Source organism: Candidatus Didemnitutus sp., from assembly GCA_019634575.1.
GTDB lineage: Bacteria > Verrucomicrobiota > Verrucomicrobiia > Opitutales > Opitutaceae > Didemnitutus.
Genome location: JAHCAY010000001.1, coordinates 3,159,663 through 3,215,971, shown reverse-complemented (window position 1 = coordinate 3,215,971; position 56,309 = coordinate 3,159,663). Strand labels below are relative to the sequence as shown.

The 56,309-nt window shown below is 66.6% G+C and carries 58 protein-coding genes (2 of these 58 cut by a window edge); 30 read left to right on the top strand and 28 right to left on the bottom strand.

All coding sequences use genetic code 11. The annotated features are described in order from the left end of the window. Positions 1-680, top strand: partial view of a hypothetical protein gene (locus KF715_13485; GenBank protein ID MBX3737704.1) — the 3' portion only. Its footprint begins 772 nt before the window's first position; 680 of the gene's 1,452 nt are visible here — the last part of the coding sequence; the start codon falls outside the window, past its left edge; its stop codon occupies positions 678-680. Between the two features lie 40 nt (positions 681-720). Here KF715_13485 and KF715_13480 read toward each other — a convergent pair whose 3' ends face one another. After that, positions 721-930, bottom strand: a complete 210-nt coding sequence (locus KF715_13480; protein ID MBX3737703.1) for a SlyX family protein — start codon at positions 928-930, stop codon at positions 721-723. 53 nt (positions 931-983) lie between these two features. On the opposite strand from KF715_13480, the gene KF715_13475 reads away from it, so the two are divergent. Further along, the gene (locus tag KF715_13475) at positions 984-2,240 is read left to right on the top strand and encodes an alkaline phosphatase family protein (protein ID MBX3737702.1); all 1,257 of its coding nucleotides are present in this window, start codon (positions 984-986) and stop codon (positions 2,238-2,240) included. On the opposite strand, the gene KF715_13470 is transcribed toward KF715_13475, so the two are convergent. Continuing rightward, a complete protein-coding gene (locus tag KF715_13470) occupies positions 2,237-2,647 on the bottom strand; it encodes a response regulator (protein MBX3737701.1) in 411 nt (136 codons plus the stop codon). The two genes, KF715_13475 and KF715_13470, sit on opposite strands and share 4 nt — an antisense overlap. 304 nt (positions 2,648-2,951) lie before the next feature. Between KF715_13470 and KF715_13465 the strand changes: the two genes are divergently transcribed. Then, a complete protein-coding gene (locus KF715_13465; GenBank protein MBX3737700.1) occupies positions 2,952-3,434 on the top strand; it encodes a helix-turn-helix transcriptional regulator in 483 nt (160 codons plus the stop codon). Between the two features lie 215 nt (positions 3,435-3,649). Here the strand turns inward: KF715_13465 and KF715_13460 are convergent, their stop codons facing one another. Both KF715_13460 and KF715_13455 read right to left on the bottom strand, forming a co-directional pair. Beyond that, the gene (locus KF715_13460; GenBank protein MBX3737699.1) at positions 3,650-7,783 is read right to left on the bottom strand and encodes a PAS domain S-box protein; all 4,134 of its coding nucleotides are present in this window, start codon (positions 7,781-7,783) and stop codon (positions 3,650-3,652) included. Positions 7,784-7,859: 76 nt separating this feature from the next. Then, positions 7,860-10,028: a thioredoxin domain-containing protein gene (locus KF715_13455; protein ID MBX3737698.1), complete on the bottom strand. Its 2,169-nt coding sequence runs from the start codon at positions 10,026-10,028 to the stop codon at positions 7,860-7,862. 152 nt (positions 10,029-10,180) lie between these two features. On the opposite strand from KF715_13455, the gene KF715_13450 reads away from it, so the two are divergent. Next, the gene (locus KF715_13450) at positions 10,181-11,071 is read left to right on the top strand and encodes a DMT family transporter (protein MBX3737697.1); all 891 of its coding nucleotides are present in this window, start codon (positions 10,181-10,183) and stop codon (positions 11,069-11,071) included. A gap of 286 nt (positions 11,072-11,357) precedes the next feature. Next, positions 11,358-13,235 (top strand): ABC-F family ATP-binding cassette domain-containing protein, encoded by a 1,878-nt coding sequence (locus KF715_13445; protein MBX3737696.1) that lies wholly within the window; start codon positions 11,358-11,360, stop codon positions 13,233-13,235. 279 nt (positions 13,236-13,514) lie between these two features. Here the strand turns inward: KF715_13445 and KF715_13440 are convergent, their stop codons facing one another. The 5 genes from KF715_13440 to KF715_13420 form a co-directional block, all read right to left on the bottom strand. Continuing rightward, a complete protein-coding gene (locus tag KF715_13440) occupies positions 13,515-14,021 on the bottom strand; it encodes a hypothetical protein (GenBank protein ID MBX3737695.1) in 507 nt (168 codons plus the stop codon). Positions 14,022-14,194: 173 nt separating this feature from the next. Further along, positions 14,195-15,433: an ABC transporter permease gene (locus KF715_13435; GenBank protein ID MBX3737694.1), complete on the bottom strand. Its 1,239-nt coding sequence runs from the start codon at positions 15,431-15,433 to the stop codon at positions 14,195-14,197. 12 nt (positions 15,434-15,445) lie between these two features. Continuing rightward, entirely contained in the window at positions 15,446-16,207 is a 762-nt protein-coding gene (locus KF715_13430) for an ATP-binding cassette domain-containing protein (protein MBX3737693.1), read from the bottom strand. Positions 16,208-16,290: 83 nt separating this feature from the next. After that, positions 16,291-16,497: a hypothetical protein gene (locus KF715_13425; protein MBX3737692.1), complete on the bottom strand. Its 207-nt coding sequence runs from the start codon at positions 16,495-16,497 to the stop codon at positions 16,291-16,293. Positions 16,498-16,505: 8 nt separating this feature from the next. Then, positions 16,506-18,362, bottom strand: a complete 1,857-nt coding sequence (locus KF715_13420; protein MBX3737691.1) for a histidine kinase — start codon at positions 18,360-18,362, stop codon at positions 16,506-16,508. A 270-nt stretch (positions 18,363-18,632) separates the two neighbouring features. Here KF715_13420 and KF715_13415 point away from each other — a divergent pair, with 270 nt between their 5' ends. Together KF715_13415 and KF715_13410 are read left to right on the top strand one after the other, a co-directional pair. Then, positions 18,633-19,625, top strand: a complete 993-nt coding sequence (locus KF715_13415) for a ribokinase (protein MBX3737690.1) — start codon at positions 18,633-18,635, stop codon at positions 19,623-19,625. Between the two features lie 25 nt (positions 19,626-19,650). After that, positions 19,651-20,139: a YdeI/OmpD-associated family protein gene (locus KF715_13410; protein ID MBX3737689.1), complete on the top strand. Its 489-nt coding sequence runs from the start codon at positions 19,651-19,653 to the stop codon at positions 20,137-20,139. Between the two features lie 6 nt (positions 20,140-20,145). Here KF715_13410 and KF715_13405 read toward each other — a convergent pair whose 3' ends face one another. Continuing rightward, positions 20,146-21,048, bottom strand: coding sequence for a LysR family transcriptional regulator (locus KF715_13405; GenBank protein ID MBX3737688.1), 903 nt, complete (start codon positions 21,046-21,048; stop codon positions 20,146-20,148). A 72-nt stretch (positions 21,049-21,120) separates the two neighbouring features. Here KF715_13405 and KF715_13400 point away from each other — a divergent pair, with 72 nt between their 5' ends. From KF715_13400 to KF715_13385, 4 genes are read left to right on the top strand one after another with little or no spacing between them, the layout of a single operon-like run. Continuing rightward, positions 21,121-21,540 (top strand): cupin domain-containing protein, encoded by a 420-nt coding sequence (locus KF715_13400; GenBank protein MBX3737687.1) that lies wholly within the window; start codon positions 21,121-21,123, stop codon positions 21,538-21,540. Positions 21,541-21,559: 19 nt separating this feature from the next. Then, positions 21,560-22,576 (top strand): NAD(P)-dependent alcohol dehydrogenase, encoded by a 1,017-nt coding sequence (locus tag KF715_13395; GenBank protein ID MBX3737686.1) that lies wholly within the window; start codon positions 21,560-21,562, stop codon positions 22,574-22,576. Next, on the top strand, positions 22,573-23,064 hold the full coding sequence (locus KF715_13390) for a VOC family protein (protein MBX3737685.1): 492 nt from the start codon (positions 22,573-22,575) through the stop codon (positions 23,062-23,064). The genes KF715_13395 and KF715_13390 overlap by 4 nt, the downstream gene beginning before the upstream one ends. A 2-nt stretch (positions 23,065-23,066) precedes the next feature. Beyond that, complete coding sequence (locus KF715_13385; protein MBX3737684.1) at positions 23,067-23,396, top strand: TfoX/Sxy family DNA transformation protein; 330 nt, start codon at positions 23,067-23,069, stop codon at positions 23,394-23,396. Here the strand turns inward: KF715_13385 and KF715_13380 are convergent, their stop codons facing one another. Beyond that, entirely contained in the window at positions 23,397-25,085 is a 1,689-nt protein-coding gene (locus KF715_13380; protein ID MBX3737683.1) for an ABC transporter substrate-binding protein, read from the bottom strand. It abuts the gene before it with no gap. A gap of 253 nt (positions 25,086-25,338) precedes the next feature. Between KF715_13380 and KF715_13375 the strand changes: the two genes are divergently transcribed. Beyond that, complete coding sequence (locus tag KF715_13375) at positions 25,339-25,557, top strand: hypothetical protein (GenBank protein ID MBX3737682.1); 219 nt, start codon at positions 25,339-25,341, stop codon at positions 25,555-25,557. Here KF715_13375 and KF715_13370 read toward each other — a convergent pair. Beyond that, a complete protein-coding gene (locus KF715_13370) occupies positions 25,541-25,960 on the bottom strand; it encodes a hypothetical protein (GenBank protein ID MBX3737681.1) in 420 nt (139 codons plus the stop codon). The two genes, KF715_13375 and KF715_13370, sit on opposite strands and share 17 nt — an antisense overlap. 173 nt (positions 25,961-26,133) lie before the next feature. Here KF715_13370 and KF715_13365 point away from each other — a divergent pair, with 173 nt between their 5' ends. The 3 genes from KF715_13365 to KF715_13355 are packed head-to-tail and all read left to right on the top strand — an operon-like array spanning position 26,134 to position 28,978. Continuing rightward, entirely contained in the window at positions 26,134-27,252 is a 1,119-nt protein-coding gene (locus KF715_13365) for a hypothetical protein (GenBank protein ID MBX3737680.1), read from the top strand. A 6-nt stretch (positions 27,253-27,258) separates the two neighbouring features. Continuing rightward, positions 27,259-28,029 (top strand): hypothetical protein, encoded by a 771-nt coding sequence (locus KF715_13360; protein ID MBX3737679.1) that lies wholly within the window; start codon positions 27,259-27,261, stop codon positions 28,027-28,029. Between the two features lie 40 nt (positions 28,030-28,069). Next, positions 28,070-28,978 (top strand): hypothetical protein, encoded by a 909-nt coding sequence (locus KF715_13355; GenBank protein MBX3737678.1) that lies wholly within the window; start codon positions 28,070-28,072, stop codon positions 28,976-28,978. A 153-nt stretch (positions 28,979-29,131) separates the two neighbouring features. Here KF715_13355 and KF715_13350 read toward each other — a convergent pair whose 3' ends face one another. The 6 genes from KF715_13350 to deoC all read right to left on the bottom strand — a co-directional run bounded on the left by KF715_13350 (position 29,132) and on the right by deoC (position 34,770). Beyond that, positions 29,132-29,998 carry an aldehyde dehydrogenase family protein gene (locus tag KF715_13350; GenBank protein MBX3737677.1) on the bottom strand — a complete coding sequence of 289 codons (867 nt, stop codon included), beginning with the start codon at positions 29,996-29,998 and terminating at the stop codon, positions 29,132-29,134. A 119-nt stretch (positions 29,999-30,117) separates the two neighbouring features. Then, complete coding sequence (locus tag KF715_13345; GenBank protein ID MBX3737676.1) at positions 30,118-31,479, bottom strand: POT family MFS transporter; 1,362 nt, start codon at positions 31,477-31,479, stop codon at positions 30,118-30,120. A 15-nt stretch (positions 31,480-31,494) separates the two neighbouring features. Further along, positions 31,495-31,770, bottom strand: a complete 276-nt coding sequence (locus KF715_13340) for a zinc ribbon domain-containing protein (GenBank protein MBX3737675.1) — start codon at positions 31,768-31,770, stop codon at positions 31,495-31,497. A 27-nt stretch (positions 31,771-31,797) separates the two neighbouring features. Beyond that, positions 31,798-32,190 carry a GxxExxY protein gene (locus KF715_13335; GenBank protein ID MBX3737674.1) on the bottom strand — a complete coding sequence of 131 codons (393 nt, stop codon included), beginning with the start codon at positions 32,188-32,190 and terminating at the stop codon, positions 31,798-31,800. A 26-nt stretch (positions 32,191-32,216) separates the two neighbouring features. Beyond that, positions 32,217-33,728 (bottom strand): aldehyde dehydrogenase family protein, encoded by a 1,512-nt coding sequence (locus KF715_13330; protein MBX3737673.1) that lies wholly within the window; start codon positions 33,726-33,728, stop codon positions 32,217-32,219. A gap of 103 nt (positions 33,729-33,831) precedes the next feature. After that, positions 33,832-34,770 carry a deoxyribose-phosphate aldolase gene (gene deoC / locus KF715_13325; protein MBX3737672.1) on the bottom strand — a complete coding sequence of 313 codons (939 nt, stop codon included), beginning with the start codon at positions 34,768-34,770 and terminating at the stop codon, positions 33,832-33,834. A gap of 37 nt (positions 34,771-34,807) precedes the next feature. On the opposite strand from deoC, the gene KF715_13320 reads away from it, so the two are divergent. The 5 genes from KF715_13320 (at position 34,808) to KF715_13300 (ending at position 38,727) form a co-directional block, all read left to right on the top strand. Beyond that, positions 34,808-35,713 carry a hypothetical protein gene (locus KF715_13320; protein MBX3737671.1) on the top strand — a complete coding sequence of 302 codons (906 nt, stop codon included), beginning with the start codon at positions 34,808-34,810 and terminating at the stop codon, positions 35,711-35,713. Between the two features lie 42 nt (positions 35,714-35,755). Next, entirely contained in the window at positions 35,756-36,154 is a 399-nt protein-coding gene (yciA, locus tag KF715_13315) for an acyl-CoA thioester hydrolase YciA (GenBank protein ID MBX3737670.1), read from the top strand. Next, entirely contained in the window at positions 36,151-36,726 is a 576-nt protein-coding gene (locus KF715_13310; GenBank protein ID MBX3737669.1) for a nuclear transport factor 2 family protein, read from the top strand. The genes yciA and KF715_13310 overlap by 4 nt, the downstream gene beginning before the upstream one ends. A gap of 267 nt (positions 36,727-36,993) precedes the next feature. Beyond that, a complete protein-coding gene (rarD, locus tag KF715_13305; GenBank protein ID MBX3737668.1) occupies positions 36,994-37,911 on the top strand; it encodes an EamA family transporter RarD in 918 nt (305 codons plus the stop codon). A gap of 249 nt (positions 37,912-38,160) precedes the next feature. Next, the gene (locus KF715_13300; GenBank protein MBX3737667.1) at positions 38,161-38,727 is read left to right on the top strand and encodes a GDSL family lipase; all 567 of its coding nucleotides are present in this window, start codon (positions 38,161-38,163) and stop codon (positions 38,725-38,727) included. A 95-nt stretch (positions 38,728-38,822) separates the two neighbouring features. Here KF715_13300 and KF715_13295 read toward each other — a convergent pair whose 3' ends face one another. The 6 genes from KF715_13295 to KF715_13270 form a co-directional block, all read right to left on the bottom strand. Then, positions 38,823-39,317, bottom strand: coding sequence for an FKBP-type peptidyl-prolyl cis-trans isomerase (locus KF715_13295; protein ID MBX3737666.1), 495 nt, complete (start codon positions 39,315-39,317; stop codon positions 38,823-38,825). Continuing rightward, positions 39,314-40,411 carry a D-alanyl-D-alanine carboxypeptidase gene (locus tag KF715_13290; GenBank protein MBX3737665.1) on the bottom strand — a complete coding sequence of 366 codons (1,098 nt, stop codon included), beginning with the start codon at positions 40,409-40,411 and terminating at the stop codon, positions 39,314-39,316. Before KF715_13290 ends, KF715_13295 begins: the two co-directional genes overlap by 4 nt. A 58-nt stretch (positions 40,412-40,469) precedes the next feature. Continuing rightward, positions 40,470-41,084 (bottom strand): uracil-DNA glycosylase family protein, encoded by a 615-nt coding sequence (locus KF715_13285; protein MBX3737664.1) that lies wholly within the window; start codon positions 41,082-41,084, stop codon positions 40,470-40,472. Positions 41,085-41,220: 136 nt separating this feature from the next. After that, positions 41,221-42,531 (bottom strand): DEAD/DEAH box helicase, encoded by a 1,311-nt coding sequence (locus KF715_13280; GenBank protein MBX3737663.1) that lies wholly within the window; start codon positions 42,529-42,531, stop codon positions 41,221-41,223. A 235-nt stretch (positions 42,532-42,766) separates the two neighbouring features. After that, positions 42,767-43,165 (bottom strand): RNA-binding protein, encoded by a 399-nt coding sequence (locus tag KF715_13275; GenBank protein ID MBX3737662.1) that lies wholly within the window; start codon positions 43,163-43,165, stop codon positions 42,767-42,769. 323 nt (positions 43,166-43,488) lie between these two features. Continuing rightward, positions 43,489-44,007, bottom strand: a complete 519-nt coding sequence (locus KF715_13270) for a DUF3016 domain-containing protein (GenBank protein MBX3737661.1) — start codon at positions 44,005-44,007, stop codon at positions 43,489-43,491. Positions 44,008-44,357: 350 nt separating this feature from the next. On the opposite strand from KF715_13270, the gene KF715_13265 reads away from it, so the two are divergent. The 10 genes from KF715_13265 to KF715_13220 all read left to right on the top strand — a co-directional run bounded on the left by KF715_13265 (position 44,358) and on the right by KF715_13220 (position 53,840). After that, a complete protein-coding gene (locus tag KF715_13265) occupies positions 44,358-45,080 on the top strand; it encodes a hypothetical protein (GenBank protein ID MBX3737660.1) in 723 nt (240 codons plus the stop codon). 269 nt (positions 45,081-45,349) lie between these two features. Further along, positions 45,350-46,090 carry a hypothetical protein gene (locus tag KF715_13260; GenBank protein MBX3737659.1) on the top strand — a complete coding sequence of 247 codons (741 nt, stop codon included), beginning with the start codon at positions 45,350-45,352 and terminating at the stop codon, positions 46,088-46,090. Positions 46,091-46,258: 168 nt separating this feature from the next. Continuing rightward, a complete protein-coding gene (locus KF715_13255) occupies positions 46,259-47,443 on the top strand; it encodes an acyl-CoA desaturase (GenBank protein ID MBX3737658.1) in 1,185 nt (394 codons plus the stop codon). Between the two features lie 217 nt (positions 47,444-47,660). Then, the gene (locus KF715_13250; protein MBX3737657.1) at positions 47,661-48,989 is read left to right on the top strand and encodes an FAD-dependent oxidoreductase; all 1,329 of its coding nucleotides are present in this window, start codon (positions 47,661-47,663) and stop codon (positions 48,987-48,989) included. 8 nt (positions 48,990-48,997) lie between these two features. Next, entirely contained in the window at positions 48,998-49,846 is an 849-nt protein-coding gene (locus KF715_13245) for a DUF1365 domain-containing protein (GenBank protein ID MBX3737656.1), read from the top strand. After that, positions 49,843-51,138 (top strand): class I SAM-dependent methyltransferase, encoded by a 1,296-nt coding sequence (locus KF715_13240; protein ID MBX3737655.1) that lies wholly within the window; start codon positions 49,843-49,845, stop codon positions 51,136-51,138. The genes KF715_13245 and KF715_13240 overlap by 4 nt, the downstream gene beginning before the upstream one ends. 3 nt (positions 51,139-51,141) lie before the next feature. After that, entirely contained in the window at positions 51,142-51,540 is a 399-nt protein-coding gene (locus tag KF715_13235; GenBank protein MBX3737654.1) for a DUF1475 family protein, read from the top strand. Continuing rightward, positions 51,537-52,025, top strand: a complete 489-nt coding sequence (locus KF715_13230) for a DUF2062 domain-containing protein (GenBank protein ID MBX3737653.1) — start codon at positions 51,537-51,539, stop codon at positions 52,023-52,025. The genes KF715_13235 and KF715_13230 overlap by 4 nt, the downstream gene beginning before the upstream one ends. Before the next feature lie 7 nt (positions 52,026-52,032). Then, positions 52,033-52,824 (top strand): DUF1295 domain-containing protein, encoded by a 792-nt coding sequence (locus tag KF715_13225; protein MBX3737652.1) that lies wholly within the window; start codon positions 52,033-52,035, stop codon positions 52,822-52,824. Next, a complete protein-coding gene (locus KF715_13220) occupies positions 52,821-53,840 on the top strand; it encodes a class I SAM-dependent methyltransferase (GenBank protein ID MBX3737651.1) in 1,020 nt (339 codons plus the stop codon). Before KF715_13225 ends, KF715_13220 begins: the two co-directional genes overlap by 4 nt. Before the next feature lie 6 nt (positions 53,841-53,846). Here KF715_13220 and KF715_13215 read toward each other — a convergent pair whose 3' ends face one another. The 4 genes from KF715_13215 to KF715_13200 all read right to left on the bottom strand — a co-directional run. Further along, on the bottom strand, positions 53,847-54,272 hold the full coding sequence (locus tag KF715_13215; GenBank protein ID MBX3737650.1) for a VOC family protein: 426 nt from the start codon (positions 54,270-54,272) through the stop codon (positions 53,847-53,849). Between the two features lie 129 nt (positions 54,273-54,401). Then, on the bottom strand, positions 54,402-55,289 hold the full coding sequence (locus KF715_13210; GenBank protein ID MBX3737649.1) for a DMT family transporter: 888 nt from the start codon (positions 55,287-55,289) through the stop codon (positions 54,402-54,404). A 61-nt stretch (positions 55,290-55,350) separates the two neighbouring features. After that, the gene (locus tag KF715_13205) at positions 55,351-55,851 is read right to left on the bottom strand and encodes a TlpA family protein disulfide reductase (GenBank protein MBX3737648.1); all 501 of its coding nucleotides are present in this window, start codon (positions 55,849-55,851) and stop codon (positions 55,351-55,353) included. Between the two features lie 117 nt (positions 55,852-55,968). Beyond that, positions 55,969-56,309, bottom strand: partial view of a LysR family transcriptional regulator gene (locus tag KF715_13200; GenBank protein MBX3737647.1) — the final stretch only. 574 nt of this gene lie beyond the right edge of the window; only the last 341 of its 915 coding nucleotides appear in the window; the start codon falls outside the window, past its right edge; the stop codon is at positions 55,969-55,971.

Genomic DNA, 56,309 nt, shown 5'->3' with positions numbered 1-56,309 from the left:
CGGAGCCCGAACCGGCGCCGGTCTCCGCGCCGCATGCGGCACCCGTCGAGCCCACCGTCGTCAGCGAAGCCGCTCCAACTCCGGAAACCGCCGCGCCTGCACCTGAAGCTCCCGCCGCCGATACGCCCGCCACGCCAGTCGAGCCGCCCAAGCCGAAAAAGCCTCGCGCGCCACGCAAGCCCAAGCCCGAGGAAACGCTCGCCACCATGTCGCTCGAGCCCGTGCCCGCCTCCGAGCCGGCTGCCACCGAGCAACCCGCCGAGCCCGCCGTCGCTCCGGTCGAATCTACCCCACCGCCCGCCGAACCCGATGCGGCCCCGGTTGTCGCTCCGGCGTCTGCGCCGGAGGACGATGAACCCGCCAGCGAGCCGGTCAGCGAACCGGCCGCCAGTGCGGCGGAAATCGAATCGTCGACCTCGTCCGATGGTGCCACGCGCCTCCTCGCGACGGCCTACATCGGCATTGGCAACAAGCTCTTCATCCGCGGCGACGGCCCGGGCCTTTCGTGGGATCATGGCGTGCCGATGCAGTTCGTCTCCATTGGAAAATGGGGCTGGTCGACGCACGACGCCGCCGGCCCGGTCCGTTGCAAGCTCTACAAGAACGACGAAACTGCCGGCCTCACCGGCGAAATCGTCCTCGAAGCCGGCCGCCACACCGAAGTCACGGCGCTGTTCTGAATCGGGCCGGTCTCCGACCCGCTCGGCCCGTTCCTCCCGCTCAGTAGTGCGGCGGCCGTTCGTCCGCCGCTTCGGTTTCGCCTACCGGCGAACTGCCGCTGGCTCCTTGGGCGCGGAGCGCGGCGAGTTCCGCCTTCAGGCGCGCGAGCTCCTCCGCGAGTTCGAGCATCGCCTTGTCCTGTTCCACGACATGGCGCTGCAAGTGCGCATAGCGCTCCTCGAGGCGCATGAGTCTCTCGGCTTCGTTCATCGCGGGCAGAATGCGCATTGCGCCGCCGCGCGCCAATCCCAGAGTCTCGCCGGATGCGGTTCGTCTCGCTCTCGTTGCTCCTCGCCACGCTGCTCGGCTCGACCTCCTGCCAGCACCCGCCCGCCGACTCCCCGGCCAAGCGACCGCCGGGCGAGCTGCTGATTCTCCTGTCGATCGACGGCTTCCGCTGGGATTACCTCGACCGCTACGACGCGCCGACGCTGCGCCAGCTCGCGCGCGACGGCGTGCACGCGCGACGGATGACGCCGTCGTTCCCCTCCAAGACTTTTCCCAACCACTACACGCTCGTCACCGGCCTGCGCCCGGAAAAACACGGCATTGTCTCGAACTGGTTCTGGGATCCCGCGTTCGCGGAGACGTTCGGCATGAGCAAGCCCGACAGCAACTCGCAGTCGCGCTGGTGGGACGAGGGCGAGCCCGTCTGGATCACCGCGGAAAAACAGGGCGTGCGCAGCGTCTGCTATTTCTGGCCCGGCTCCGAGACCGACGTCCAGGGCGTGCGCCCGTCGCGCTACCAGAAATTCGACGGCAAACAGAAATCCGCCGCGCGCGTCGACGGTCTCCTCGCGTGGCTCGACGTCCCCCCGGAGCAACGCCCGAAATTCGCCACCCTCTATTTCGACCTCGTCGACCACGCCGGCCACAACTTCGGCCCCGAATCCGCCGAGTGCGCCGCCGCCGTCCACGAGGCCGATGCCGCCGTCGCGCGTCTCCTCGCCGGCCTCGCGGCGCGCGGACTGAGCGAGCAGACCAACCTCGTCATCGTCGCCGACCACGGCATGTCCGCCTGCGGACCGGACCGCATCATCTTCCTCGAGGACCTGATGGACGTCTCGAAAGTGCGCATCGAATCCACCGGCCCCAACGGCGGCGTGCGTCCGCTCCCCGGCACCGTCTCCGCCGCCGCACTCGCCGCCAGCATCCGCGCCAAGGCTCCGCCGCAGCTCGAGGTTTACCTCCGCGAGGAAATGCCCGCGCGCCTGCACTACCGCGACAATCCGCGCATCCCCGACGTCGTCCTGCTCGCCGCGCCGCATTGGAACATCGAGAGCAAGATCGGCTGGCCCGCGCGCCGCGCCAACTACGTCAAGGGCACGCACGGCTGGGACCCGGCGCTGCCGGACATGGGCGCGCTCTTCCTCGCCCACGGCCCCGCGTTCCGCCACGGCCACGAATTCGCCGACGTGGAAAACATCCACCTCTACAACCTGCTCTGCGCCGTCCTCGGCATCCGCCCCGCGCCCAACGAAGGCGACGACCGGCTGATCCGCGAAGCCCTCACGCGCTAAGGTCCCGGCGCCCAATTGCCCAGCATCAGGGCCGCCGCAGTCAGGAGCTCGCCGCTCGCGAACGGCTTCGGCACCAGAACCGCTCCGCGCAAGCCCGCGATACGCAACCGCCGCGCCGCATCGGGCCGCCCCGTGACAAACACTACGGGCAAATCCGGCCGCGCAGCCAGCGCCCGCAACCGCGTCGCGAGCTCGATCCCGTTCCCATCCGGCAAGTCGACGTCGAGCACCGCGAGCTGCCAGCGCGCGGCACCGGCCCGGACTTCCGCGGCCGCGCAATCCGACGCCGAGCCGACGATGCAGCCGGCCCGTTCGAAAAAGGCGCAGACGAGCGCGCGCAACGCCGGATCGTCGTCGACCACCAGCACCGATGCTCCCGCCAGCAGGGATGTTTCCACCGCGATCATGGCCGGTCTCCTGCGGGCGATTCCGCCGCCCAGCGTGCCAGTCGCTGGCGCACCGCGCGGGTCGCCCGGAGCGCTTCGCCGCTCTGCACCTTCTCCAAGGTCCGGCACACCCGGATAAATGTCCGCAACAGGCGCAGGGCGTGACCGTTTTGTCCCCGCGCCCGCGCCCCCGTCCGGCCCTGGCGGTGGTGTGTCGGCATACCGATGCGCCCACGATTCGTGGGCAACCACACCTTGTCAACACTCGATCCACACCCGCCGTGTGCGTTGACAATTTCACGGCACAGCGGCATCCACGCCTCGGATGCACTACACGCTGTTTTTCCGCCAGCTTCGGGAGCAGAAAGGCCTGACCCACGAGACGGTCGCCCGCCTCGCCCGCTGTCACCGGAACACCGTGGTGAATGTCGAGGCCGGCCGGCCGGTGCGCTTCGAGACCCTCGCCCGGCTCGCGACCAAGATGGGCTACCCCTCCGACTCGCCCGAGATGGCCAGCCTGGCGCTGCTGTGGCTCGAAGCCGTCAGCGGACTCGATCTCGCCGAGCCCTCCGCCCTCGGGCAAACCCGCCAGAAGATCGCCGCCTACAGCCGCTCCACCAGTCGCGCCGCGGCGAAGCTCGAGGAAACCGTGCGGCGGGCCGGGTTGCGCGAATCCGACATCCGCCTGCTGACCCGCGCGGCCGACAACCCGGAGCTCCTCTCCATTCTCCGTTCGATCTGCGACCTGCTGCCCGCCGCCGTCGCAGACGACGACGCGCCGCAACTGCGCGTAGCCGAGGACAAATAGCCCCGCACCTGTCGCACTCACCCGTGAAAACGAAACCCGGTGCGTTCCCCCTGCGGTAGGCAGCGAGCTTGATCGTGCCCAAACGGTTCCCCTCGCGAAAATAGCGCGACCAAGCCCGCGGCCGGTGATGCGCCGAGAGCTACGACTACAACCGCACCGCAAACGCCGCCCCCTTCACTCGCAAGCCGGAACGGCTCCGGAACAGGCCCCGCCGCTCAGGTCTCGAGTTCATCGAGCGCGCGCATCACGTCCGCGGACTGCTCCTCCAGCCGATGCAACAACGGCTCGATCGTCGACCAATCCTTCCGACGCGCCGCCGCCTCGAGCTCCAGCGCCGTGGCCCGCATCGCAAACGCTCCCAGATGCGCGCAACTGCCAGCGAGCTTGTGCGCCAGCTGTTCGATCGGGTCGCCACGCTTCGCGCCGACAGCCTCCGCGAGCGCGCGCAGCTGCGTCGGCGTCGAATCCCGGAAAATCTCGATCAACTCGTCCAACAGCCACTCCCGCACGCGACCGGGGATCTCGCGCAGTTGCGCGATCTGCGAGGCATCGAGCGGCGTCACCGGAGCGGGCGCCACTGGAGCCGGCGGCACCGGAGCCTCCGCCACCGTGCGGCCAGCCGACATGAGTCCGCACGCCTCGAACGCCTGGCGCAGCGCGGGCGCGCGCAGCGGCTTGGCGAGGTAATAATCCATGCCGGCCGCGAGGCAGCGCTCGCGATCGCCGGGCATCGCGTAGGCGGTGAGCGCGATGATCGGCAGGCGCTCGCACCCGGGCACCTTGCCCGCGCGCACTTCCCGCGCGACGGTATAGCCGTCGACGCGCGGCATCTGACAATCGAGCAGCACGGCGTCGAAGCGCTCGCTCGCGAGCAACTGCAACGCCACCGCGCCGTCCTCCGCAGTCACCACGACGTGCCCGAGTTGCTGCAACAACGCCTCCGCCACGGCTTGGTTCGCCGGATTATCCTCCGCCAGCAGCACACGCAGGCTGGCGCCCGGCGGTGCAGCCGGCGCACGCACCGGCTGCACCGCTACTCCGCGACCGACCTCGAACGACAATTCGAACCAGAATGTCGACCCCTGCCCCACCTCGCTGACCAAGCCGATGTCGCCGCCCATCAGCTGCACCAGCTGACGTGAGATCGCCAACCCGAGTCCGGTGCCGCCATGCCGCCGCGTGTTCGATCCGTCCGCCTGCGTGAACGCCTGGAACAACCGCCTTTGCAGCTCCGACGCGATGCCCGGGCCCGTGTCCTGCACCTCGCACCGCACGCGCACTTCCGTCTCGTTCCGCGTCACCGCCGTGAGCCGCAGGTCCACCGCGCCCGCATCGGTGAATTTCACCGCGTTGCTGAGCAGATTCGTCAACACCTGTCGCACCCGCACCGGATCGCCGCGCACCTGGCGCGGCACATCCGGCGCGATCGTCGCCGTCACCTTCAGGTGCTTGCTCGCCCCACGCGGTGCCAGCAGCGCCGCCGTCGCCTCGACCAGTTCGTGCAAGTCGAACTCGCGGATTTCCACCTGCATCCGGCCGGCCTCCATCTTCGAGAAATCGAGCACGTCGTTCACGATTGTCAGCAGGCTCTCCGCGCTCTTCTGCACCACCTCCGCCATCTGCCGCTGCTCGGCATCGAGCGACGTTTCGAGCAGGAGATCCGACATGCCGATGACGCCGTTCATCGGCGTGCGAATCTCGTGGCTCATGTTGGCGAGGAACTCCGATTTCAGGCGCGAGGCCTCGAGCGCCTGATCGCGCGCGCTGCGCAAATCCGCCTCGAGACGTTTGCGCTCGGTGATGTCGGTCGCCACGCCGACCAGCCAGCAGTAGCCCGGCTCCGGCTGCGTGATCGAGACCGACTCGTGCATCCAAATCTCGCGACCCTCGTGCCGGAAATGGAATTCCTGCTCGTAGCCGGGCAACCCGCGCTCGATCGCGCGCCGGCTGCGCTGGTTCATCTCGGCTTGTTCCGGAATGGCGAAGCGATACCAGAGCCCGACGTTCTCGCTCGGCATCTCCGGGCCGAACAGACGGTGATAGAGCGCCGATGGCTGCACGATGAAGTGCCAGTCCCAGTCGTCCGGCGCGAGGCGCACCTGCGCCTCCCAGAGCAGGCAGTCCGCCTTGCCCAGCACCTGCACGAGCCTCTGCTCGCTGGCCTGCAACGCCACCTCGGCCTTTTTGTGCTGCGTCAGGTCCTGCGCGATGCCGAGGAAGCCGGCGACGCCACCCGCGGCGTCGCGCAGCACCGTCACGCTCAATCGCACCGGCACCGTCGCGCCGTCCTTGCGCACATAGGTCCATTCGCGCTCATCGGCCCCGCTCACAAGCGCCTGGGCGCTGAGCGTCTCTAGACCAACCGCAACCTCGCGTCCGAGCTGGGCGCTCAACTCCCGCGCTCGCGCCTGCACCTCGGCCGGCACGTGAAACGCCAGCGGCTTCAACCGCCCCACGACCTCGTCGGCACGGTAGCCGAGCATCCGCTCCGCGCCGCGACTGAAAATCTCGATCACGCCGTCAGGCTTGGTCGCGATGATGCCGAAGGCATTGCCGTCGAGCACCGCGCGCTGGAGCCGGTTGACTTGCGCCAGCTCGGCCGTGCGCTCGCGCACGCGCTGTTCGAGCACGACCGCCGCCGCCTTCTGATCGTGGATGTCCGTGTTGGTGCCGAACCACCGCAGAATCGTGCCGTCCGTGTCGCGCAACGGCACCGCGCGGGTCTTGAACCACCGATACTCGCCGTCGTGCCGCCGGATGCGAAACTCGACGTCGATGGGCTCGCCGGCGCCGATCGTCGCGCGCCAGGCCTCGGTCGCCTGCGGACGGTCGTCCGGATGGACGCGGTCCGCCCAGCCGTAACCGAGTTCCGAACTCTCGTCGCCACCGGTGTAGGCGAACCACTGCGGCCCGAGCCAATCGCAAAGTCCGTCCGCGGAGCACGTCCAGACCAGCTGCGGCAAGGTCACGGCGACCGTGCGGTAGCGCTGCTCGGCCTGGACGAGCTGATCGACGGCCTCGCGCAACTCGGCCGTGCGCGCATGCACGCGCAGCTCCAGGCTCTCGTTCGTTTGCCGCAACGCCGTCTCCGCGCGCTGCCGGGCGCGCGACGCGCGATATTCGAGGCCGAAAGCCAGAATCACCAGGAACATCGCCATCGCCCCGGCAATGACCTGGACTTGGCGGGAGCCACGCTCCGTCCGGTTCCACTCGCGCTCGCGCGTCACCAGCAAGCGCGTCTCCTCGGCGCGGATCTCATCCGCGAGATTCACCAGCGCGCTCCCTTCGGCCGACGGCTGCTCTGTCAACAGGCGCTGCGCGCCCGCCTGTCCCTCGGTCTCGCGCATGCGCACCAGTTCAGCCGCGGCGGCGATCTTCTGTTCGGCCAGCTCGCGCAAGCGCCGCGCCCGCTCGGACTGGCGGGCATTGTCCGCCACCAATTCGCCGAATCGCTTCACGCCCGCCTCGACCTCGGTCCGGTGGTCCCCCACGCGCGACCGGAAAGACGTCCCCCCGGTCAACGCGTAGCCGCGCGCCGACGACTCCATGCGCGCGACCTCCGACACGATGCGGTCCATCACCCCGCGCACCACATGCGAGTGCACCACCCATTGCGAAGTCGTGAGCAGCTGCTGGTTGCTCACCCAAGTGATCGCCCCCACCACCAAAATCAATCCGCCGGCCGACGCGAACAGGGGCAGCGAATGCGCCGTCGATCGCTCGAGCGCCGGCGTGCGGCGAATGCCCCACCAAACCACCGCGCCCGCCGCCACGATGAATGCCGCAGCCGTGTGCACCGCCATGCCGGTGAAACGCCACCATCCCGACGACACCCGCAGGCCCACGAAATAACTGCCCAGCGCCAGGAACGACACCGCGAGCAAAGCCGAAGCCAGCACCGCCAAGGTGCGCGGCCACGGCCGCTGGCGGGCCATCAACATCAGGCAGGCGCCGAGCACCGCAAACGAACACGCCGCATTCGGCGACATGCGCCCATCGAACCGGTAGCCGGTGGATAATTTGCCCGGATCGAACTGGAGCGCCGTGAGCGCCAACGGCTCCGCCAGCAAATACAGCGCCACCGTGCCGACACCCCACGCCAGCACCAATCCACCGAGCGCCGCTGCCGGACGCCGCTGCCCCACGCCGTGAGCCAGCAATGCGCTGCCGCTCAGAAGAAAACCCACCGCGGTGACGAACGCCATCGGCGCGCCGTCCGGCAATATCCTCACCCACGCCGGGTGCCCGGCGAAACGCCCGACCAGCACCACCAAGCTGAGCGCCACGATGGCGCCACCTGCCATCAGCAAGGACCGCCGGAGAACGTTATCGGGCGGGGGATTGTTCACGGGGCAAAGGCTAGGAATCGGCCGGCCCGGGGCCAGACTTTAGGATAGTCGACGCCATTGCGTCCACAACCCCGGTTCACCCCGCACCCCCCAAGAGCGCCCGGAACTCCGCCGGCGAGGTCGCCGGCGCGCGACAGGCAAACTCCTCGCACACGAACGCCGTCGCCGCTCCGTCGACCGGCCGCATCTCCCTCAGGTAGGGCCGGCGCTCCGCCAGCCACGCCTGCGCCGTCCCGCCGTCGGCGTGCAACAACGCCCGTCGCGGGCCGAGCCGTTCGGGCAATACCGCGGCGAGCGCGCGAAAATCGTCCGCCGCCGCGTCGCCCGCCAACACCACCGTGCGCGGCGGCTCGAGCGCAAGTTCCACGGCGCACAGCATCTGCGGCAGTGCGTGCGGATGGCTCGTCCACTGCGTGCGCATCGACTCGATCGCCGCGTGCGCCCGCTCCTTTGCGCCCGGCAACCCGAGCATCCAGTCGAGGCGGATCAAGTTCATCGCCGCCACCGAGCCCGGCGCCGGCTCGGCCCCGTCGTAGTCTTCTTTCAGACGCACGATCACGCTCGCGTCGTCCACCCGGGAGTTGAAATAGCCGCCGCGCTCCGGATCGGCGAAAAGCGCATCCATCCTCGCCTGCAAACGCTCGGCCCATTGCAGCCAGCGCACGTCGAAGCCCGCCTCGTAGAGATCGAGCAATCCCTGCACGAGAAACGCGTAGTCCTCCGCGAAACCGGGGATGTCGCTGCGCGTCTCGCGCCAGCTGCGATAAAGCGTGCCGCCCGCCTCGTCCCAAAGCTCGGCGCGCAAAAACTCCGCCGCGCGCACCGCCTGATCGAGATAGGCACGCTCGCCGAGCACCTGCGCACCCCGCGCGAGCGCGGAGATCATCAGGCCGTTCCACGCCGTGATCACCTTGTCGTCGAGGTGCGGACGCGGACGCTGCGCGCGGACCACGCGAAGTTTCTCGAGACCGCGCACGAGTTTCTCTGCGGCGACCGGCAGATCCATTTTCAAATCCGCCGCCGTCTGCGCGAGCGGACGCTGCTGCATGAGCACGTTTTTGCCCGCGAATTCGCCGTGCGGATCGTGCGCCGGATCGACGTTGCCGCCGGCCTTCACGCCGAAGTGCGCGGAGAAGAATCCCGCATCCTCACCGAGCGCCACATCGACCTCGTCCTTCGTCCAGACGTAGAACGCCCCTTCCGCATGCTCGGTCCGATCGTGCGCGATCAGCGAATCGGCATCCTCCGCCGAATAGAAGCCTCCGCGCGGGCTTGTCAGGTCGCGCGCCACGTAGTCGAAGATCCCCCGCGCCACCCACGCGTAGACCTCGACGCCCGTCGCCTGCCGCGCCTCGAGCAGGTTCACCGCGATCAGCGCCTGGTCGTAGAGCATCTTCTCGAAATGCGGCACATGCCACTTCTCGTCCACGGAGTAGCGGTGAAAACCGCCGCCGATGTGGTCGTGGATGCCGCCCTCGGCCATGCGCTGGAGCGTGAACGCCGCCATCTTCACCGCTTCGGCGCCGGCCTCGGACTGCACGCCCTGCAGCGCCGCGACGCGGAAAAGAAAGTTCAGCGACGACGCGCGTGGGAATTTCGGCGCGCCGCCGAAGCCGCCCCACACGGGATCGTGGCCCTCGTAGAAATATTGGAAGCACTGGTCGAACGCCGCGCCGGCCGCCTCGTGCAGCGGCGCGCGCGCGGCGGTTTCGCCCTCCTTGATTTCGCGTGCCGGCCCCTCGCTCGCGTAGCGGCGCAGCGCCTGCACGATTTCCTCGGCGCCGGCCTCGATTTTTGCGCGCTCGTTCCGCCAGTGCTGCGCGATGGCGTTGAGCAGCGTCACGAAACCCGGCCGGCCGTGCCGGTCTTCCGGCGGGAAATACGTGCCGCCGTGGAAGGGCTTGCCCTCGGGCGTCAGCCACACGCTCATCGGCCAGCCGCCGTGCCCGGTCGTCTGCTGCACATACGTCATGTAGAGCCGGTCGAGGTCCGGCCGCTCCTCGCGGTCGAGCTTGATGGCGACGAAGTCGCGGTTGAGCGCCTCGGCGACCACCGCGCTCTCGAACGACTCGTGCGCCATCACGTGGCACCAGTGGCAGGTCGAGTAGCCGATGCTGAGGAAAACCGGCTTCTGTTCCGCGCGCGCCTTGGCGAAGGCCTCCTCGCCCCACGGAAACCAATCGACCGGGTTGTCCGCATGCTGGCGCAAATAGGGCGACTTTTCCGTGGCGAGGCGGTTCGGCATCGCGCGAAGCAATCCCGCCCGCCGCCGAACGCAACCGCGGGCTTTTCCCCCACCCGGGCGCCGACCGATTTGTAATATAATACGTTACAAACCGCCGGCACGACTTCGCACTCGTCCATCGCTGCGGCGCGCGGCAACGTGATTGCTTTCCCGTGCTCTACGCGTTCGTCACCACGTTCCTCTTCGCCGCCTCGTCCGTGCTGGCGCACAAGAGCCAGAACCTCGTCGGCCCGGCGCGCGCGAACCTCGGCCGCCTCACTGTCGGCCTAGTCTGCCTCGGCGCGTGGGCGTATCTCTTCGGCCAGGGACACGGCGGGCCGGCCTTCACGACCTTCCTGCTCAGCGGCCTCGCCGGCATGGGCCTCGGCGATCTCGCGTTTTTCGCCGCACTGCCGCGCCTCGGCTCGCGCCTGACGACCACGATGAACCAATGCCTCAGCGTGCCGGTCGCGATCGGCATCGAATGGCTGTGGCTCGGCACGACGCTGAGCGGCAGACAATTCCTCTGCATCGCCGTGATCATCGCCGGCATCGTCGTCGCGCTCGTGCCGACGCGCCACTCGCCGCCCAAAGTTCGTGTGCGCCCGCTCGGCGTCGTGCTGGGCCTGATCGCCGCAACCGGTCAGGGCCTCGGCGCGGTGTTGAGCCGGCGCGGCTTCGAGATCACCGCGGCGGCTGGCGCGCATCTCGACGGATTGACGGCAGCCTACCAACGCGTGTTGGGCGGCATCGCGCTCACCGCCGCATGGTTCGCCGCGCGCGCATGGCTCGATCGCAAACGCGAGGCACGGCCCGCGCCGCCGCTCCGCGCGCACGGCTGGATTCTCATTCACGCGCTCGCCGGGCCGGTCTTCGGCATGGCCACCTTCCAACTCGCCCTCGCCTCGACGCCGAGCGGACTCGTGTTGCCCATCACGGCCTGCGCGCCGCTCGCGGTGATTCCCCTCGCCTACTGGATCGAAGGCGAGCGGCCGTCGCGTCGGTCGCTGGTCGGCGGTGCGATCGCCGTGGTCGGCGCCGTGGCGCTGACGCTCGCGCGCTGAAGCTCAACGCTCTGACACCGCGCGTGCTAAACTCGGCGCTTTCACGCCCCGCCTCGCCGCGGCCTCCCGCGTCCGCACGCTCCAACGGCGATTCGCACCTCCGCGTGCTCCCCCGCCGTGCGGCACCGCGCACGCCCCGGCGCTCAGCGCCCATTCCGCGACATTCCCTCCGGGTAAATCCTCTCCCGGGCAAATGTAACCTAATAGGTTACATTTGCGCGGGAGGCGGCTGAAAAACCCACGGTTGACGGCGGCGGGCGCGGTCGGCTCACTCGGCGGCTTTTCCATGCTGACCCTTGCCGACGTCGCCAAGTCCTACGGCACCCGTGAACTGTTTTCCGAGGTGTCGCTCTTCGTCGCGCGCACCGACCGCTACGGCCTCGTCGGCCCGAACGGCGCGGGCAAGTCCACGCTCTTCAACCTCATCCTCGGCGAGGAGCAGCCGGACGAAGGCATCATCGAGTGGGAACGCGGCGCGGACTTCGGCTACCTCCCGCAGGAGAGCGCGCCCGTCGGCGACGAGACCGTCCTCGCGATCGCCACGAGCGGCAAGAAGCTCGTCCCGGAAAACGACGACGATTACGACATCGATTGGACGCTCGAGCCGCGCGCGAAAAAGATTTTGGCCGGCCTCGGCTTCCGCGAAGAAGATCACGACAAGCCCGCCAAGTCGTTCTCCGGCGGCTGGGTCATGCGCGCGCACCTCGCCCGCCTGCTCGTCAGCGAGCCCGCGCTGCTGCTGCTCGACGAACCGACGAACCACCTCGATCTCGAGGCGCTGCTCTGGTTCCAGGATTATCTCACGCGCTATCCCGGTGGCCTGCTGATCATTTCGCACGACCGCGAATTCCTGAACACGCTCTGCAACGGCATCCTCGAACTCAAGGGCGGCACGCTCAACAAATACACCGGCAACTACGACGACTACCTCAACGAGAAGGACGCCCGCCGCGAGCAACAGGCCGCGCTCTTCAAGAACCAGCAGCGCGAGATCGCGCACTTGCAGAAGTTCGTCGACCGCTTCGGCGCCAAGGCCTCGATGGCCTCCCGCGCGAAATCGAAGGAGAAGCAGATCGAGCGTCTCAAGGAAGTCGCTGTCGAGGAGCCGTGGGAGGATCTCAAGAAGATCAATTTCCGCTTCCCGCAGCCGCCGCGCTCCGGCTTGAAGGTCATCACGCTCGAACACGTCGAGCAGGCCTACGGCGACCACGTCGTCTACCGCGACCTGAACTTCGAGGCCGAGCGCGGCCAGCGCATCGTGCTCGTCGGCCCCAACGGCGCGGGCAAGTCCACGCTCCTGAAAATCCTCGCCGGCGTCATCCCGATCCAGGGCGGCCTGCGCGAGCTCGGCAGCAACGTCGTGCCCGGCTACTTCGCCCAGAACCGCGGCGACAATCTCAACACCGAGCTCTCCGTCCTCGAAAACGTGATGGAGCTGCGCACCGCCGAGAACCAGCTCACTGAGCAGCAGGCCCGCGCCGTGCTCGGCGGATTCCTTTTCCGCAAGGACGATGTCTTCAAGCCCGTCGACGTGCTCTCCGGCGGTGAAAAATCCCGCCTCGCCCTCGCCCGCCTGCTCATCAATCCGCCGAACCTGTTGTTGATGGACGAGCCGACGACGCACCTCGACATCCCGTCGATCGATGCGCTCGTGAACGCGCTCAAAAACTACGAAGGCACGCTGCTCTTTATCAGCCACGACGTCTATTTCATCCGCCAACTCGCGCTGAACGTCCTGCACGTCCACAGCGGCCGCCTCACGCCCTACGCCGGCAATTACGACTACTACCTCGACAAGTCGAAGGCCACGAGCGCCCGAGCCGCGCTCACCGCCGGGTTCACCGACGCACGCCCGAAGCAGCAGAAAGCCGTCAGCGATCAGCGGTCAGCCACCAGCCAGACTCCGGCGGAAAAGAAACCGAATCCCGGCGAGTTGAAGAAACTCCGCACCGAAGTCGGCAAACTCGAGCAACGCGTCAGCGAACTCGAGACGAAGCAAAACGAGCTCACCGCCGAACTCGAAAAGCCCGAGACCTACACGCAAGCCGGCCGCGCCCAGCATCTGAATCGCGAGCTCACGACCACGGTCGACCTGCTCCACGCCGCCACCGCCGAGTGGGAAGCCGCGGCCACGAAGCTGGGCGAACTGGAAAAGCTGACCTGAGCGCCAGCGGCAGGCGATTGGCCGCTCACGAGCCGATCGCGCGCTCCGCGCGCACGATCCGAGATTGCGCCGTTTTCACCGCCGGATTTCGCGCGCCGTCGTCCCTCCGCGACGCGGAGCGTTTGTTATCCATTAAGAACTTTGCCCTCGGCGCGTTGGCTCACCGCCGGAGCGGTTGGGTCGCGCCGGATCACTTCGTCCGGCGGAAACGTGAAGAGCCCGGGCCATCCCTAGCCCGGGCTCCTCGATTGTCCGCACAGACCGATGCGGCGCGCACACCTACGCGCTGCGACGATTGGAACCAAAAATACCGGAGAACGGCACCTCGTTGAACCCGAGGCGCAGGCCGAACGGCGCGACGCTCGCAGGCTTCTTCGCCGGAGCCGGCGGTGGCGCAAAGGACTTCGCCTTCAACTCGCGCTCCTGCACCTCGAGCCAGGCCTCGCGCTTCTTCAGCGCCTCGGCGTATTGCGTGAGCGCGGTCCGCTCCTCGCGCAGGACGATGCGGTCGTCGGCCAGCGAGCGGCGCTCCGCCTCGAGCAGGGCGCGCTGGCGCGAGAGCTTCTCGCGTTCGGCATCGATCTCGCGCGAGCCGCCGGTGAAAGGCGCGACCGTCGTGCCGCTCGGCGGCGGCGCGCCGCGCAGGCGGGATTCGTAGCTGCGCAAGTTCTGCTCCTGCTGACGCAGGGCTTCCATGTCGGAGAAAATCTGCTGCCGCATCTTCTCGAGCTGCGCGATTTCGTAGCGCAGGTGTTCGGTCGGGTTCGCGTTGTCGGGTGTGTTCATGGGCGTTGTCGGTGACTGACGACCGCAGCTTACCGCACAAGTGGCGCGCTGCCTACGGGGGCGGCCGGTATTGACGGGGCGTTTACGGCGCGGCCCGGGTTTTTACAAATCGTTGCCCAATAAAAAGGCCGCCGATCCCGGTCGGCGGCCTCGCACTACGAACAAAAGCGCGGTCAGGCGCGGAACATCACGTCCTCGCGGTTGAACATCTTCACGCACGCCACGAGCGCGACGACGGCGTAGAGGCACGACGAACCGAAGATGAGGGCGATGTAGTTCCAGTTCCAGGTGCCGGAGAGCATCTCCTTGCACACGAGCGAGAGGTTCAGGATCGGGATGAGCGCGGTCTTCGCGCTCAGTTCCATGCCCGGCAGCATGCCGAAGACGGCGGGGATGATCGCGAGGAGGATCATGGGGCCGGCGTAGCTCTGCGCCTCCTTGTAGCTCTTGGCGAAGAGCGAGACGGTGAGCAGCAACGCCGCGAAGAGGATCGCTACCGGCGCGACCATGGCGAAGACACCGATGAACCCGGCGGGGTCGAACGACGGCATCATGCTCGCGGCCGCCTGTCCCTTGCCCGAGGCCGACGCGGCCGCCATGCCGGAGCCACCGAGGAATAGCTTGCCGCCGAGCGAACCGGTCACGGCCATCGACGTCATCGAGAACACGATCGTCGCGACCGAGGCGGTGAGCACGGTGAGGAATTTGCCGAAGACGATGTTGATGCGCGCGGTGGGGCTGCACATCAGCGTCTCCATCGTGCCGCGTTCCTTCTCGCCGGCAGTGAGATCCATCGCGGGATACATCGCGCCGGAGAAGCAAAGGATGATGATGAGATAAGGAATGAAGCCGCCGATGGTGGCGCCGCCGACCTTCTCGGGCGGGGCGACGTTCTGCCGGGCCATCTCAAACGGCTTGGTGAACTCCGGCGGCAGGCCGCGCTCCTTCAGGCGTTGGTCGAGGATGCCGGTGCGGTATTTCTGGAGGAACGACTCCACCTCGCGGGCACCGATGCCGGACTTGATTTCGCCGTCGTAGAAGAGCACGCCGACCTTCGGAGTCTCGCCGCGCGCGATGGCGGCGTCGAAGTTGGCCGGCAGTTCGAGCGCGACGCGCAGCTTTTTGTCCGCGATGCGCTGTTTCACGTCGGCCGCCTCGGACACGAGGCGAAACTTCGTGTCGGCCTTGAGGGCTTTCACGAGTTCGGGCGCGCCGGCGGAGTTCACGACCATGACACTTGTGCCCTCGTCCTGAGCCTGGCGGATGATCTTGGACATCACCGTGCCGAAGCCGAACATGATGAGCGGCATCACGACGGTCGGGATGACGATGGTGGAAATGATCGTGCGGCGATCGCGCAGCTGATCCTTCAGTTCCTTTTTGTAGACGACGAAAATGGCTTTCCAGTTCATGGGCGTGGCGGGTCAGCGGTTGAGGGCGGCGGCGACGGCAGCTTCGCCACCGACGGCTTTGACGAAAACTTCCTCCATATCCTGCTCGCCGAAGCGGGCGCGGAGCTGGTCGAGCGTGCCCTCGGCGACGAGCCGGCCGTTGTGGATGATGCCGATGGTGTCGCAGAGTTTCTCTACCTCGCTCATCACGTGCGTGGAATAGATGACGGTCTTGCCACGCTCGCGGCAGGCGCGGACGAACTTCACGATCGAGCGCGCCGTCATGACGTCGAGGCCGAGCGTCGGCTCGTCGAAGATCATCACCGCCGGGTCGTGCACGAGGGTGCGGGCGATGGAAGTCTTCTGCTTCATGCCCGTGGAGAACTTGTCGCATCGGCGATCGAGGAACTCGTGCATGTCGAGTTCGCGCGCGAGCACGTCGATGCGCGCGCGGATGGTGGCGTCGTCCATGCCGTTGAGGCGGCCGAAATACGCGATCATTTCGCGAGCGTTCAGGCGGCCATAGAGCGCGGTGCTGGCGGCGAGGAAGCCGACGTTGGCGCGGACTTGCTCGGGCGCGGTGCTGACATCGTGGCCCGCCACGGTCGCGGTCCCCGTGCTGGGCTGGAGCAGCGTGGCCAGGATGCGGAGCGTGGTGGTCTTGCCCGCGCCGTTGGCGCCGAGCAGGCCGTAGATCTGACCGGGGCGGCAGGTGAAGGAGACGTCGTCGACCGCGGTGATGGTGCCGCGTTTCTTATCTTTGAACGTCTTGGTGAGGTGACAGGCTTCGATCATGTTGTGTGTATGTCGGGGATGGGGCGGCCACTCTCTTGGCTGGAACAAGATGGCGCGGCCGGGCGTGTGAAAGGTGCGGCGCGTCAGCCGTTGCGCCGCCACGCGAGCGCGAGCGACCCGCCCAGAGCGACGCCGATGGCAATGCCGGTCGCCCAACCGAGCGCGACGCCGATGGCAATGCCGGTCGCCCAACCGAGCGCGACGCCGAGGGCCACGCCAATACCTACGCCGATGGCGATGGCGGCGGGTGCGCCGGGGCGGGCAGGGTTGTTTTTTTCGGGTTCGTTCACAGGAGAAATCACAGGCTCATCCGCTCGCGAAAATCCTGCGCCTGTCGGCGCGAGAGTTCGACCTTCAGGCCGCCTTTCAGGCGCACGAGCAGGCCGCCGCTGAACCACGGTTCGATGCCGTCGACCCAAGCGAGATTGATGACCTGCTTGCGGTTGGCGCGGAAGAAGTGCTTCGCGTCGAGCCGCTCCTCCATCGCGGTGAGCGAGCGGAAGAGCTGCGGCTTGTTGTCGTCGAAATGCACGCGGGTGTAGTTCCCCTCCGACTCGAGCAGGCGGATGTTCTTCACCGGCACGAACCAGCACTGGTCGCCTTCGCGGACGAAGACCTTGTCCTCGAGCGAGAGTCGCGTGCGGCCGGCGGCCTCGGCCGGGGAACCGCTCGCGGCGCGCAGGCGCAGCTTCTCCAGCGCGGCGCCGAGGCGGTTCGGATCGACGGGCTTGAGCAGGTAATCGAGCGCGTTGAACTCGAAGGCCTTCACGGCGAACTCGTCGTAGGCGGTCGTGAAGATCACGGCCGGCAACGTCGTCTCGAGCTGCTCGAGCAGGCTGAAACCGTCCGCTCCCGGCATCTGCACATCGAGGAAGATCAGGTCCGGTTTCAACGCCGAGATCTTGTCGAGCGCATCCTCGACATCGACCGCTTCGCCGACGATCTCGATGTCCTTGTGCGCAGCGAGGAGGCGGCGCAGTTCGTTGCGCGCGAGGCGCTCGTCATCGATGAGCAGGGCTTTCATGGGCGGGCCAGGCAGGGGATGCGCACTTCGGCCGTGACGAAGCCGGCCGGCTCGGCCGTGAGCGACAGACGGGCGCGGTCGCCGAAGAGGAGTTTGAGCCGTTCGGAGGCGTTCGGAGGCGTTGCGCAGACCCACGCCCGTGGACGAGCCGGCCTTCGCCGCGGCGCTGCTGGCGGGCTGGGACAGATCGCCGGGATTGGTGACGCGGATGACGAGTTCCTTCTCCACCAACTGAGCCGAGATGACGAGCTCGCCGCCACCGCGGCGCGCGGAGATGCCGTATTTGACCGCGTTCTCCGCCAGCGTCTGGAGCAGCATCGGCGGCACGCCGCAGGCGCGCACGTCGTCAGCGATGTCCCACCGGACGCGGAGCCGCGACTCGTGCCGGATCTGCTCGAGCGCGAGGTAATCCTCGACGATGCGCACCTCGTCCTCGAACGGCACGGTCTCCAGCTGGCCCGACTGGAGCGAATAGCGGAGCATGTTGGCCAGCCGCGTGACGGACTCGCGGGCGCGCGGCGCGTCCTCGTCGATCAACGCGCGCAGGCTGTTGAGCGAGTTGAAGAGGAAGTGCGGATTCACCTGCGATTTCAGCGCGCGCAACTCGGCTTCCTTGGCGCTCGCCGCGAGGCGCAGCTGCTCGACCTGCATGCGCTGCAGGCGCTCGAAGATGTGGTAGAAAAAATACGCGCTCAACCAGCCGAACATCACCACGAGGCTGTTGATCCAGCTGAAGAAGAAGACGGCGACCGGGTTGAACTTCGACGGCCACGCCAGGCCCACGATGCCATAGGAATAGCCGTAGCCGACCGCGCACCAGAGGAACGCCAGCACCGCAGCCATCCCAATCACGCGCGGGGTGAGCGCCCGCCAGTTCATGTTCTTCCAACCCCACGATTCCATGAAACGCCGGGCGTAATGCGTCAGCACCAGGCCCATCAGCGCGATCATCCAATAGATCGCGCTTTCCGTGGTGGCGTCGCGCGTCGCCTTCGAAGGATCCCCGAAGGTCGTCGCCACGCCGAACTGGAACAGCAGGAACGCGCCCCACCCTCCGATCTGCGCGGCGACGTAGAGGCGGCGCTTGGCGCGTTCGAGCTTGGCGGCGGCGTCGACTGGGGCGCGGTTCATCGCGGACGAGCGAACCACGGCGGGAGTCGCCGGCGCAAGACCGGGCACACGCGCGAGAACAGCGGAGGGAGTCGACATCACCCGCAACCTACGCGCCCCGCGCGCGCCCGGGGCGTGTCTTTGGACGGACGGTCGCGGTGCGGCGTCGAGCGGCACTCCGCGGAAAACTCCCGCGCCAATTACGAAAAAACCATCAACCCCGGCCCGATTTCCGCGCCTCCGGATATTTTAAGTGCATTCGCCGCGCGCGCCCGTCTAGGCTCGGCCTTCGTGTCATCCCGCGTCGTCATCGTCGGCAGTTTCATGCAGGATTTGGCCTTCTATGCGCGGCGGTTCCCCCGGCCCGGCGAGACGTTGGTCGGCGATTTTCGCACCGGCCCGGGCGGCAAGGGTTTCAATCAGGCGGTGGCCGCCACCCGCGCCGGCGCACCGACGCTTTTCATCGGCGCGATCGGCCGCGACACGTTCGGCAGCAGTGCGAAGAAATTCGCCGCGTCGGTCGGCCTGCGCACGAACTTCATCGAGAAACACAAATACGCCACCGGCACCGCCTCCATCACGATCGACGAAGCCGGTCAGAACCAGATCGTCATCGCGCCGGGCGCCAACATGGCGCTGCACAAGCACGACGTCCCGCTGGCTCCGCTCGCCTTGGCGCACGTCGTCGTCTGCCAGGGCGAATCCGACTACACGACCGTCTCCCACGTGCTGCGGCACGGCCGCAAGAACGGCGCCGTCACCGTCCTGAATCCCGCGCCGATGCGGCCGGATTTCGATCTCGCGCTGCTGCGCCACGTCGAGGTGCTGATCCCGAACGAGTCCGAGTTCATCACGCTCGTGCGCCAGCACTCCGCCTGCGCCGCGCTGCTGCGCACCGCCGCCTACCGCGAGGTCGGAGAATTCACCGAGACCGCCCTGCACGCGCTAAAGGCCGATGCCTTGCACCGGCTCTGCCGCTGCCTCCAGGTGCCCATCGTCATCCTCACCCTCGGCGCGCGCGGCTGCTTCGTTTCCCAACCCGACGCCTATCTCCGCATGAACGCGCACCCGGTCGAAGTCATCGATTCCACCGGCGCGGGCGACGCGTTCGTCGGCGGCTTCGCGGCCGGGTTGGTGAAGTTCAAGAAGAACGTCGTCGAAGCCGCCCACTTCGCCAACGCCGTCGCCGCGCTCGCCGTCATGCAGCCCGGCACCGCCGAGGCGATGCCCAACACGCGCGAGATCGCGCGCTTCCTCCGCGAGCGCGCGCACGCCGTGCGCTGAACGGACCGCGCCGCGCACTGCCGCCATGCGCCAGGAATTCCGCGCCAAACTCTATCGCGTTTCACTCGTGCGTTGGGTCGATCTGCCGAAACGCATCATCGCCGAACTCGAGTTACCGCCCGCCGAGATCAAGGGCGGCGGCCAAGGCTGGAACGCCGTGCTGCGCTTCAACGACGACATCGACCGCGTGACGCTGCTGCCCGGCAAGCCCGGCAAACTGAAACTCGCCTTCAAGGTCGAGCTGCTCCGCGCCGCCGAAGTCGACGCCGGCGACACGATCGAATTCACCCTTGAGCCCGACACCGCCTCGCGCGAACCCGACCTGCCGGAGGAAATGCGCAAGACGTTCCAAGCGCGCCCCGAGCTGGAACAGCGCTGGCTCGCGCACAGCGTCGCGCAACGCCGCCAGGTGGTGCGCTACATTTTCCAGGCGAAAAGCGCCGAGGTGCAGGCGAAACGCAGCTGGATCTTCCTCGAGCGCCTCGCCGAAACCGGCCGCCTCAGCGGCAGCTGATCGCGCTCACGGTCGGACGCGAGCCAGCTCCTCCACGAGATCGGCGATCAACGCCGCACGCGGCGCGTTCTTCAGCCAGCCCACGTGCATCTCGAAGACCATCGCGCCGGCGGGCTCCGTGTCGGCGAACACGACTCCCGGTGGACGCGAGCGCGCCGCCATCGGCACGGAATGGCCGACCTCGCCACACGTGGACACGCGCACCAGCATCGACGCGAGACTGTCGGTGTGGTGCGTGACGCGCGGCCGGAAACCCGCCGCGCGACAGGCCTCGACCAGCAGCCGCTTGCGGCCGGGGAATTCCGCCTCGTCCCACGTCACCCAATTCGCGCCCCGCAACTCCTGCAGCGGCAGCCGGCGGCGTTTCGCCAGCGGATGTCCGGCCGGGAGGATGACCTGCGCCGGCATGCTGGCCGCCAGCGTCGTCGCGAATTCCCGGCGCAGCGTCGCGTCGGTCTGCCCGAGCAGCGCCACCTCCACCTCGCCGCGCCGCAGCGCCGCGGGCAGCGCGCCGGGCGTCAGCTCCACCGGTTGCAACACGACGCGCGGATGCCGGCGCGCGAAGCGCTGCAGGCCGGCGGCGAAGTAATCGAGCCAAATGGCGCCGTAGTGGCCGAGCCGCAGTCGCGCGCGGGAGCTCCGCGCCTCCGCGACGATCCGCTCCGCGGCCGCCAGCACTTCGCGGGCCCCGGCCAGAAACTGGCGGCCCTCGGGCGTCAGCTCGGTGCGGGCGTTCGCTCCGCGCCGCAGCAGCGTGCAGCCGAGCTCGTGTTCGAGGTCACGGATTTGCCGGCTGAGCGCGGGCTGCGTGACCTGCATGCGGATCGCGGCGCGGGAAAAATTCAATATCTCCGCCACCGCCACGAAATATCGCAGGTGCCGCAATTCCATGCCCGAAAAGGGCCTCATTACCCCAAGGCATACGAGCCCAAAAAGGAGGCATTAGCCGGTCGCGATCGCGGCGCGTAAAGTGGTCCCCTCATGAAACCCACCGCCCTCCTCCGCTCGCGCCTGCTCCCACTGCTCGGCTTCGCCGCGCTCCACTCCCTCGCCGTCGCCGCCACTCCGGCCGTGACCCGCCAAGACTTGCTGAACGCGGTCATCGATCCCGCGCGTTCGGTGGCCAGCATCGCGATCAAACGCGTCACCCTGCAACCGCACTCCCCCACGGGCCTGCACCTGCATCCGTGTCCCGTGATCGGTGTCGTGATGGAGGGCGAGATCCTCTTCCAACTGGAAGGCGGCCCGCGCCAAATCCTGCGCGCCGGCGACGCCGTCCACGAACCCGCCAACGCGCGCGTGCTCCACTTCGACAACATCGGCGACCGCCCGGCCATCCTCACCGCGTGTTACCTGCTCGCCCCGGATCAACACGAGTTGATCCGACTGCTCCTGCAGTGAACCGCGCCCATCCGGTCCCATGAAAACCTGGCAACTCCCCCGCTTCGGCGTCGACGCGCTCACGCTCGTCGATCAACCCGCACCTCAACCCGGCCCGCACGACGTCCTCGTGCGCTGGCGCGCGTTCTCCGTCAATTATCGCGACCTCGTGCTCGTGCAGGGCAGCTACCTGCCCAACCTGCCGTTTCCCTACGTGCCGCTGTCCGACGGCGCCGGTGAAATCGTCGCGGTCGGCGCGGACGTCACGAACTGGAAAATCGGCGACCGCGTCGCCGGCCACTACATCCAGAGCTGGCTCGCCGGTGCCGCGACGCCGGAAAACCTCCGGCGCAGCCTCGCGAGCCACCTCGCACCGGGACTCGCCGCCGAATGCTCCGCGCTTCCCGCCGACGGCATCGTGCGTCTGCCCGCCCACCTCTCGTTCGAGGAAGCCGCCACGCTGCCCATCGCGGGGGTCACCGCGTGGAACGCGCTGTTCGGACGGCGCGATCTCCGCCCGGGCGACTGGGTCGTGTTCGAAGGCACCGGCGGCGTTTCGCTGTTCGGCCTGCAACTCGCCCACGCCGCCGGTTTCCGCGCGATCATCACCTCCAGCAGCGACGACAAACTCGCCCGCGCCACCGCGCTCGGCGCTGAGGCAACGATCAACTACCGGACCGTGCCGGATTGGTCGAGACGGGTGCGCGCGATCACCGGCGGACGCGGCGCGGCGCTCGTGCTCGAGGTCGGCGGGCCGGCGAGTTTTCCGGAGGCGCTGCGCTCGGTCGCGCTCGGCGGCCGGATCGCGATCGTCGGATTCCTCAGCGGACACGATCTGCCGGTCAACGTGCTCGATCTCATTGGCAATCTCACGACGGTCCACGGCCTGCGCGTCGGTTCGCGCGCGGATTTCGAGGCGCTCAACCGCGCGCTCGAGCGTGACCGCATCCGCCCCGTCGTCGATCGCGTGTTCGAGTTCGCCGAGTTACCGGCCGCATTCGCCCGCCTGGGTCGCGGCGAGCATTTCGGCAAGATCGTCGTCCGCGGCGCACCGTGAGATACGCGGCTCGGGTTGGCGCGCCCGGTCCGACGCCGCCCGCGTCGACCGGCGCGGCGCTTGCCTCCGCTCTCGCGGTCGACAATCTGCAACGGGAAATGCGCATCGAGCACCTCGCTTTGTGGACCGACGACTTGGAACGCGCGCGGCGTTTCTACGAAACGCATTGCGGCGCGCGGGCCGGTGCCGCCTACCACAATCCGCGCACGGATTTCCGTTCGTATTTCCTGAGCTTCGCCGGCGGAGCGCGGCTGGAGTTGATGCAGCGTCCCGACATCGCGGCGCGCCCGGAAAACGGCGGCCGCGAGGCACTCGGGCTCGCGCATTTCGCGCTCTCGCTCGGCAGCGAGCGCGCGGTCGATGAGACGACCGAACGATTCCGCGCCGCGGGCATCGCCGTGGTCGCGGCGCCGCGCCGCACCGGCGACGGCTACTACGAAAGTGTCGTGCTCGATCCCGACGGCAACCGCATCGAGCTCACCGTCTGACCATGCCGCGTCCGAAGCCAATCCTGATCGATCGCGAACGGGCGCCGCGTGGGCGCGCCGGCGAGGTCGCCGCGCTGCTCAATCTCGGCCCCAAGACCGCGGCGTGGCTCGACGCCGCCGGCATCCACACGCGCGCACAGATCGTGAAGCTCGGTCCCATCGGCGTGTGCCGCCGCCTCCTCGAGAGCGGCCGCCCGGTCAATGTGCTCATGGCCTACGCCGTGGAAGGCGGATTGAGCGGCACGCACTGGAATGCGTTGTCCGCCGAGACGAAGCAGTGGCTGCGCACCGAGTTCGCGCGCATGCGCGCAGAAGTGCAGCGCCGCCGTTGATCAGGCGTAGGCGACCTCGGCGGCCACGATCTCGACCATGAAAGTCGAGCCGACGCCGGGCTGGCTCTCCACGCGGATATCGCCGCCGAGCAGTTGGGCCAGCGAGCGCGAGATGTTCAACCCGAGGCCGCTGCCTCCGTGCCGGCGCACGACGGTCGCGTCGGCCTGCTCGAACGGCTGAAAGAGCCGCGCCAGCGCGTCGGGCGCGATGCCCGGCCCGGTATCTGTGACGCTGAACCGCAAACGCAGCGCGCCGTCCGGCGTCGTGCCGACGCGCGCGATGGCGAGCGTGACATTGCCGACGATCGTGAATTTCACGGCGTTCGAGAGCAGGTTGGCGAGGATCTGGCGCAGCTTCACGCCGTCGGTCTGCACGCAGGCCGGCACGTCGGGCGCGATTTCGCAGCGGAGGTTGACTTTGCGGGCTTGGGCAACGGTGCGGAAGAGTTCGCAGACGTCGGCGGCGAAGGTGCGGAGCTCGACCGGCGCGCGCTCGACGGTCATCTTGCCGGCATCGAGGCGCGAGTAGTCGAGCACGCTGTCGACGAGGCGCAGGAGGTTTTGCGCGGAGCGTTCCTGGAGCTCGAGCAGCTCGCGTTGCGCTGCGCTGAGCGGCTCGGATTTCATCAGGTCGACGACGCCCGCCATGCCGTTGAGCGGCGTGCGGATTTCGTGAGCGAGGAAGGCGAGGAAGCGCGTCTTCGAGTCATCGGCGGCGCGCAGCCGGCGGTTGAGCCGCATCAAGGGCAGCACCCAGCCGAGGGCGGCGACCAGCAACGCCGCGGCGCCGCCGAGCGTCCAATAAACCCAGCGCAGGTCGGGTTTCGGGTTGGGATCGTAGAGGAACGCGCCGAGCGCGAAATCGCGCGGCAGCATGCCGAATTCGGCGTAGGTGTCCGCCATGTGGCGCCAGCGGCCGGGGTTCATGTGGCCGACTTCGATCAGGCCGGGATGCATGAGTTGGGCGGTTTGCGCCGCCTCGAATTGGAGGTGTTCGCGGCTCTTGCGCTGGCTGTAGTGCTGGAGGATGAGGGCCACGATCTCGTCGGGGTGCGCGAGCGCATAATCCCAGCCGCGCAGGCTGGCCTCGCGGAAACGGCGCACGCGGTCCGGGTGTTCGCGGACCTGCCGCTCGGTGGTGAAAAGGTTATCGCCGTAGAAATCGATGCCGCCGGCGCGCGGCGTGAAGGCGAGGTAGTCGACGCCCGCCTGCCGCAGCAGGAACGGCTCGTCGCTCGCGTAGGCGGACATCGCAGCCACGCGGCCGTCGATCAGATCGCGCACTTCGAAAGTGTGGTGCACGATGTGCAGTTTGGCGGGATCGACGCCCTCGTTGCGGAAGTAGGCGAAGAGCTCGGCCGACTGCGGCTCGATCATGATCGGCTGGTCGTGCAGCGCCTGCAGATCGTTCACGCGCTCGGTGCGCCGCGTGAGCAGCGTCAGCGGCGAGTGCTGGAAAATCGCCGCGAGCACGACGACCGGTTTGCCCTGTCCGCGCAGCAGCAACAGCTCCGATGTGCCCACGCCGAAATCGGCCTCGCCGTGCAACACGCTCTCGACCGGATCGCGGCCCGGTTCGGCTTCGCGCAACTGGACCTCGAGCCCGGCGTCGCGGTAGTAGCCCTGGGCGATCGCGGCGTAGTAACCGGCGAACTGGAACTGGTGTTTCCACTTCAGTTGCAACGTCACCGGCTCCGGCGCTCCGCTCGCCACGGCGGCGACGCCGCAAAGCGCGAAAAAGGCGACCAGTGTTCTGCTAGGGTGAAACACCTAGTCACCAGACCGACTCCTTTCGGCGTTGGCAAGTCTCGTATCAGCGCAAACGCACTGTGCCGGGCGTCCCGCCCAAACGGCACACGCGACCACATCGCCGCGCGCAACAGCGGCCGATTGCGCGGCGTCCACTGGATTTGCGCAGCGACTGACCTACGGTGCGGACAACATGAAACTGACCGACCACGAATCCGACATCACCGCCACGCTGCGACTCGATCCGACGGCGACGACCGCCGGCCACCGCCCCGTCTTCCGCGAGAGCTGGCTCGACAAACTCGCCCGCCACCTCGGCGCGACGCCCGTCGACCACATGACGATCCCGCCCGTGACCTTCGCGCCGACAAAGGTCTGCGGCGGCGCGGCGGGCGTCAGTTGTTCGGGATGAAACCCTCGGGCTTCGGCTCCTGCAGGCGCTTCGTATAGAGCGGCACGAATTGCGCGATGCCGAGCGCGCCGAGCAGGAAGAGGTCGTCGCGATACGGTCCACCGAGAAAAATCCCGAGGATGCCCGCGACCTCCGCCAACGCGATGCCGGCGACGAAAACAACGAACGCCCGCGCGCCGTCGGTGTAGCGCGGCAGCACGAGCCAGCGCACGACGATGCTCACGAACAGCGGCACCAAACTGACCAGGTCGTAAAACGGGTTCTTGTGCGCCGCGGCGGCGGGCAGCTTCAGGAACCCGACGCTCCACCAGATCGCGCCGAGGCTCACCAGGATCGCGCCCCAGATGATCCACCAGACCTTCAGCGGCGGCATCCGCGACGCGCCGTTCGTTAGCTCGCTCATCCCGCGAGCGTCGTGAGGCCGCATGGCGGCGTCAAACCCCACGTGGGCGGGGAGGAGGAATACTGCTTGCCTCGCTGTTTCGCCCTCCCGACGGTCCGCGCGCGGGCCAGCGTCAACGTCTCTCGACGACACGCGGAGACAAACCGGTCACCCCGGCGAAAAAATCGACGCCCATGCAGTCCACCAAATCCCCGCAGGAATTCGCACACCGTCACGAGTTCGCGCTCAAACGCCTCGTCGCTCCCGGCAAAGCCAAAGCCGGCTCGGAATCGCTCAACATCCCGTTCCCCACCGGCCTCGCGCCCAAACCCCAGGCGATCTCGCCCGCCCCGAAGCCCGACGATCCCCTCCCGCAGGTCGACATCATCGCGATGATGGACACCTCCGCCGAAAGCAACGCGATGGCCGACGTGCTCACACCGGGCGTCGACCGCTACAACTGGTATCCCTACGCGCGTTTCTTCGAGACGAAATACCTCCCGCAGATCGGCCCCAACGCCCCGTCGCACGAGAGCAAGCGCCTCGGCAGCTATTACCTCTCGATCATCGGCGGCAAACGAGTGCTCGTCTACAAGACCGAGCTCCACATGCACACCGACGGCATCCTCCTGCCGAACGGCCAATATTCGCTCCCGATCAAGGACATGCTCGCCCAGATGATCTCCGAGGCGAAGCCGAAGCTCTTCCTCACCACCGGCACGAGCGGCGGCGTCTACAACGACATGTGCCTCGGCGACGTCTCCGTCAGCCGCGCCGCGCACTTCATGTGCGAGCAGCACTACAAGAACGCCCCGTTCAACGGGAAAACCTACCACAGCGACTGGACCGTCCCGCAGGCGCACAACGCCGAGGCGATGCAACTGATGAAGCTCTTCGTCGGCAAACTCGGCGGCGAAACCCCACCCTCGCCCGTCTGCACGCTCTCGAAGCAGCCCACCGCGCCCACGATTTACTACGACGGCGGCAAGTATCCCGTCGTCGGCCAGATTCCCAAGTTCCATCCGATCCTCACGACGGACTTCTTCGAGTTCGGCACAACCGTGAACGACCTCTCGAAGCTCGGCATGGCCGTCGAGATGGACGACGCGGTGCTCGGCCTCGTGTGCTCCGAGATGAAGTCGCCGCCGCTCTGGGCCTGCGTGCGCAACCTCTCCGATCCCACGATCAACGGCTCGCTCAACCACGACCTCCAGAGCAAGTGCGCCGAATACTATTATTCGAAATACGGCTACTGGACGACCGTGATGAGCGGCCTCGCGACCTGGAGCATCATCTGCGGCTTCAAAAGCTGACGCGCCATGAGCACCGCCACGTCCCACGTCGTGGCGCCGGGCAATGTCCGCGTGTGGCGAGGTTATCCGTTGAGCACGCTCAACCTCACCTCGTTCCTCGAACTGCTCGGCGGCACCTTCATCCCCGGCTGCGCCCTGCTGCAGCCACCGCTCGGTCTCTGGGCCTACTTGCCCGGCGTCCCCGCGCAAACCGGCCTGCCCGCCGGCGTGCCCTGGGAAACCGCGCTGCTCTGCTGGGCCAGCCCGGCCGCCTACGACAACAACACCGGCACCGTCGGCGGCCGCGCCTACACGCTCACTCACAAGGGCGTGTATGACCTCAGCCCCGGCGCCAGCTCGGCCGGCTACGCGCAACCGTTCACCGGCACGCTCGCGCTCGAGACGCCCGTGTTCTTGTTGCCGCAGTCGATCGACTGGATGCACGGCAGCGCGCGGCACCTCGTCGCGGGCTTCGCCTCCGGCTCGAACAACCCCGCGTTCCTCACCGCGCTCGCGACGTGGGCGCAGGGCGTCGCCGCCGCGCCGCCCGCCGGTCTCGACGGTGCGTTCCTGTGCACTGGCGCCGGCTACGTCGCGTGGTGGGAGCATTGGTCCAGCGCCACACCGGGCCCCTCGCCCACCGCCTCGCTGCCCGCCGGTTTGAAAAACTACCTCTGGCAACCCGCAGCGCCCACGACCATGGGCGCCTCGCTCGATCAAACCTGGCCCGGCCTCACGCTGACCGGAAACCAGTTCCTCAACATCCAATTCAAGCGCGTGAAACCGGCCAACACCTGACCGCCCGCGCCACGCAACTCACCCCAACTCCACATCCACCATGTCCACCATCTACGCTCTCAAATCCCGCCCCGCCCGCCTCAGTCGCGCGTGGGCCGCTGTCAACGGCAGCAAGACCGGCCTCGCCGCCGGCTACACCCAAGTCGTCTCCACCGCCGTCGGCCCGCAGACCTGCCTGCTCGGCTACAACGCCACCAGCGGCGCCGTTGATTTCTACACCGTGAAACCCGGCGCGCTCGGCAAACTCGCCGTGAAAGCCGCCGGCAGCGCCACGCTCGGGCCCGGCTGGGACATCGTGCAACCGTTCACGATCAACAATGGCCCGGCGCTCGTCGCCTACACCGCGAGCACCGGCAACTTCGGTTTCTTCACCATCAACGCCGTGGGCAAAATCTCCGGCATCGTCACGAAAGGCCTGCCCGCGCAGCCCGGCCTCACGCTCGTGCAGCCGTATCTCTACCGTGGCACGCCGTATCTGCTCGGCTACAACACCAATGTCGGCAAGGCCAACAACGTCTTCACCTATCAGCTCGGACCCGCCTCCGACAAACCGCTCGCCCCGCAGGCGCTCGGCGCATGGACGTGGGCCAACGGCTGGACGCGCTTCGCATTCTTCCAGTTCGGCGGCGAGTGGTTCTTCATCAAGACGAACACCGCCTACAAGACCGTGTTCCTCGACCACGCGTGGGACGATCCCTCGACCTACCCGTCGCACCCGGTCGCGGAAAAACTCCCGCTCAACCAGAACCTGCAAGCCGTCGTCGCGACCACGCTCGAGCACTTCCCCTACTTCGTCACCTACCTGCCCAACGGCGCGGCGACGGTGAACCAAGTCTGGGGCGACGGCACCGGCTGGACGACGACCTCGAAGGCCAAACTCCAGCCTAAGGCCTCGCTCGTGCTGAGCTTCACGATCGGCACCGCACCCTACGTGCTGACCTACGGTTGATTTTCCCTCACGCCGCAGGGGCCCGCGGTGGGCGTCGGTGTCCCTACCGACGCCTTTCCGCGGCGAGCTCGCGTGCAAGTCGCCGCTGGGGACAGCGGCGACCACCTTCAAGTTTGGCGCCTCCGAAAACGCGTGCGCCCGCTTGCTCCAGACTCAGGCCCCGACCGGGTGCCAGGTCGTCTTGAACTCCACGAAGTCGCGGATCTCGTAGAGGCTCTGCGCGCGGTCGGAGAACCAATCGGTCTTGTCCTCGGCGGCGTGAAGCTTCACGCGCTTCACGCTCTCGGCGGCGCCGAGCTTGAGCGCCTTGCGCTCCTCGGCATTGGCCACGCCGGCCAGCGCGCGCAGGTGCGCGTGCGTGGCCATCGTCGGCACGATCTCCTTGCGGAAACCGGTGAGCAGATTCACGACGCCGCCGGGCAGGTCGCTCGTCGCGAGCATCTCGCCGAGCACGATGCTCGGATACGGCTGCGTGGACGACGCGAGCGCGACGACCGTGTTGCCGCTCGTGATGATCGGCGCGATGAGCGACACCAGCGCGAGCAACGGCGCTTCATCGGGCGCGATCACACCGACGATGCCCATCGGATCGGTCACGGTGAAATTGAAGTAAGGTGCGGCGACGGGATTCACGCTGCCGAGCAGCGACTCGTATTTGTCGGTCCAGCCGGCGTAGTGGATGAGGCGATCAATCGTCGCGACGATTTCCTTGGCCGCGGCCGCCTTGGAGGTGCCACCGACCGCGAGCGCATCGGCCATGTCGGCTTGGCGCGCCTCGAGCATCTCCGCCATGCGGTAGATGATCTGGCCGCGGTTGTAGGCCGTGCGCTTGGCCCAGCCGGGACCGGCCTTGGCGGCGGCCTCGACGGCATTGCGCAGGTCCTTGCGCGTGCACTGCGGGATGTTGGCGAAGAAGTTGCCGGCGGCGTCCTTGATCGGGAACACGCGCGAACTCTCGGAGCGAATGAACGCTCCTCCGACGTAGCACTTGGGCGTTTTGGTGACGGGCAGACGGGTCATGGCGAAAAGAGGAAAAAGTTGAACCACGAATGGACACCAATGGACACGAATGAATGGCCGAGGCATCGGACGCGGCGCAGCGATTCGTGTCTATTCGTGTTCATTCGTGGTTGGTTTACTCAGGCTTGGGCGGGCGCGTCGTCCTGGAGGTAGCTGACCTCCTTGTAGCGGAGCGCGATGACGGCGAAGACGATCGAGGCAATCACCGCGAAGGCGGCGAAGAAGTTGTAGTAGGCGGCGCCGTGGAGCTTCGAGGTGCCGTCGGGGTTCGCGATGAAGAACTGCACCGCGGCGGTGAAGAGGTTGCCCGCCGAGATCGAAAGCAGATAGAGCGCGTTGACGACGGCCTTCAGGTGGCGCGGCGCCTGCGTGTAGGCGAATTCGAGGCAGGTGATCGAGGTCATCACCTCGCCCGCCGAGAGCACGAGATACGCGGGCAATTGCCACATGACGTTGACCTTCACGCCAGCGGTGAGGCGCGCCTCGATCCACGCGCTGATGAGGAAGGAAATGCCGATGGTGAAGATGCCGAGGCCGATCTTGCGCAGCGGCGTGAGTTTCCAGACGGCGTTGATCGCGGGGTAGAACGCGTATTGGAACGCCGGAATCAGCGCCAGGATCATGATGGCGTTGACTGCCTGCATCTGGGACGACTCGAGTTCGAACTCCCAGCCGAAGAGATTCACGTGCCGTTGCATCTTCTCCGCCTGCAGCACCCATTCGCCGCCGCTTTGATCCCAGAGCGACCAGAACACCGCCACGAACACGAAGAGAATCGCAAGCCGACCGAGCGCGGTAAGGCTCTCGCGGTTGAAGGTCTCGGCGATAAACGCTTTTCCTTTCGGTGGCAGATGAGCGAACTTGTAACGGCCGGACCAGAAGATGAATGTCGCAACGAACATCAGCACCGCCGGCAGCCCGAAGGCGACACCGGGGCCATACCATTTAAGCAGCTTTGGCGTGAGCGAGATCGAGAAGAACGAGCCGAAGTTCACCGCGAAGTAGAACCAGCCGAACGCGCGTGAGACGAGGTGCTGGTTATCCTTGCCGAACTGGTCGCCAACGTTCGACGCCACGCAGGGCTTGATGCCGCCAGCGCCGAGCGCGATCAGGCCGAGGCCCATGAAGAGGCCGAGGCGCGTGTCGTCAGCGGCGAGGAACACGCAACCGAGGCAGTAGACGAGCGAGATCCAGAAGACCGTGCGATACTTGCCCCACCAGACATCCGCGAGGAACGCGCCCATCATCGGGAAGAAGTAGTTCGAGGCGAGGAAGAGGTGATACCAGCCGTTCGCCTCGTTCTCGTTCATCGGCGCGACCGCGCCGGCGCGGTTGCGCAGATACTGCGTCATGTAGATGACGAGCACGGCGCGCAGCCCGTAGAAGCAGAAGCGCTCCGCCGCCTCGTTGGCGACGATGAACGGGATGCCCGGCGGCATCTTGTCGGTCTTGATCGGGGTGGTGCGGAACGATTCAGCCATGGGGAACAGGGGAAATCAGCGGCGGAAGACGAAGGCGAGGATCACGGCGAGGATGACGAGGCTGGCGACGACGGACCAAACGACGTTCGCGTTCCGGCGCGCGGCCGGCTTGGGTGAGCGGCCGTCGTCAAACGCCTCGTCCGGCAGATCGAGGCCGTCGTAGCGCGCGTCGTCCTCGTTCCAGCCCGAGCGCTCGTCCGCGCCACACTCCGGGCAGGCGCGCGCACCGCGCGGCACGGCCGCGCCGCAGACGGGACACTCGGAAGGAGACTGGAAGGAGTTTTTAACCACGAATGGACACGAATGAACACGAATGGGTCAGAGGACTACGCGCTCCCATTCGAGCTTCGGGAGTTTGAAATTGAGAATGACGCCGACGCGGAGCTTGGTGATGCGAAGATAATTCAACATCTGACCTCGCTCGACGTCCGTGATGCGGTCGATCACCTTCGCGTCCACCACGAGATTGGAGGCGACAAGCAGGTCCGGCACATATTCACTAACCTGCACCGACTTGTAGTGAATCGGAAACCTGCGCTGTTGTTCGAGCGGGAGCCCTTTCAGGCCGAACTCGACGACCAGCGCGTTCTCGTAAGGTTTCTCGTGCAGACCGTGCCCGAGTCCGTTGAGCACCTCCATCGCACAGCCCACGACCGAATACACCAATTCCTTGTGCAGGATCGGTTCGGATTCGTGTCCATTCGTGTCCATTCGTGGTTCCAAACTGCTGGGAGCCGTCAGACGAGCTTGCAGTAATCGAGCAGGCCTTGGCGGCCGCCTTCGCGGCCGAAGCCGGATTCCTTGTAGCCGCCGAAGGGCGAGGTCGGGTCGAACTTGTTGAACGTGTTCGCCCAGACGACGCCGGCTTTCAGCTCGGTGGACATCTTGAGAATGCGCGAACCCTTGTCGGTCCACACGCCGGCGCTGAGACCGTAGGCGGTGTTGTTCGCCTTCTCGATCGCCTCCTCGACGGTGCGGAACGTGATGATCGAGAGCACCGGTCCGAAGATTTCCTCGCGCGCGATGCGGTGGCTCATCGTCACGTTGGTGAAGATGGTCGGCGGCAGATAAAAACCCTTCTTCGGCAGACGGCACGATGGCTGCCACATCGTGGCGCCTTCCTTCGTGCCCGCGTCGAGGTAGCTTTGCACGGTCTCGAGCTGGTCGCGCGAGACGATGGCGCCGACGTCGGTGTTCTTGTCGAGCGGATCGCCGACGCGGAGCACGCGCAAGCGGTTCTTCAATTTCGCCACGACTTCGTCGGCGACCGGTTCGTGCACGAGCAAGCGCGAGCCGGCGCAGCACACTTGGCCTTGGTTGAAGAAGATGCCGTTGACGATGCCTTCGACGGCTTGGTCGAGCGGCGCGTCGTCGAAGACGATGTTCGCCGCCTTGCCGCCGAGCTCCATCGTCATGCGCTTCTCGGTGCCGGCGACGGAGCGCATGATGACCTTGCCGACTTCGGTAGAGCCCGTGAAAGCGATCTTCGCCGCGAGAGGGTGCGCCATGATCGCGCCGCCGGTCGAGCCGGGGCCGGTGATGATGTTGACGACGCCCGGAGGCAGTCCGGCGTCCTGGATGATTTCCGCGAGCTTGATCGCGCAGAGCGGCGTGTTGGTCGCGGGCTTGATGACGGCGCAGTTGCCCACCGCCAGCGCAGGCGCGAGTTTCCAGGCCATCATCAACAGCGGGAAATTCCACGGAATGACCTGCCCCACGATGCCGAGCGGCTCGACGCGACGGCCAGGCGCGACGTATTCGAGCTTATCGGCCCAGCCGGCGTGATAGAAGAAGTGCGCGGCGGCCATCGGCACGTCGAAGTCGCGCGTTTCCTTGATCGGCTTGCCGTTGTCCATCGTCTCGGCGACGGCAAACTCGCGGGCGCGGTCCTGCAGCAGGCGCGCGATGCGGTAGATGTATTTCGCACGCTCCTTGCCGGGCAGCTTCGCCCAGGCGGGCTGCGCCTTCTGCGCGGCGGCGAACGCGGCCTCGACGTCGGCCGCGCCACCGAGCGCGAACTCGGCGATCTTCGTCTCGTTGGACGGATTGACGGAATCGAAATACTTGCCGGAAGCCGGCGCGACGAACTCGCCGCCGATGAAGAGCTCGTAACGCGACTTGAGCTTCGGGTCGGCGGTCTCGGGCGACGGATCGAATTCCCAGAGGTCGCCGAAGATCAGCTCGGCGGCGGGGCGGCCGAGGGAACGCTTGGTCGGGCGGGCGGATTTTTTCTCAGTCAGAGTGGGCATGGGCGAAAAGGCAGAAAGGGGTTAACCACGAATGGACACGAATCACGCAGCGCGGCCGGATTCCTATTCGTGTTCATTCGTGTCCATTCGTGGTTCAAAAAACTCAGTAAGACTCGGAGGCTTCGCTGAAGTAGTAAGGGGCTTGGTAGGCACCGGTCTTTTCCTTCTCGAGCTGGCGCAGCAGATCGTTCAGGAGCGACGACGCGCCGAAGCGGTAACGCGTGTTGTTGAGCCACTCGTCGCCGAGCGTCTCCTTCACCGCGATGAGGAAGGTCAGCGCTTGCTTCGCGGTGCGAATGCCGCCGGCGGGCTTCATCGCGATCGGGATGCCGGTGTCGAGGTAGTAGTCGCGGATGGCCTCGATCATCACCTGATTATTGCCGAGCGTGGCGTTGAGCGAGGTCTTGCCGGTGCTGGTCTTGATGAAGTCGCCCGGCCGGATCGCGCGCATGGCGATGAAGGACGCCGCGCGGATGTTGTCGTAGGTTTCGAGTTCGCTGACTTCGAGGATGACCTTGAGCGTCGCTTCGCCGCAGGCTTCGACGACGGCAGCGATCTCGTCCTGCACCAGGCCGAAATCGCCCGCGAGAAACGCGCCGCGATTGATCACCATGTCGATCTCGTCCGCGCCGTCCTCGACGGCGGCACGCACCTCGGCGAGCCGGGTCTTGAGCGGCGCCTGGCCGCTGGGAAAGGCGGTCGCGACCGACGCGATGCGCACCGCGGTGTCTTCGCCCAGCGCGCGGCGGGCGTGTTTCACCATCGACGGATAGACGCACACCGCGGCGACCTGCGGGCAATCGAGACCCTCGTGCGGATGCAGCGCTTTCTGGCAGAGCGAGGCGACTTTGCCCGGCGTGTCTTTGCCCTCGAGCGTGGTCAGGTCGACCATCGAAGCCGCGAGCTTGAGCCCTTTGACTTTCGAGGCCTTCTTGATGCTGCGTGTGCCGTATTTGGCCACGCGCTCCTCGATTCCCACCTGATCCACCGTGCCGATTTCATTGAACAGACGCCGGAACGCCGCATTCCCAGAGAGTGACATGATGCGCGGACTATCCGGCGGTTCCCCTCTGAAAACAATGGCAAAGTCATACGGCGCGACGGCGATTTTACTCGCCATCGTCCACGCCCTGACCGTCGCCGGAAATGCCGCGCCCGTCCCGTCATTCGCCCCTCCCGTCGTGGCGGGCGCACTGGCCGAGCCGCGCAACCGCGAAACGAGCGGCCTCGCCGCCTCGCGCCGCACTCCGGGCCTCCTCTGGACCCACAACGACAGCGGCGGCGAGCCCGTGCTCTACGCCGTCGCATCCGACACCGGCGACCTGCGCGGCCAAGTGCGCGTGAAGGGCGTCGCGTCGTTCGAACGCGACGGCAAGGCGTGGCTCGTCGCCGGTGACATCGGCGACAACTCAGGGCGCCGGCCGTTCATCCTGCTGCATTTTATCGAGGAACCCGCCGCAAGCGCGCTCGCTCCCGGCCGCGAAACCGAAGTGGCGCCCGCCTACACGCTGCGCGTCGTCTACGAAGACCTCGCACGCGACTGCGAATCGCTCGCCGTCGACGCCCGGGAAGGCGCGATCTACCTGCTCTCGAAACGCGAGGACGTGCCGCGGCTCTATCGCTTGCCGCTCGCGCCGAGCCGCGAAACCGTCGTCGCCCGCCGCGTCGGCTCCGTCCCGCACTTGCCGCAGCCGGATTTTTTCCAGCGTCTCCTCAAGACTCCGACCGGGCGCTATCGCGGCGAGCCGTGCGCGATGGACTTCGCCCCGGACGGCTCGGCCGCCGTCGTGCTCACCTACGGCGACACCCTGCTGTTCCCCCGCTCAGCCGACGAGTCGTGGGCCGCCGCCCTGGCCAAAACACCCGTCGTGCTCCCTCCGCACGATCTGCCGCAAGCCGAGGCGGCATGCTTCAGCGCCGACGGTCGCGCGATCTTCGTCGCTTCCGAAGAAACGATGACGCTCCTGCGCTACGACCGGCGGTGATTGAAGTGGCGTCGCCGCGCAATCCCGCCAACCTCCGCCGCCATGGAATCGCCCGCCCCCGAACGCACCGAGCCCCAAGGGGAACTCGTCATCCGCACCATCGCGATGCCGGCCGACACCAACGCCAACGGCGACATCTTCGGCGGCTGGCTCATGTCGCAAATGGACCTCGGCGCCGCCATCGTCGCGAAAAACATCTCGCGCAGCCGCGTCACGACCGTCGCCGTCGACGGCATGGTGTTCCACAATCCCGTCTACGTGGGCGACATCGTGAACTGTCACGCGCATCTCGTCCGCGTCGGCCGCACCTCGATGCGGATCCACATCGAGGCGTGGGTGCAACGCGGCCGCGACGGCAAGCTGCTCCAAGTCACCGAAGGCGTCTTCACCTACGTCGCCATCAACGATCAAGGCCGGCCGCACCCGGTCCACCGCGAATGAACGCCGCGCACGTCTCCCTGTCCCGCAAGGTAGCCCGCGACCTCCGGACGCGGGAGACCCCGCCCTCGGAGAGGCTGAGTTACCCGTTCGGCGGTCACACGCCGTTGCTACAGCTCCTGCTCGCGCTGCTCGTTTTCCTTTCCGGCGCGGTCGACATCCACGCGCAGCGCACGACGCTGGCCGACGTCCTGAAGGCCGCCGTGCTGCGCGCCGACGAGACGCGCGTCTACGCCATGCTCGCCGCCGACACCGCCGCGCTCGACGACATGCTCGCCGCCGACTGCCTCTACGTGCACGCGAACGGCGTCGCGCAAACGAAGCCCCAATTTCTCGCCGCGCTGAAATCCGGCCAGTTCAAATACGCCGCCCTGCGCTACGCCGCCGCTCCGCAGGTCCGCCTCTACGGCGACGCGGCCGTCTTGCAGGGCACCACGCAAATCGAAGTCACCGGACCGGACGGGAAAACCGTGAAACTCACCCTTCTCGTCACGGCCATCTACGCGATGCTCAACGATCGCTGGCAGCTCGTGTCTTACCAGTCGACCAACGCCGCGACCGCTCCCGGCCACTAGTCGTTATCCAAAGACGCGCATTGCCGCAGCGGTAGGTAGCGACCTTGGTCGCGCTTCCGAAAGCAACGGGCGCGTGCCAGCACGCAGCCTACGGTGGAAACCCAGGTTTCGGATCGCCACTTCCCGCCGGCCCCAACCCGGCGCCGATGCCGTTGCGTCAGGCGATGCACTCGCGTCGCGATCGCCGCTCCGGCCTCGCCCAAACAGTTCGCACCATAACCGGCGACCCGCTGCGCGCCCCCGTTGACGCCTCGCGCCGAGCGCCGCATGGTTTTGCGCTTGGCTCTCGCACCACAGCATCCCGAAGCCCGCCGCGGCGCCCTCGCAGCGGTCGGCGCGTTCACGTTCTGGGGCGTCATTCCCATCTACTGGAAGTTCCTGACGAACATCAGTCCGGTGGAATTGATCGCGCACCGCGCCGTCTGGTCGCTGGTATTCCTGCTCGGCGTGCTGCGTTGGCAAGGCCGGCTCTCCAGCATGTGGTCCGCATTCCGCTCGGTGCGCACGCTCGGCTTCAACTTCGTCACGGGCACACTGCTCATGGGCAACTGGCTGACGTTCATCTGGGCGGTCAACCACGGCCACATCCTCGACTCCAGCCTCGGCTACTTCCTCGTGCCGCTCTTCAACGTCGCCGCGGGCTTCGTGTTTTTCCACGAGCGCCCGCGTCCGCTGCAATGGACCGCCATCGCTCTCGCCGCGAGCGGCGTGGCATGGATGCTGTTTCGCGTCGATCACATGCCGTGGGTCGCGCTGTTGATCGTCGCAACGTGGAGCGGCTACGGCTTGATCCGGAAAAAATCGCCGATGGGCGCCCTCGACGGACTCACCGTCGAAACGCTGCTCTATCTGCCGGTCACGGCTGGCTACCTCATCTGGCTCGCCGCGCACGGCGCCGGCGCCCTCGGACACGTGAGCGCGCAGGAGCATGTGCTTGTGCTTTGCTCCGGCTGGATCACCGCCATCCCGCTCGTGTGGTTCGCCTACGGGGCGTTGCGCGTGCGCCTGACCACACTCGGCCTGTTGCAATACATCTCGCCGTCGCTCGCGTTCCTCGTCGGCTGGCTCGTCTACCACGAAGCGTTCGACGGCCTGCGCGCGGTTTCCTTCGGGCTGATCTGGTGCGGCCTCGCTTGCTACACGGCCGACAGCTTCTGGTCGCAGCGCAAGGCGCTCTTCGGCTGACACGCCCCGACCGTCCGATGTGCACGGGCTTGCCGTGACCGCGCCGGCCGCGCCAGCGTCTTCTCCGCTGATATGAAAAACCCCGTCCGCCGTCTCGTCCTGGCGGTCGCGCTCGCCGCGGCCGCACTCACCACCCTCGCCCCGCTCGCCCGCGCCTACGACCCCAGCGTCGGCGCCCCCAAGCGCGGTAACGCCCGCTTCTACGAACTGCACGCACAGCACCTGAAACGCGCCAAGGAGCCGATGCAGCTGCTCTTTCTCGGCGACTCGATCACCGAAGGCTGGGGCAAGGCGCCGGACGTCTGGAAAACCAACTACGAGAAATACCAGGCCGCCAACTTCGGCATCGGCGGCGATCGCACCGAACACGTCATCTGGCGCATCGAGGACGGCGTGCTGAAAGGCGTGAAGCCCAAGGTCGTCGTGCTGATGATCGGCACCAACAACTCCAGTGAACACACCGGCGAACAGATCGCCGCTGCCGACCGGAAAATCGTCGAACTCATCCGCACCAACATTCCCGAGACCAAGGTGTTGCTGCTGGCCATCTTCCCGCGCGGCCCGCGCAAGGATAAGGAAGGCAAAATCATCGACGACGGCGTGAAGCGCATGCAGGCGATCCACGAGGCCAATGCGATCCTCGCGAAACTCGACGACGGCCAGCACGTGCGTTTCCTCGACATCGGCGCGAAATTCCTCGGCGCCGACGGCAAGATTCCGGACAGCATCATGCCCGATCAGCTGCACCCGAACGCCGCGGGCTACCAAATCTGGGCCGACGCGATGCGACCGCTGCTCGAAGAAATGATGAAGTGAGCGACGGCGGAATCGCACGGTAGCCCGGCCTCTCCGAGGACGGGCATTCCCGCGCCCGGAGGTCGCGGGCAACCTTCAAGAAACCCGATGCCCGCTCAGTTCAGCGGCAGGTTCTTGCCGAAATCGAGCAGCTCCATCTCGAAGACCAGCGTCGCGCGCTTCGGGATTTTCGGCGGATTGCCGCGGGTGCCGTAGCCGAGTTCGTAGGGCACGATCAGGAGCCATTTCTCGCCCTTGTGCATGCGCGTGAGCGCCTGATCCCAGGCGGGAATCAATTCGTCGCGACCGATCCGCGGCTTGAAGGGATGCTCCGGGTCCAGCGATTGGTCGAACACGGTCCCATCGAGCAGCATGCCTTTGTAGAGCACGGCGGCGCGATCGCCGGCCTGCGCGGTGGCGCTCTTCTGATCGCCCTCCTTGAGGACGATGTAGCGGAGACCGGTGGAGGTCTTCTTGGCGTTGGGCCAGCGGCTCTCGACCACTTCGAGATCCTCGACTGGCAGGCGCTCGCGCTGGGCGAACAGCGGCGAACCGCTGAGGAAAACAAGACTGGCGAAAACAAAAACGAGGCGGCGGACGGCAGGGCTCATGGTTTCTTCGGCGAAGTGACAGGAGGAATGACGCGGAAGACTACCGCGGGTTCCTTCGCCGTCGAGGATTCATCGCTCGACGGGCGCGCGGCGGGCGCGGGCGGGAGGTCGGCGGTTTTCACCGTCGGCATGGCGTCGGCCGCGGCGGTCGGGGCGCTCGTGACGGCATTCGTCGCCGGCGCGCCTGCCCCGCCCAAGTTCACGGGCTTCGGCGGCAGGCCTGCGAAGGCGCGGTCGATCAACTCGATCATCTTCAGGTCACGCGCACGGCCCTTGTCGACGGAGCGATTCGGGCCGAACGAGCCCATGATGACGGCGACGATGCGACGGCCGTTGCGCTCGGCGGTCGCGCTGAGGCAATAACCGGCGGCTTCCGTGTAGCCGGTCTTGAGACCGTCGACGCCGGCAATTTTGCCGAGGAGCTTGTTGTGATTGATCATCACGACAGGCCCCTTGGCGCGCGCCGCGCCGAACGCACGTTCGCGGACCGAGGTGTATTTCAGGACGTCGGTGTTCTGCACGAGATAGCGGCAGAGCTGCGCGAAGTCGCGTGGCGTGGAGAGGTCGCCCTCGCTGACGCGGCGGCTCGGCGGCGGCAGGCCGTGCGGTGAACGGAACGTCGTGCTGTTCATGCCGAGCGCGCGCGCCTTGGCGTTCATCAACTCGACGAAGCCCTCGACCGAGCCGGCCGCAGTGCGTGCCAGCGCGTGCGCGGCGTCGTTGGCGGATTGAATCATCATCGCGTAGATGAGTTCCTCGACGGTGAACTGCTCGCGCGGGTCGAGATAGACCTGTGTGCCGCCCATCCGAGCATCAGCCGCATCCACCTGCACCATCGTCTGCAACGTGAGCGAGCCGTCGGCGAGTTTGTCGTGCAGCACGGCGAAGGTCATGAGCTTCGTCATGCTCGCGGGCGGGTTGGAGACGTCGGCACTGTCCTCCCAAATCGTCTGGCCGGTCGCTACGTCGATCACGATCGCGCCGGCGTAACTGCCGGGCGCGGGCGTGGCGTGTGTGGCCGCCTTGGTTTTCGCGTGCGCGAGGGCGGCGAGCGCGAGCAGCGGGAGAAGGAAAAGCCGGAACCGGAGCTTCATGAAAATAGTGCGCGCAACACAGCGCCGCGCTCCAGACGACGCAACCGAAAACCCCGGGTTACACGCCGGCGCGGATGGCGGGGTGTTTCGCCACTTGCGCGAGGGCTTGGCGGAGGAGCGTCTTGCCTGGCTCCATGCGGTGCCAGGGCGACGCGCCGCTCGGATGCGGCAGCGGGATGCAGTCGAGCGCGCGGCCACGGTGCGCGATGCGGAATTTTTTCCCGATGATGTCGTTCAACGGCGCGGGCGGCAGGAAGCGCGTGATGGCGAGCTTGCCGACCGGGAGAACGAGCGCGGGCTCGAGCAGGTCGAGCTCCGCGTCGAGCCAGCGACCGCAGGCGGCGATCTCATCCTCATCGGGCACGCGGTCGCCGCCAGTGGCCTTCTTGCCGGGGAAACAGCGGCACATCGCGGCGAAGTAGACGCGATCGCGTGTCTCGTCCTCGGTCCAGCCGAGCGCTTCGTTGAACCACTTGAAGAGCGTCTTGCCGGCCGTCCACGCGAACGGTCGGCCCAGCACCGGCTCCTTGTCGCCGGGAGCTTGCCCGACAAGCAGCACGCGCGACACGACTGCGCGACCGACGACGACCGGCTTGTGCATGCGCGGACAGGCGCGACACGCGGCGAGGCGCGCGAGGTGTTTTTGGACGGCAGCGACGGTGGGCGCAGGCATGAGGGAACGCGTGGAACACAACGCGCGCCGGCGGTCGGGAGGTCAAGCCGCGCCATGCGCGTTTGCGCGCAGGGCGCGGGCATAAAAAAGGCGCACGGATCGTGCGCCTCGTTGAGTGGGTCGAAATTCGCGGGCCTCAGCGGCGACCGCGGAAGCTGAAGCCGACTTTGCCGCCGTTGCTGTCGCGGTTCGGGTGTCCACCGCCGTGACCGCCGCGAAAACCTCCGCGATGACCGCCGCCACCACCACCGCCACCGCCACGATGACCGCCGCCGCGATGGCCGCGGCCTTGTTGCTGCGGCTGCTTCGGCTGCGCGACACCGAACGGGAGATAGTCGAAGCCTTCGAGGCGCAGTTCGGGAATTTTTTGGCCGATGAAACGCTGGATGTCGCGGATGTCGTCGGCGTTCTCGGGCGTGACGAGCGTGAACGCGTCGCCGACGGCTTGCGCGCGACCGGTGCGGCCGATGCGGTGGACGTAGTCCTCGGGATTTTCCGGGACGTCGTAATTGATGACGTGCGTGACGCCGGCGACGTCGATGCCGCGCGCGGCGATGTCGGTCGCGACCATCACTTCGTATTTGCCGGATTTGAAGCCGGCGAGCGCCTCGATGCGCTGGTTCTGCGAGCGGTTGGCGTGGAGGACGGCGACGCTGTGGTTCGCGGCCTTGAGCTTGCGCGCGATCTTGTCGGCGCCGTGCTTCGTGCGCGAGAAGACGAGCACGCTGTCGAAATCGGTCTGCGCGAGGAGCGCAACGAGGAGGTCGAATTTCTGCGCCAGCGCGACCGGGTAGAGCGCGTGGTTGATCGAGCGGTTGACGGAGCGGTTCACGCCGACCTCGACGCGCGTCGGATTGCGCAGCGCGAAATGCGCGACGGCCTGGATTTCAGGCGGGACAGTCGCGGAGAAAAACAGCGTCTGACGCTCGCGTGGGCAGCGGCTGATGATGTCCTTCACGACCGGGAGGAATCCCATGTCGAGCATGCGGTCGACTTCGTCGAGAACGAGAATCTGGATGTCGCGCAGGTTGATCGAACCGTCCTTCACGTAGTCCATGAGGCGGCCGGGCGTGGCGCAGATGACGTCGACGCCCTTGCGCAGCTCGCTGCGTTGGAGGCCATATCCGACGCCGCCGAAGACGGCAACGGTGCGGAGGTCGGTGAAGCGCGCGAAATCGCGGAAGGCGGTCTCGACTTGCGCGGCGAGTTCGCGCGTCGGTTCGAGCACGAGCACGCGCGGGCGCGCGGCGTGTTTTTCGAGGCGCGAGAGGATCGGGAGCGCGAAGGCGGCGGTCTTGCCGGTGCCGGTCTGGGCGGAGCCGATGAGGTCGCCGCCGCCGAGCACGACGGGGATCGCGCGGAGCTGGATGGGAGTCGGGTCCGTGTAGCCGGCGGCTTGGATGCCGCGGAGCACGGGCTCGGAGAGATTGAGAGCTTTAAAGGCCATGGGAGGAACGAACCACTGTCGCGCACTGATCGACGCTAGAATGGAAAACGCAGGGCGCGAAGAAGCGCGGAACCCGCGAGGAGCGCGACGAGCTGGGCTCGAAACGCGCGGATGAGAGATGCGGCGACGACTAGCGAACTAGCGGATGAGTGACTCGCCCGGATAAACAAAAGGGCGGAGCCGCGTGGGCTCCGCCCCGAAAATCAGTCAGTTTGCGAGGTGCAAACGAGACGGCTTAGTAACGGTCGCGACCGCCACCGAAGCCACCGCGATCGCCACGGTCGCCGCCACGGCCACCACGGCCGCCGCCGAAGCCACCGCGACCGCCGCCGCCGAAGCCGCGACGCTCGCCGCCGCCGAAGCCGCCGCCAGCCGGACGGTCTTCCTTCGGACGGGCTTCATTGACCTGGAGGGCGCGACCGCCGAGTTGGACACCGTTGGTCTTCTCGATGGCGGCCTTCGCCTCTTCCGGCGTGCCCATGGTCACGAACGCGAAGCCGCGCGGGCGGCCCGTGAACTTGTCCATCGCGACATAGATGTCGGTGACGGCGCCGAACTGCTCGAAGTGAGCGCGCAGTTCTTCTTCGGAAGTCTGGAACGAGAGGTTACCGACGTAGAGTTTGGAGTTGCTCATGTGATGATGTCGTTGAGGGCTCTCGTATGCTGCCAGTCCGTTCCCACTGCGGGTTTCAAATCATCACTTAAGCCAAAGCAGCTCAGCCAACGACTCACCAGATCCTGTCATCTAACTCGAAAACTCTAAACGAACGGCGGGAAGAGTCCATGGCGTCGCTGGAAACGCAAGGGCATTTCCGGACCACGAAGCTTTAGATCCTTGTTGCGAGTGATTTAAGCCAACTTTACCGCTCCGTCGCCGACAGTATTCGCCTCATCAAAAAGAAAGAGCGCCGCTCGGTGCGGCGCTCTGACGATGGCAAAGAAAGTTTGTTGGGCGCGTTATTTCTTCCGCGGGAACTCCTGCACGAGCCAGTCGTTCAGCATGTCCTTGTCCCACCGCAGCGAGTCGTCGCGCGGGAAAGGCGAACTCATCAGGAAGCCGAGATTCTGGAGCTTGCGCTCGCCCTGCGCCGCGACCGAGCCGTCGGCGTTGATCAGCTTGAACTCGATCGTCGCGCGCGGCGGATAGAGGTCTTTGACGATGCGGATATCGTTCATCTGCGGGCCGCGCCACGGCTCGAAATCGCCCGCGAGATCGATGTTCGTGAATTTGATCTGGAGCTTCTGCCCTGGTGCCAGGCGCGACGACGCCCGGTCCTGCAAATAGGCACGCATCTGATCCATCAAATGCTCCTGACCGGAATCGCGCGAGGTGGAGCTGTCGGTGAAATCGGAAAATTCCGCCGGATTCTGGAAAGTGACTTCGACCGGCGACGGCGTGGAGGCCTTCTCAGCGGCGAACGCCAAAGTGCCGCAAAGCGCTCCCGCGAGGACTAGGAGTGGGCGCAAAACTTTCATGGCGGCAACATGAGCCAAGTCGTCCAAAAATGCCAGCGGTGTTTGCGCGAGGTGCGAGATGGGCCATTGGGCCGAGTGGACGCACGATTTGCTTGCGCACCTGACTACGCTGCGTCCATTCAGACCCTTCCACGCGTCACGAGCGACAATCTCAGGAACATAACCTGCTCAAGTCGCTCAGACTCAGCACCGATAAACCTTCATGTTAGTGTCCGTCATCATTCTCGCTTTGCTCTCCCTGCTCGTTGCCACCGAGCCGGAGAGTTGAACTATGTCCAAGTGGGCAAAGAATTTGCTTTAGTTCTGCCGGACCTTGGGGCATTCAATGTCTCGTTGACCACTCGCTGACCATGAAACTCACACGCACACTCTCCATCCTCGGCGTCGCTGCCGGTTTGATCCTTTCCTCCGTCAATTCGTTCGCCCAGCAAGCCCAAGCCCTGCCGCGCGCGCTCGCGGCTCAGCTCCAGCGAGCCGTCGCCACGGGTAATGCCCAAGCGATCGCCGCCTTGGCGGCCAGCAATCCCGCCCTCGCGGCCCAGATCGCCCAGACCGCCGCTCAGGCCGCTGGCTCCACCTCCCCCGTTGCTGCCGCCGCCATCGCTCAAGCGGTGACCCAGATCGCCCAGACGCTCACGACCAGCAACCCCGCCGCCGCTGCGAATCTCGCTGCCTCGGCTGCCTCGATCGTCTCCCAGCCGGCTGTCGTTGCCGTCGCGCCCGCCGTCGCCGCGAATGTGGCCGCTGCGGCCACGGCCATTGTCTCCAACCCTGCTGTCATCGCCGCCAATCCGGTGGCTGTCGCCCAAGTGGCCGTGAACTCGGCCACCGTGGCAAACAACCCGTCGGTCCAAGCCGCCGCCCCGCAAGCCGCCGCGAGCGTCCTCGCCGTGGCGACTGCGCTCTCCACGAATCCCGTGGTCGTGGCGGCTGTTCCGTCCGTCACCCAGCAGGTCGCCAATGCGGGCCCTGTCGTGGCGCAGCAGGCCGTTGTTGTTACGCAGCAAGTGACCAACAACCCGCCGCCGCCGGCCGAGCAGCCGGTTAACCAGGGTTCGTCCAGCCCGAACTGATCGGTTGACGCCGCACATCGGTGCCCCCCTTTCGCCGCCTCTTCGGAGGCGGCTTTTTTAACTCTCCGTAGGCAGGAAAGCTAATTCTCTTTTGCTCGCATTGAGCGCTTGCCCCGGTCCGCCGGCGAGTCTTTCTTCGCGCCGCACCGCTTCACCGCTCTCGCATTTTATCTTCGTTTATCGCTTCGCCGCACCGCTTCGGCCCCTCGCTCCTCTAATGGAGCTGTCTTTCAACTCCACCACAACAGCGCCTCGACATCAACCTGACCATGAAAATACGCACCCTCGTTCTTGCGGCAGCTTTTGCTCTGCTTTCGTCCCTCTCCTATGCGCAGACGCTTTCGACCGCAGCGGCGGCGGCCTTCGCCAACGCCGGCGGAGACTTGGCGAAGATCGCTGCGGTGGCTAAGGCTTTCCCCGGAGAAGCGGCGGCCATCGCCCGCTCGGCCGCCAAGGCCAACCCCGCGAACGCGGCTCAGATCGCCGCCACGGTGGCCAAAGTCGTGCCCAGCCAGGCCGTCAATATCGTCAGCGAAGTGGTGAAGGAATCCCCGAGCCCGGAAAGCGCAGGCGCGATCGTGGGTTCCGTGCTCGTTGCAACGGGCAATACGGCCTCCTCGAAGATCGGCGAGATCCGCAGAATCGCCTCCGCCGCCGTCTCCTCGTTGCCTGCGGACCAGAAGACTGCCAGCAACCTGAAGACATTCGTGCAGATCGTCGCAAGCACCGGTGCACCTGAGAGTGCCGCCCGGATGGGTGCCTACGACGGATCGGGCGTTGGCATCGTGACGATCAGTCGCGCGCCTGCCAACGCCGCCGCAGTCGCGTCTGGCACGGCCTCCATTTCCGCCGCGGTTGCCGCGGCCAACACCGCCGAGGCCAACCTGGTGCCGCTGACCGGTGGGACGAACACCAACAGCCAGACGACCACCAACAATAACAACAACAACGGGAATAATGACACGCCTGTGGAGCAGCCCGTGAACCAGGGCTCGGCCAGCCCGAACTGATCGGCTGACGCCGCACTTCGGCGCCACCCCTTTCGCCGCCTCTTCGGAGGCGGCTTTTTTGGGTCCACGTAGAAAGGAAAGCTATTTCTCTTCTGCTCGCATTGGGCGCTTGCCCCGGTCTGCCAGCGAGTCTTCCGTCGCGCCTCACCTCTTCACCGCTCTCGCATCGTGTCTTCGTTTACCGCTTCCCTGCGCCGCTTCGGCGCCTCGCTCGTCCAGTGGGTCGACTCCGACTACACTCTTGAATCGCCCGAAGCCATTCGCGCCCAACCCGACGGCGTGAACCTCGTCCGCTGCATCCCATTCATCGTTCTCCACCTCGGCTGCCTCGGCGTCATCTGGGTCGGCTGGAGTTGGTTCGCCGTCTGGACCGCCGTGTTCCTCTACGTCGTGCGCATGTTCGCCGTCACCGGCATCCTGCACCGCTACTTCTCCCACAAGACCTACAGCACCTCCCGCTTCGGCCAATTTCTCCTCGCGCTCTGGGCCGGCACCACCGTCCAACGCGGCCCGCTCTGGTGGGCTTACCATCACCGCCATCATCACCTCCACTCCGACGACGAGGAAGACGCCCACTCGCCGCACGTGCACGGCTTCCTCTGGTCGCACATCGGCTGGATCACCTCGAAGCGCAACTTCCCCACCGACTACTCGAAGGTCCGGGACCTCACCAAATACCCCGAGCTCGTCTGGCTGAACCGCTTCGACATCGTCGTCCCTGTTCTCTTCGCCCTCGGCCTCTTCGGCCTCGGCGCTCTGCTCGAGACCGTCGCTCCCTCGCTCGGCACCAGCGCCTCCCAGCTCCTCGTCTGGGGTTTCTTCATCAGCACCACCGCCCTCTTCCACGGCACCGCGTCGATCAACTCCTTCACGCACCTCTGGGGCAAGCGCCGCTTCCACACCACCGACGACTCGCGCAACAGTTTCATCCTCGCGATCGTCTGCCTCGGCGAAGGCTGGCATAACAACCACCACCGCTACCAGTCCTCCACGCGTAACGGTTTCTACTGGTGGGAAATCGATCCCACCTACTACGGCCTCAAGGCGCTCTCGCTCACCGGCTTCATCTGGGGCCTGAAGTCCGTCCCGAAATCCATCTACGAGGAAGCCGAGCGCAACGCCCACGCCGACACCATCCGCCGCGTGTCCATCTCGTCCGTCCAGGAAGAGATCAACACGCTCCGGCGCGTCGTCCCCACCGCCGCCGCCATCGCCATCGCCACGGTCAACTCCCCCGAAGTCGCCGCGCAGATGCAGAAGAAAGACGGCCCCGCCATCCACAAGGACGTCTCCGAACTCGCGCAACAACCGCCCGCGACCTCGCCGCAGAGCACACCTCCGCCGACGGCCTAATCGCCGGCCCGGCTTCCGCACGGCGCGCCCCGCACGCGCCGCCGGTCATCCAAGCCCCGCTTCACCGCGGGGCTTTTCTTTTTCGTCGCGCGGCGGCTTCACTCGTCGCGCAACACCAACCACCGGATCCACCCAAGTGGCAGGCCCCGGCCTCGCCAAACTGCGGGAATCTCCCAGGAGAGTGAATCCAGCGCCGCCGTCGGCCCGTAAGATGGGCATGTCCCGCCCCACTCTCGCCATCGTCGGCACCGGCATTTCCGGCCTCGGTTGCGCGCATTTCCTCCATCGCGACTTCGACGTCACGCTCTTCGAACAGAACCGCTACACCGGCGGCCACACGAACACCGTCACCGTGCCGGAGTGCGGCACCGGCCGCCCGCTGCCGATCGACACCGGCTTCATGGTCTTCAACTACAAGACCTACCCGCACCTCACCCGGCTCTTCTCCCAGCTCAACGTGCCGGTGAAGAAGACCGACATGTCCTTCAGCGTGCGTCACGAAGACACCGGCCTCGAATTCTGCGGCTCCTCGCTCAACCACCTCTTCTGCCAGCGCCGCAATCTCCTCCGCCCGTCGTTCTACCGGATGCTGCGACAGATCGACCGCTTCAACCGCGAAGCGCTCGACGCCCTCGATAATCCCGAGTGGGCCGACGTCACGCTCGCCGACTACGTGCACCGCCGCGGCTACGGCGACGACTTCCTCAACCTCTACGTCATTCCCATGAGCAGCGCCGTGTGGTCCACGCCGCCGGCGAAGATGCTCCAGTTCCCCGCACGCACGCTCCTCCGTTTCTTTCACAACCACGGCTTCCTCGGCCTGCACACCCAACACCAGTGGTGGACCGTCGACGGCGGCGCGCAGCAATACGTCACGCGCCTCACCACGCCCTGGCGCGACCGCATCCGCCACGACGCGCGCGTCGTCTCCGTCCGCCGCACGCCCGACGGCGCGCTCCTCACCACCGAAGACCGCCGCACCGAGCGCTTCGACAAAGTCATCCTCGCCGCGCACGGCCACGAATCCCTCGCGCTCCTCGCCGACCCCACGCCCGACGAGGCGCGTCTGCTCTCCGAATTCCGCTACCAACCCAACGTCGCGACGCTCCACACCGACGCCGCCGTCATGCCGCGCACCAAGATGGCCTGGTCCGCCTGGAACTACTCCATCGCCCGCGACGCGCACGGCGTCGCCGAGCCGATGACCATCTACTGGATGAACCGCCTCCAAGGCGTCTCCGACCGCGAGAACTACTTCGTCTCCATCAACGGCGCCGAGCGCATCGATCCGCGAAAAATCCTCCGCACGATCGCCTACGAGCACCCGCTCTTCACTCTCGGCGCCATCCGCGCCCAGCGCGAAATCTCCGCGCTCAACGCCAATGCGCTCGGCGCCACCGAGACGTTTTTCTGCGGCGCGTGGACGCGCTACGGCTTCCACGAAGACGGCCTGCTCTCCGCCGTGAACCTCGCGCAACTCCTCCTCGACCGCGACCCGTGGACCAGCGACGACCCTGCGACCGCCGCCCAACTCGCCACCGCCTGAGTCCGGCCGTGAACTCCTGCCTCTACGAATGTCGCGTGATGCACCAGCGTCTCGCCCCGAAGCCGCACCGCTTCGACTACCGGCTCTTCTATTTCGCCGTCGACCTCGACGAACTGGAAACGCTCCACCGTCGCCTTCGCCTCTTCTCCGTCAACCGCCCCAATCTCTACAGCCTCCGCGAGTCCGATTTTCTCCCCACACACGAACCGCTCCACAACACATCGCCGGCACCCGACATTCCGCGCCTTCCACACCGCAATCCGCCATCGCTCAAATCCCGCGTCCTCGCCTGGCTCGCCGACCGCGGCGTCGAAGCCTCCGGCGCTCGCGTCGTCCTCGTGACACTCCCTCGCATCGCCGGCTACCTCTTCAACCCCGTTTCGTTCTACTTTTGCTTCGACCGCACCGGCGCGCCGCTCACCGCCATCGCCGAGGTGACGAATACCTTTCGCGAAATGAAACCGTTTCACGTCAGCGAGCGCACCGGCGAAAAGACCTTTCATCTCCGCACGCCGAAGAATTTCTACGTCTCGCCCTTCTCCGATGTCGATGTGGAGTTCGATTTCACGCTGCGCACGCCCGGCGAGCGCCTCTCCATCCAGATCGACGACTACGTCGCCGGCGAACGCACCCTCATCAGCACGTTGCACGGTCCGCGCGCCGCGCTCACCGACGCGCGCCTCGCGTGGTTCACCCTGAAGTATCCACTGCTCACCCTGCGCGTCATCGCCCTCATCCACTGGCACGCCTTGATTCTTTGGCTGAAGCGCATCCCTTGGTTCGCGAAAGCCGCGCGCGCCACCGACCAGCGCGACCTCTATCGTCCCCACGCTTCCGTCGCTTCCGCCAAGCCATGAGCTCGTCCAAAGCCACCGCCGCTCCCTCGCTCGCCTCGGCCTCCACCCGCGCTCCCACATTCGCCGAGCGCGCCGTGCTCGACGCTTTCGCCCGCATGCCACGCGGCCAGCTGCGCGTCGAACTCCCCGACGGCACCGCACGCCTCTTCGGCGAAAAGAACCTCCTCGCCAGCGAGATCGCCCCGAGCGTCGCCAACACCGCCGTGCTCCGCGTGCGCCGCGCGCGCTTTTTCTCCCGCTGCATGCTCGGCGGCGACATCGGCTTCGCGGAATCCTTCATCGACGGCGATTGGGATACACCCGACCTGACCGCGCTCATCGGCTGGTTCATCCTCAACGTCGAGCACGCCCCCACGCTCTCCGGCTCGAAACGCGCCCGGAACCTCGCGCTCAATCTCCTCCGCTTCGCCAACCGCGTCGGTCACATCCTTCGCGCCAACACCCGCGAAAATTCCCGTCGCAACATCGCCGAGCACTACGACCTCTCCAACGATTTCTTCGCGCTCTGGCTCGACGACACCATGATGTATTCCGCCGCGAAGTGGGAACGCACCGACGCCACGTTGCGCGAAGCCCAGGTCGCCAAGAACGACGCGCTCTGCCGCAAGCTCCACCTACACCCGACCGACCACGTGCTCGAGATCGGCACCGGCTGGGGCGGCTGGAGCCTGCACGCCGCGCAACATTACGGCTGCCGCATCACGACACTCACGCTTTCGCAGCAGCAGCGCGACCTCGCCATGCAACGCATCGCCGCCGCCGGCCTCTCCGAGCGCATCGAGGTGCGCCTGCAGGACTACCGCGACGTCACCGGCCAGTTCGACAAGATCGTCTCCATCGAAATGCTGGAGGCCGTCGGCCACGAATTCCTCCGCGACTACGCCGCCGCCTGCGCACGCCTGCTCAAGCCCGAAGGCCTCATCGCTCTCCAATTCATCACGTGCCCGGACTCGCGCTACGACGCCTTCCGGCGCGGCGTAGATTTCATCCAGAAACACATTTTCCCCGGCTCGCTCCTCCTCTCGGCCAATCGCCTCAACGCCCTCTTCGCCCGCGAAGGCGGTTTCGTGCTCCACGGCCTCGAGGACATGGGCCGCGACTACGCCCGCACGCTCCGCACCTGGCGCGACAGTTTTCACCGAAAACTCGAACACGTCCGCGCCCTGGGTTTCGACGATCGCTTCGTCCGCAAGTGGGATTACTACCTCGCCTATTGCGAAGCCGCGTTCGCGCTCCGCAACATCTCCGTCGTCCAAACCGTCCACACGCGTCCGAACAACCTGTCGTTCTGAGCCATGATCTGGTTCCTGCGCCTGCTCTTTATTGCCGTCATCGTCTCCATGCTCGGGGTCACGAGCTGGGCGAGCCTGCATCAGCCGCTCGGCGAGTTCGCGCGCAGCGCCACGTTCCGCGAGCCATGGGTGATCGCGACGCTCTTCGACGCCTATTGGGCATTCATCACGTTCTTCGTCTGGGTGGCGTGGAAGGAAGGCTCGCTCGGCGCCCGCGTGCTCTGGTTCGTCAGCATCGTGCTCCTCGGCAACATCGCCATGGCGACCTACATGCTGCGCGAGCTCTTCGCCGTGCCGGCCAACGCCCCGCTCGTCGACGTCTTCGCGCGCCGCAACGACGGCCGCCTCGCCCTGCCCGCCGCGCTCGCGGCGGTGTCGATGGGCGTCTACCTCCTCGCGTGAAGGAGTCGTCGCGGCCGAATTTCTGGCAACGGCGCGTGGCGCAGCCGATCGTCGCGCAGCTCACGCAAGGCATCACGCCCGACCGCATCGCGCTCACGCTCGGCGTCGGCCTCGCGTGCGGCGTGTTTCCCTTCCTCGGCTTCACCACCGCGTTGTGCTTCGTCGCCGCCGCCGCGCTGCGACTCAACCAGCCGATCATCCACGTCGTGAACCAGCTGCTCTGGCCCGTGCAGCTCGCGCTTATTCCCGTCTACGTGAAACTCGGCGCCGCGCTCTACGGCGCGAAGACGCTGCCTTTCGACCCGCAGGAAGTCAGCCGCGTGTTCGTAGCCTCCCAACACGAGTTCTGGTCCCGTTTCGGCCTCATGGGACTGCACGCCCTCAGCGCGTGGCTGCTCTCGGTCCCGTTCCTCGTGGGCTGCGTTTGGCTGGCGACGCGCCCCCTCCTGCAACGTCTCGCATCCGGCCGCGCGTCTCGCCCGTAAGTCGGGAGTGACCGCTGTCGTTCTCGCTTCCGTCGCCCTCGCGGCGCTCTGCCCCGCCTTCGCCGGGCTGTATCTCGTCGCGCGGCGGCTCGACAACTACGGCATCGTCGACGTCGCCTGGTCCTACGCCTTCGCGCCGGTCGCATGGTTCTACGCCGCCGCGGGACCCGGCTGGCTGCCGCGACGCCTGCTCGTGGCCGCGCTGGTCACGCTCTGGGCCGCACGCCTCGGCACGCACCTGCTGCGTCGCGTCGCAAGCCACCATCCCGTGGAGGACGGCCGCTACGTGCAGCTGCGGCGCGACTGGGCCGGCCATTTCGCGCCGAAGATGTTCGGCTTCGTCCAACTGCAGGCCGGCTCGATCGTCCTGCTCGCGCTCCCGTTTCTCCTGCCGGTCGTAAATGCCACGCCGGCATTCTTGGCGGTTGAGATCGCCGGCCTCGCGCTCTGGCTGTGCGCCCTCGCCGGCGAAACCATCGCCGATGCGCAGCTTGCGGCGTTCAAGCGCGACCCGGCCAACCGCGGATGCGTCTGCGACGTCGGCCTCTGGCGCTACAGCCGGCATCCGAACTATTTCTTCGAGTGGCTCGTGTGGGTCGCCTACGCGCTCTTCGCGTTGGGCTCGCCGTGGGGCTGGCTCGGCCTCGTCGCTCCCGCGTCGATCCTGTTTCTCCTGCTGCGCGTCACCGGCATCCCCCTCACCGAGGAGCAGTCGCTCCGCTCGAAAGGCGACGCCTACCGCCGTTACCAGCAAACCACGTGCGCCTTCGTGCCGTGGTTTCCGCGCCACCTCTCATGATCGACTCCCTGCTTCGCCGCGACCTCTTGCCCGACGCGATCATCCGCTTCGGCATCCGCCGCCTGCTCCGCCAGCGCCTGCGCGAGATCGACGCGCCGTCGGCCAACGCCGCCACAGTGCGCTTCGCCGAGGAGCTGCGCGCCATGCCGATCGCGATCAACACCGCCGAGTCCAAGGAGCAGCACTACGAGGTGCCGACGCGCTTCTATGAACTCTCCCTCGGACCGCGCCTGAAATATTCCTCGTGCCTCTACGCCACCGGCCGCGAGACCCTGGCCGAAGCCGAGGAAGCCATGCTCGCGCTCACGTGCGAGCGCGCGCAGCTGTGCGACGGTCTCGACATCCTTGAACTCGGTTGCGGCTGGGGTTCGCTCACGCTCTGGATGGCGGAGAAATTCCCCGCCGCGCGCATCACCGGCGTCTCGCATTCGCGCACGCAACGCACGCACATCCTCGGCGAGGCCAAGCGGCGCGGGCTGACCAACGTCCAGATCATCACCTGCGACATGAACGAATTCGACATCGCTGCGGGCCATTTCGACCGCGTCGTCTCGGTCGAGATGTTCGAACACATGAAGAACTGGCCGCGCCTCATGGCCCACATCGCGCGCTGGCTGCGGCCGGGCGGGATGTTCTTCGCGCATGTGTTCACGCATTCGCGTTTCCCCTATCACTTCGTGGCGCGCGACGACACCGACTGGATGAGCCGCTACTTTTTCACCGGCGGCATGATGCCGTCGCACGACCTGTTCAAGCAGTTCCAGGACGACCTCCGCCTCGTGAGCGACTGGAAGGTCAACGGCACGCACTACGCCCGCACCGCCGAACACTGGTTCGAGAACATGGACCGGCACCGTGCGGCCATCCTGCCGCTCTTCGCCGCCACCTACGGCCCGCAGCACGCGACGCGCTGGTGGGTTTGGTGGCGCGTCTTCTACCTCGCCTGCGCGGAGCTCTGGTGGTTCCGCGACGGCGAGGAGTGGCACGTCAGCCACTACCTTTTCCGAAAACCCTGAGTGCGCTCAGTAATTCGGCCAAATGCCGGGCGTGACGAGTTCGAGCAGATGTCCGTCCGGATCGCGGAAATAGATGCTGCGTCCGCCGCGTTCCCATTTCGCCTCGCTCTCGATCGGCACGGCCGCGGCCGCCAGCTTCGCCTTCCACGGTTCGTAGGCCTCGTGCGAAATCGCCAGGCCGAGGTGAGACGATCCGCTGCCGTCGTGCGGGGGAATCACGCCACCGGGAAGCGTCAACGGCACGAGCGTGCCTCCGCGCTTGAAGAGCAGGAGCACCTGGCGCCCGCCGGGATTCAGCGCCTGAAAGCGCACGCCGTCGCCGCCCAGGACGGTCAGCCCGAGCACATCGCGATAGAACGCCACGGCCCGCGGCACGTCGTCCACGTATAGGATGGTTTCGGCGACACCTTCGATGCGCGGAGAAGATTGCACGCCGCCAAGTCAGCCGCATTCGCCCGAAAGGCAATTTCTCCCGCGCCCGCATCGGCCGATCGACCGATGCCCGAGCCTGCGATTGCTCTCCGCATTCCTTCCGCCCGCCGCCCGCGCATCGGCGCGGGGCTAGATGAGCACGAGCGCGATGGCGCCGATCATCAACGCCGCTCCGATGAAACGGAAACGCAGCACGCCGGGCGCGAGATGTTGCTCCGTGCTGGCGAACCAGTGCCCGATCGCCCACACCGCAAGCACGCTGAACAGCCCGCGCGCGCTGTAGACGATGTTCACCGCCGTCGCCCCGCCCCAAATGCCCAGCGTCAGGACGACTCCGGCGTTGTTCAGCGCCAGCAGCAGCCCGCCGAGCGACACCCAGCGCCACGCCGTCCGATCGAGCATCGTGAGCGGCGCGGAGAAGAACGGCACGAACGCGAACGAGTAGACGCCGACGAGCAGGAACATCGCCGGAAAGTAGCTCGCCGTGCCCCACGCCGGCACCCACTTCTGCATGAGCACGTCGCCGAGTCCGTAGGAGAGCGCACTGACCGTCGCGAGTGCGACCGCCGGGCCGACACTGCGCCGCTGGCCGTGCTTTTCCCCGGCATGCAGCAAGGCAACAGCTCCGGCGCTGAGCGCGGCACCGAGCCACCATTTCAACGGCACGTCGCCGACGCGGAGCAGGCTGCTGAACAGCGCGACCATGATGACCTTCGTGCCCATCACCGGCGTCGTGACCGAGACGTCGCCCTGGTTCAGGGCGAGGAAGATGAAAACCTGTCCGCCGAGAAAGCAGAGCGCGGTCACCGCGGGTTGCCAGTAATCGGCGAGCGGATGGAAATGGCCGCCCAACGCAAACCACCACGGAAGAAACACCGCCGCCATGATCCAGTTCGCCACGAAACTCGTGCGCCACACGCCGACGCCGAAGGCAGCGGCGCGCTTGATGGTGAGCGCCGCGAGCACGTAGAGCAGCGCGCAGGCGAGCGGAATCAAGAGGTGCAGCGGGAAGTTCACGCGAAACAAAGAGAAAGCCGGACCCGAGGGTCCGGCTTCAATGTCAAAAGCGCGGCGCGGCTCAGAGCAGCTGCTTCACGAGCGCTTCGTATTCCTCGTGCTCCATCGAGCCGGTCTTCTGGTGGCGGATATTGCCCTGCCGATCGATCAGGAACGTGGTCGGGATCGCATCGAAACCGCCGAAGGCTTCCGCGAGCACGCCGTCTTCGCCCATCGTGATCGCGTAGTTCATGCCGTTCTTGGCCACGAATTTTTTCACCTTGTCGATCGAGCCGCGGTCAACCGACACGCCAACGATCACGAGGCCGTCCTTGCCGTATTTCTTCTGTAGCGCGACGTAGCCGGGAATCTCCGCGACGCACGGCCCGCACCACGTCGCCCAAAAGTCGACGACCACGACCTTGCCCTTCAGGTCGGCAGCGGTGACCTGTTTGCCGTCGATGGTCGTGATATTGATCTCCGGCGCCTTCCGGACAACCGGCAGTTCCGCGGCGAGCGCGGGAGTCAGACTCGCCACGGCGAAAGTCGCCGCAGCCACAAAGTGGTGGAAAATGGATCGCATGCCCATGAGAGGATGCAGGCGCGCGAATTCTTCCAGCAATTTTCCCGGCTTCGCGGGCCATAAAACAAAAGCTCGCCGGAGCGGGCGCGCTTGGGTGAAAACGAAGAGGAATTCCGCTCAGACCATCGGCTTGACCGCGGCGTCGGCGGCCGCCGCCTCGGCGCTGAGCGTCTCGATGAATTTCTTCATCGCCGGCGTGAGCACGCGGCCCTTGCGGTGGAGGATGGCGAGCGGGCGGGTGAATTCCTTGCCCTTGAAAGCGATGGCCGAGAGCGTGCCCTGCTTCACTTCCTGAACGACGGTCGCCTGCGGGACGATGGCGATGCCGTGATCGATTTCGACCGCGCGTTTCACGGTCTCGATGTTGTCGAACTCCATGACCGGCGTGATCTCGAGCTTGTTGTCGCGGAAGATCTGGTCGACGGCCTTGCGCGTCGGGATGTCCGGGTCGAAGCCGA

What these genes read in the sequence shown, in the direction of transcription:
- KF715_13330 (MBX3737673.1), bottom strand. Translation starts at nt 33,728, where the DNA reads ATGCCCACTCTGACTGAGAAAAAATCCGCCCGCCCGACCAAGCGTTCC.
- KF715_13440 (MBX3737695.1), bottom strand. Translation starts at nt 14,021, where the DNA reads ATGAACACACCCGACAACGCGAACCCGACCGAACACCTGCGCTACGAA.
- KF715_13270 (MBX3737661.1), bottom strand. Translation starts at nt 44,007, where the DNA reads ATGAAAGTTTTGCGCCCACTCCTAGTCCTCGCGGGAGCGCTTTGCGGC.
- KF715_13345 (MBX3737676.1), bottom strand. Translation starts at nt 31,479, where the DNA reads ATGGCTGAATCGTTCCGCACCACCCCGATCAAGACCGACAAGATGCCG.
- KF715_13320 (MBX3737671.1), top strand. Translation starts at nt 34,808, where the DNA reads ATGGCAAAGTCATACGGCGCGACGGCGATTTTACTCGCCATCGTCCAC.
- KF715_13285 (MBX3737664.1), bottom strand. Translation starts at nt 41,084, where the DNA reads ATGCCTGCGCCCACCGTCGCTGCCGTCCAAAAACACCTCGCGCGCCTC.
- rarD (MBX3737668.1), top strand. Translation starts at nt 36,994, where the DNA reads ATGGTTTTGCGCTTGGCTCTCGCACCACAGCATCCCGAAGCCCGCCGC.
- KF715_13395 (MBX3737686.1), top strand. Translation starts at nt 21,560, where the DNA reads ATGAAAACCTGGCAACTCCCCCGCTTCGGCGTCGACGCGCTCACGCTC.
- KF715_13310 (MBX3737669.1), top strand. Translation starts at nt 36,151, where the DNA reads ATGAACGCCGCGCACGTCTCCCTGTCCCGCAAGGTAGCCCGCGACCTC.
- KF715_13250 (MBX3737657.1), top strand. Translation starts at nt 47,661, where the DNA reads ATGTCCCGCCCCACTCTCGCCATCGTCGGCACCGGCATTTCCGGCCTC.
- KF715_13365 (MBX3737680.1), top strand. Translation starts at nt 26,134, where the DNA reads ATGCAGTCCACCAAATCCCCGCAGGAATTCGCACACCGTCACGAGTTC.
- KF715_13475 (MBX3737702.1), top strand. Translation starts at nt 984, where the DNA reads ATGCGGTTCGTCTCGCTCTCGTTGCTCCTCGCCACGCTGCTCGGCTCG.
- KF715_13470 (MBX3737701.1), bottom strand. Translation starts at nt 2,647, where the DNA reads ATGATCGCGGTGGAAACATCCCTGCTGGCGGGAGCATCGGTGCTGGTG.
- KF715_13240 (MBX3737655.1), top strand. Translation starts at nt 49,843, where the DNA reads ATGAGCTCGTCCAAAGCCACCGCCGCTCCCTCGCTCGCCTCGGCCTCC.
- KF715_13430 (MBX3737693.1), bottom strand. Translation starts at nt 16,207, where the DNA reads ATGATCGAAGCCTGTCACCTCACCAAGACGTTCAAAGATAAGAAACGC.
- yciA (MBX3737670.1), top strand. Translation starts at nt 35,756, where the DNA reads ATGGAATCGCCCGCCCCCGAACGCACCGAGCCCCAAGGGGAACTCGTC.
- KF715_13400 (MBX3737687.1), top strand. Translation starts at nt 21,121, where the DNA reads ATGAAACCCACCGCCCTCCTCCGCTCGCGCCTGCTCCCACTGCTCGGC.
- KF715_13265 (MBX3737660.1), top strand. Translation starts at nt 44,358, where the DNA reads ATGAAACTCACACGCACACTCTCCATCCTCGGCGTCGCTGCCGGTTTG.
- KF715_13350 (MBX3737677.1), bottom strand. Translation starts at nt 29,998, where the DNA reads ATGACCCGTCTGCCCGTCACCAAAACGCCCAAGTGCTACGTCGGAGGA.
- KF715_13290 (MBX3737665.1), bottom strand. Translation starts at nt 40,411, where the DNA reads ATGAAGCTCCGGTTCCGGCTTTTCCTTCTCCCGCTGCTCGCGCTCGCC.
- KF715_13370 (MBX3737681.1), bottom strand. Translation starts at nt 25,960, where the DNA reads ATGAGCGAGCTAACGAACGGCGCGTCGCGGATGCCGCCGCTGAAGGTC.
- KF715_13480 (MBX3737703.1), bottom strand. Translation starts at nt 930, where the DNA reads ATGAACGAAGCCGAGAGACTCATGCGCCTCGAGGAGCGCTATGCGCAC.
- KF715_13280 (MBX3737663.1), bottom strand. Translation starts at nt 42,531, where the DNA reads ATGGCCTTTAAAGCTCTCAATCTCTCCGAGCCCGTGCTCCGCGGCATC.
- KF715_13220 (MBX3737651.1), top strand. Translation starts at nt 52,821, where the DNA reads ATGATCGACTCCCTGCTTCGCCGCGACCTCTTGCCCGACGCGATCATC.
- KF715_13455 (MBX3737698.1), bottom strand. Translation starts at nt 10,028, where the DNA reads ATGCCGAACCGCCTCGCCACGGAAAAGTCGCCCTATTTGCGCCAGCAT.
- KF715_13355 (MBX3737678.1), top strand. Translation starts at nt 28,070, where the DNA reads ATGTCCACCATCTACGCTCTCAAATCCCGCCCCGCCCGCCTCAGTCGC.
- KF715_13260 (MBX3737659.1), top strand. Translation starts at nt 45,350, where the DNA reads ATGAAAATACGCACCCTCGTTCTTGCGGCAGCTTTTGCTCTGCTTTCG.
- deoC (MBX3737672.1), bottom strand. Translation starts at nt 34,770, where the DNA reads ATGTCACTCTCTGGGAATGCGGCGTTCCGGCGTCTGTTCAATGAAATC.
- KF715_13465 (MBX3737700.1), top strand. Translation starts at nt 2,952, where the DNA reads ATGCACTACACGCTGTTTTTCCGCCAGCTTCGGGAGCAGAAAGGCCTG.
- KF715_13295 (MBX3737666.1), bottom strand. Translation starts at nt 39,317, where the DNA reads ATGAGCCCTGCCGTCCGCCGCCTCGTTTTTGTTTTCGCCAGTCTTGTT.
- KF715_13275 (MBX3737662.1), bottom strand. Translation starts at nt 43,165, where the DNA reads ATGAGCAACTCCAAACTCTACGTCGGTAACCTCTCGTTCCAGACTTCC.
- KF715_13235 (MBX3737654.1), top strand. Translation starts at nt 51,142, where the DNA reads ATGATCTGGTTCCTGCGCCTGCTCTTTATTGCCGTCATCGTCTCCATG.
- KF715_13445 (MBX3737696.1), top strand. Translation starts at nt 11,358, where the DNA reads ATGCTGACCCTTGCCGACGTCGCCAAGTCCTACGGCACCCGTGAACTG.
- KF715_13375 (MBX3737682.1), top strand. Translation starts at nt 25,339, where the DNA reads ATGAAACTGACCGACCACGAATCCGACATCACCGCCACGCTGCGACTC.
- KF715_13420 (MBX3737691.1), bottom strand. Translation starts at nt 18,362, where the DNA reads ATGAACCGCGCCCCAGTCGACGCCGCCGCCAAGCTCGAACGCGCCAAG.
- KF715_13410 (MBX3737689.1), top strand. Translation starts at nt 19,651, where the DNA reads ATGCGCCAGGAATTCCGCGCCAAACTCTATCGCGTTTCACTCGTGCGT.
- KF715_13335 (MBX3737674.1), bottom strand. Translation starts at nt 32,190, where the DNA reads ATGGACACGAATGGACACGAATCCGAACCGATCCTGCACAAGGAATTG.
- KF715_13360 (MBX3737679.1), top strand. Translation starts at nt 27,259, where the DNA reads ATGAGCACCGCCACGTCCCACGTCGTGGCGCCGGGCAATGTCCGCGTG.
- KF715_13405 (MBX3737688.1), bottom strand. Translation starts at nt 21,048, where the DNA reads ATGAGGCCCTTTTCGGGCATGGAATTGCGGCACCTGCGATATTTCGTG.
- KF715_13205 (MBX3737648.1), bottom strand. Translation starts at nt 55,851, where the DNA reads ATGCGATCCATTTTCCACCACTTTGTGGCTGCGGCGACTTTCGCCGTG.
- KF715_13435 (MBX3737694.1), bottom strand. Translation starts at nt 15,433, where the DNA reads ATGAACTGGAAAGCCATTTTCGTCGTCTACAAAAAGGAACTGAAGGAT.
- KF715_13385 (MBX3737684.1), top strand. Translation starts at nt 23,067, where the DNA reads ATGCCGCGTCCGAAGCCAATCCTGATCGATCGCGAACGGGCGCCGCGT.